Here is a 56,204-nt window from a genome sequence, read left to right as displayed (position 1 = left end):
CCGGCCTGGGTAGGCTTGTTGTAGTAGGGCACCACCTGCAGAGAGCCATCCAAACCGAGTTGAGCGGCCTTTTTTGTGGCTTCAATGGCCTCACGGGTGGAGTTGGATCCCGTCCCGGCGATCACCTTAGCCCGACCGGCTACGGCATCTCGCACCACGCGGAACAGCTCATACTCCTCTTGCCAGGTTAGGGTGGGAGATTCGCCTGTGGTGCCACAGACCACCAAGCCGTCACTGCCGTGGGTTGCCAAGTAATCGGCCAAACGAGCGGCCTCATCGTAGTTAAGCTCCCCCTCATCAGTAAAGGGGGTAACCATGGCCGTCAGCACTCGACCGAAGTTCACCGATTGCTTCTCCCCATCAACCACACCAATCCGACGATTAACCGGGCGACCCAGATGAGACCAGTTTGTTTTTCCATCATACCTGCCTTTGCGTTAGGGATCCCGCTTGCCTGCCCTGCCAAGGCCCAGTTTGTACCTCACCCGGTTGCCACAGGCTGGATAAAAGGGAGATAACAAAGAAGACAGACCGTTTGAACACGGAATGTATAGCCATTTGCCAATCCTGCCCCTACCTTTGGGGGGAGCAGCCTTTCTACCGACACTTGAGGATCCCTATGGACGCGCTAACTGCCCTGAAAGAGCGCATTTCCGCCGACAAATTGGATCCCAGCCGCCGTTTATCGGAAGCGGAGATCCGAGAGCTGGTGGCTTATGCTACGGAAGCTCCTTCTTCCTTCAACATTCAGCACTGGCGGTTTGTTGCGGTCACCGACCCGGAAGACAAAGAGCGCCTCAAATCTCTGGCCTACAACCAACAGAAGGTGGCGGATGCATCGGTGGTGTTTATCATCCTGGGGGATCTGCGGGGGTATGAGAAACTGCCTGAAATTGTGCAAAGAAGCGTTGCTGCCGGGATCCTCCCCCCCGAAAAAGCGGAAGGCTGGGTGAACATGGCCCAGGCAACCTATCTCCACAATCCCACCTTGGCGCGGGATGAAGCGATTCGCTCTGGGGCGATGGCTGCCATGGCGCTGATGATCGCGGCTCAGGCCAAGGGTTTGGTGAGCGGGCCGATGATCGGCTTTGATCCGGAAGGGGTAAAGCGGGAGTTCGGCATTGCCGACCGCTACGTGCCGGTGATGCTGCTGGCGGTTGGATATGCGGCAGCGGGTAACCTGCCGCGCAAGCCTCGCTTGGGGGTGGATGAAGTTCTGGCCTTTGGGCGAGGGCGGGAGTTTTAGCCCTAGGCTCAGGTGGGATCCCTGTCGCCCTCTCCTGGGCTCCTACCGGCATCAAGCCTTGAGAAAATGAACCAGCTGTTGCAAGCGATCCCAAGCGGCACCCCTGGCGAGAATCTCGCGAGCTTGGGCGATCCCGGCTCTCCAATCGGGGGCCACTCCGGCCACCTGCAGGGCCAAAGCAGCATTCAAGGCCACCACATCCTGCTGGGCAGGCGTCCCGGATCCCTGGAGAACTTGGGTGAGGATGGCGGCATTTTCCGCCACATCCCCCCCCTTGAGAGCTTGGGTGGGTGCCAAGGTCAGCTCGTAATCTGCAGGGTTCAAGACTTCCGTCCGTACCAGCCCACCGGACAGGATGCCCAGATCGGTGGGTTGATCCAGACCGGCCTCGTCGAGACCTTCGCGGCTGTGCAACACAATGGCCCCTTCCCGTCCCAACAGGCGCAGGGCCTCTGCCATTACCGGCACCAGCTCCTGGGCGTAAACCCCGATCACCTGGCGGTTGGGATAGAGGGGGTTGACCAAGGGCCCCAACAGGTTGAAAATGGTGCGAACCTTGAGGGCCCGCCGATAGGGGATCACCGCCCGCATGGCCGGGTGCCACTGGGGAGCAAACAAAAAGGTGATGCCCACTTCCGCCACAGCCGCCCGCACCCGCTCTGGCTCAGCCCCCAAGTTCACCCCCAGGGCCTCCAGCACATCCGCCGAGCCGACCTTGCCAGAGGCGGAACGGTTGCCATGTTTAACCACCGGGATCCCGGCTGCACTGACCACAAAGGCCACCGCCGTGGAAATGTTAAAAGTGCCGGCCCCATCGCCGCCGGTGCCACAGGTATCCACCAGGAGAGGCAAGTCCAGCGGGGATCCCAGCGAAGCCCGCTGTAGCACTCGTGCCATGCCGGCCAGTTCACCAGCGCTCACACCCTTGGCTTGCAGGGCCGCCAGAATCGCCCCCGACACCACATCTGGCACTTGGTTCTGGAGCCAACCGTTCATCAACTGTTCAGCTTGGGCTTCGCTGAGAGATTGCCGATCCAGCAACTGCCCCAAAAGCTGTGGCCAAAGGTCAGCCGTTTCCGTCATGGGTCGGGATCCTGGGTGTCAGCGGGTACTCATAGTAGCGTATCTAGTAGCGTATCCCGCCTCTGGGTCACTTGCCTCCTGCAGGTCGGGCCATGCTGATAGTTGGTATAGTGGGTCTGACCTGGGCCGTTTCCGGCCTCGGCAGGGTGCGTTCTATTCTTCTCTTCCCTCCCGGAGGTTGTGATGAACCCTCCAACTAACCCGAGGGCCTGCAGCCCGCTTGCACGAGCGGGAGCCTTCGCCCCCATCCATGTTGTGGGCGGGGGGTTGGCGGGGACAGAGGCCGCTTGGCAAATTGCCCAGTTAGGAGTGCCTGTCATTCTTTCGGAGATGCGCCCCGTGCGCCAGAGCCCGGCCCATCACACCGATCAGTTGGGGGAGCTGGTGTGCAGCAACTCCTTTGGGGCTGCGGCCAGCGATCGGGCGGCAGGGCTGCTCAAGGAAGAACTGCGACAACTGGGATCCCTGGTGATCGCGACGGCGGATTGCCATGCAGTGCCGGCAGGAGGGGCATTGGCAGTGGATCGGGCCCGCTTCAGCCAGGCTCTCACAGAAGCCATTCAAAACCATCCCCGCATCACCCTGCGTCGGGAGGAGGTGACGGAGATCCCGGAGGGCATTGCCGTCCTCTGTACCGGCCCTCTGACCAGCGATCCCCTGGCCAAGGCACTGCAAGCCTTTACGGGCCTGGAGTACCTGAGCTTTTTTGATGCGTCTAGCCCCATTGTTACCGGGGATTCGTTGAACCGAGCGGTGGTGTTTCAGGCTTCCCGCTACGACAAGGGGGAAGCAGCCTATCTCAACTGCCCCATGACGGAAGCGGAGTACGAACGGTTTTGGCGGGCGCTGGTGGAGGCGGAGCAGGCGCCCCTCAAGGATTTTGAACGGGAGGAGCGCAAGTTTTTCGAGGGCTGCTTGCCGATTGAAGAAATGGCGCGCCGTGGCAAAGACACCCTCTGTTTCGGCCCCTTGAAGCCGGTGGGGCTGGTGGATCCGCGCACGGGATCCCGTCCTTACGCGGTGGTGCAGTTGCGGCAAGAGGACAAAGCAGGGCAGCTGTGGAACTTGGTGGGCTTTCAAACCAACTTGAAATGGGGAGAACAGCAGCGGGTCTTTCGCCTCATCCCCGGCCTGGAACAGGCGGAGTTTGTCCGCTTTGGGGTGATGCACCGCAATACATTTTTGAATTCGCCCCAGCTTCTGTGGCCGACCTTGCAATTTCGTCGCCGACCCACGCTGTTTGCCGCCGGCCAGTTGGTGGGCACCGAGGGCTATGCCTGCGCGGTGGCAGGGGGATGGTTGGCCGGACAGAACGCCGCCCGCCTGGCTCTGGGGTTGCCCTTGATCACGCTGCCCCCCGAAACAATGATGGGATCCCTGTTTCAGTTCATCAGCAGCGCCGATCCCAGGCACTTTCAGCCGATGCCGGCCAATTTTGGGCTGTTGCCGGATTTGGAGGGGCGCAAGCTTCGCAACAAGCAGGAGCGCTATGGCCGTTACCGGGATCGGGCTTTGGCTGCTCTGAGGGCGACTGGGTTGGTGCGCCAAGTGCAAACTGCCTAGGGGAGGCCCAGGCTGGAGCGTGTTACCAACGGTTGCAGTCCGAAGTCAAAGTCGAGATTGAGCGTTAGCTTGAAGTCGATAAGCCTTGCGAAGGCCGACGAAGACACGCTGTGAATATTCTGGTCGTCAATGCCGGTTCCAGCAGCCTCAAATCCTCCCTATTTCTGGCGGTTGAGGGAAGGGTGGAGGCCACGCCCATCTGGCAAGCCCAGGTGGATTTCACCTACAAGCCGGGGGAGGCCCTCATCCAGACCCGTCGGCGAGGCGGTGGGTGGGAACCTTTTCCCTCCGTTTCACCTGAGAGGGGGATCGGCCAATTGGCCCCGCTGTTTCAAAGCCTCTGGCAAGGGGAGGGATCCCTGCTCTCCCAGGCGGCTGAGATCGGCGGCGTTGGCCATCGGGTGGTGCATGGGGGATCCCTGTACCGGCAGCCTACCTTAATTACACCGGAGGTGGAGCGGGCGATCGAGCAACTGATCCCCTTGGCCCCAGCCCACAACCCTGCCGCGCTAGCCGGCATTCGTCTGCTGAGTCAACTGTTGCCCGGGATCCCTCAGGTGGCCGTTTTCGACACCGCCTTCCACCAGCAAATGCCCCCGGCAGCAGCCCTCTACCCCCTCCCCTATGCCTGGGCTGAACAAGGGATCCGCCGCTACGGGTTTCATGGCATTAACCACGAGCATTGCGCCCGTCGCGCTGCCGAGATCTTGAACCGACCCCTGGAAGAGTTGCGGCTGATCACCTGTCACCTGGGCAACGGCTGTTCGTTGGCGGCTATTCGCGGGGGCAGAAGTGTGGACACCACCATGGGCTACACCCCTCTGGAGGGCTTGATGATGGGATCCCGGTCGGGGTCAGTGGATCCGGGCATTTTGATCCATCAGTTGCGCCAGGGCATGAGTGTGGATGAACTGGATCGGATCTTGAACCGAGAATCAGGGCTGAAGGGCGTTTCCGGCCTAAGCAGCGATATGCGGGTTGTGTTGGAGGCAATGGAGGCAGGCCATGCCCGGGCGGAGCTGGCTTTTGAGCTGTTTGTTCACCGTCTGCGCAGCCAGATTGGGGCGATGCTCATGAGCTTGGATCGGCTGGATGCGCTGGTGTTTTCTGGGGGGATTGGGGAAAACTCAGCACCGGTGCGGGCGGCAGCCTGTGCAGACCTAGGTTTTTTAGGGATCCAGATCGACCCGGTTTTGAATGCCGGATCCCCCCGCAACTGCGATATCAGCACTTCGGATGCTCCGGTGCGGGTTCTGGTGATCTCAGCCCAAGAGGACTGGGCCATTGCCACAGCTTGCCAAAACCTTTTGCAAGGGGAATAGACGAAGGATTCCAGGCTGCTTCTCGCCAGGTTCTCTCCTTTCCGCCCGCTGGCTTGGTGGAGACAAACTCTAGACAATAAGCTCAAAAAAAGAAGACCTTTTGGAGTGGAGGAAAACCATGCAGCGAAGGCATGAACGGATCCCATTGCTGGTGCTGCTGAGCAGTGTTCTGGTGGGGTGTGGGGGCACGACCGGCAGCAGCGATCTTCTGCCCCTGCCGCCTCCCATACCTGCTCCATCCCTCACCATTACTGATCTCTCTCCGCGCACCGTCTTGGTGGGGCAAACTCCAACCTTTGTGGTGTCTTTCCGGGTAGAGGCCCCTGCCGGGATCCGGGGTTCCAACGCCTTTTTGGCTTCCGTCACCACCCCACTGGGCAATTTCGTAACCCTGGGAGCTTTTGATGCTGCTCAGTTGCCCGGCTGCTTCGTTGGGGCGACCACCTGCACCGTTACAGGGCTGACCCTGACCCAGAATCGCTTTACCCTCACTCAAACGGGATCCCATCAGCTCACCATCAGTGTGTTCGATCGGCAGGAGCGGCTGGGCAGCGGCAGTTTCACATTTACCGGAGTGCTTTGAAAACGGTTTGGATAAAGACACAGAGGATACTAGTCTTGCAGGATCCCCAGAAACTCAAAACTCACTCTAGGCCCTATCTCTCAGGTGGATTTCTGAGGCTTCCGGCCAAGGGATCAGGCCACCTCGGTCAAACTTGAACGGCCTCGCCGTTCCTGAGGAGATCGAGTTTTGTTGCTTCAAATCGGGTGGGGATAAAGTCGAGTATGTAGTCACTCTAAACATCATGGTCTAAACATCATGGTCTAAACATCATGAATGAAACCTTTCCGTCTGGCTCCCCTCTCCCTCTGGAAGAGGAGCTGAGGGTGGTCGCGGAAGCGGCGCGGAGCGTTTGGGCACGGTCTCCAGCAGGAATGTAACTCGGAGACCCCAACTCAGGTGATCCGGATCAGCGCAAGCCTTTGGTCAGGGGAGTAGGTTATAGTTATCCAAAAAGATAACAATTTTGACAAAAAAGACATCTTCTGCTTTTCCCAAGCTGACCTTTCGATAAGCTGAAGCCGATCACAGGGAATGGAGGCACTGAACGGTGGAGAATGGGATCGTGTGTCAACTCACTTTAGAATGGACCGAAGCCGACCGGCGTCGATCGCAAACGGTTTCGCCTGTTCCCTCTAAGCTGGTTACCATTGGACGGGATCCCAGCTGTGATGTGGTGCTCAATGACCCAACTCGCTCGGTCTCAGGAGTTCACGCCGGGCTTTATTTTGATCCCAAAACCTTAAACTTTCACATTCGCAACTTAACTCGGGATCGTTTGCCTCCTAAGCAGCCCAACCCTGTCTGGGTGAATGGCCGAAAAATAATTCAGGAAGAGCTTGCGCTTGAGGCCAATAGCCAAATTCAATTGGGGCGCGTTGTGCTGAGCGTGAAGTCCATAGAAGTGGCCAGGAAGAATCAGGGGGTTCCCCTCAGCCGAGGCACTTTGGACACCCTCAAGGTTAAGTGCAGCCGCCTGGAAAACCCTCACTACCTGCCCCCAGAATATCAGGGTCAGAATTGTCCCTACTGTGGACATTTGGTCTTGAGCGCTACCTTGGTGATCCCTCCTCCAGAAGCTGGCAAAGCCCCACAACCTCCTCTCTAGAGGACCAACCCTTTCTATTCTTCTTAATTCTTCTTACAGATCCCAGTGGCTGATCCAAGTCCGTGGGGGATAGAAAAAAGGGATCCCGGGCAAACCAAAAGTGACCTGTGAGGTCGCGCTGTTCTGTGTTTTCTCAATGGCCTCTTCATGATCTTTGTAAAGGTAAGCAGAAGCTATGCAAATTCAACTGAGCTGGGAAGATCCCATCACCGAAGAACAGCAGGAGCTGATTTTTCCATTGCCTCTCGCCTTGGGCAGGGAGCTGGCCCAATTGCCACAGGAATGGCAAGGTCGAGAAGTGGCGCGGGCTGTGTTTGCCAGCCAGGAGATCTCCCGTTATCACGCCCTCGTCTATCTCGGTGAGGATGGCCAGGTCATCTATGAAGATCGCAGTGCCAACGGCAGCCGCATCAATGGGGAAAAAATCCGTCAGGCACGCCGGGTGCTCCAGGGGGGAGAAGTGGTGGAGCTTGGCCCCTACAGCATCACCGTGGGTTTGGTGTCCCCCAGGGATCCCAATGCCACCCTTTTGACCGGCACCCCTACTCTTTTGCTGGAGCCGCGCACCGAACTGATTCGCCCGGCCACCCAACCCGACACCGCATTTGAGGTTCCCCCGGCTTCCACGGTGGTTTTTGCCCCAGAGCAGCTTCCCGAGGTGCGGCCTGGCTCGGATTTTCCGCCGCCGGATTTGTTTCGAGCTGAGCAAATTGCCCTGAGCGCCCTCAAAGCCACCGGACTACCTGTGGAAGAGACCCTCTATTTGGCCTTGGGCGGCGGTATCGGCAGCTTTGTCTGGGTGGATACCCTGCGCATCTACGGGGTCAGACCGGAACACATCCGCGTCATCAGCATTGCCCGCAAACCCTACGAACGGTATGAACGGCTTTTGACCAACTGCCAGATCCCCCGCTGGAAGCGAATTCGCTCTGGCTCCGATTCTTGTCCAGACAACATTTGGGGCTGGCCTGGCTATGCTCTGCGGGATGCTTGGCGTTCCTTTTTCTCCGGCCGATTGTTGGAAGCATTCGGCTTTTTGTGGCAGGTATTTAGTGAGCCCTTGTTGGCAGATACCTATACGCCGCGGGCGGGGGATGTATTTGCCTCAATGGATCGGGAGGCAGCCCGAATTGGTTGGGAGCAAATGTTGTGTTACGGCCATATTCGCGCCATTCGCAAAACGGAGGATGGGCGATATGTGGTGGCCTATTCGGCAACGCGGCCCGGCCATACGGATCACCGTTTTATGGTGGCCAAGTATCTCCATTTGGCAACTGGATATCCGGCCATCAAGTTGCTCAACGACCTGCAGGAGTTTCGCGAAAAAACAGGAGATTTGAGATCGGTGGTACACGGCTATGAGCCTCATGATCACGTTTATGAGCAGTTGGAGAAACAAGGTGGCACCGTCCTAATTCGGGGATTTGGGATCGTCGCCTCTCAGGTGATGGAACGCCTTTACGAAGCCCGCAAAGTCAACCCCCGCATCTCGGTGGTGCATCTGAGCCGTGCGCCCAAAAGCGGTAATCGCTTCGGACGAGCCAAACGGGCAGTGGATAACCATTGGGAGTTTCAGCCCTTCAACTGGCCCAAGGGCACTTGGGGAGGAGTTCTGCGGGCCAAATTGGAAGCGGCGACCCCCCTGGAACGGCGCGAACTGCTGGAAGCTTGGGGCGGCACCACGACAGCAAGTCGGCGGAAATGGCGGCGGATCGTGCGGCAAGGGTTGCGAGAGGGCTGGTACTCGATTGTGTTCGGCAAGGTGGAGTCGGTGGTTCCCGGCGACAAGGGTAAGCCGGTAACCTACATTCGAGGTACCCACAACAACACGCAATTAAAGGTGGAGGCCGATTTCGTTATCGACTGTACGGGTTTGGTTTCGGATCCCATGACCAATCCTCTCCTCAACGATCTAATTACCCACTACAACCTGCCCCTCAATCCTCACGGACGCCTGCACGTTTCCAACGATTTTGAGCTGGCGGAGATGCGCAACCGGGATGGGCGGATGTACGCTGCCGGGATCATCACCTTGGGCGGGCCTTATGCGCCGGTAGATACGTTTTTGGGCTTACAGTACTGTGCCCATCGCTCGGTGGAACACCTGGCTCGACTGCGGGCACCGGGGGTCAAAGGTCTAGAAGGGATCCGATCCCTGTGGCAATGGTGCAAGTGGGCCTTGAACATCAGCCCTTAGCTTGCCGACATTGGGCAACGCTCCTGGATTTTGCCGGATGTTTATGGTTATCAACGCTATTGTTGGCGACACATCATGGCTATTCCCCATCCCGTTGAACTTGGTGAAAGGGGTGTTGCGTTGATCCCCAACTCTTCTATACCAAAGGGGGAAGGGTTGGGGGTGAGGGCCAGAAGGTTCCCTCAAACAGACTGGGAGCGACACGGATCCTGATGATCTCGATAGGCAAAACTGCTGGAGGAAAAGATGACTCCGACCCTGATTGGCCGCTGGCAAACTCGCATTTTCTTATTGGCCACCGTTGGTGTTTTGGCAAGTTTACCCTTTTATTTTGGGATCACCGGACATGGCGGCAGCCTCACCTATTTTTGGGTATTGCTCTACGTAGGTCTGTTTGGCTGTGTTTGGGATGTCGTTTATAACTATCTGATGGGGTGGATGTGGGATCACGATTGGCCTGGGATCCTTCAGCTTTTGGCCGGCATTTGGGAAGGGCTTTTTTTGGGTACAGTCTTGAAGGTGGTGGGTCTTCCTTATATCCCAACCCAACGGTTTGACTTGGGAGATTTTATTCTCCACTACAGTGTGGTCTGGGTTTGCCTTTACCTCAGCGCTTGGGTGGTGATGCGCATTTTGTTTCCCCGCTGGCGCTTTCGCGGTGGAGAGTGGCTGGGGCCATGGCCTCGCTCTGGCAGCTAGAGAGGGGATCCACTGCCGCTAGAATCAGGCTGGGAGATCTCCCCGGATAAGTCTGTACAGGCTGAGGGGAGTTGAAAAGTTGTTGCTGACCCAGATTTTTGCCCCATGCAAGCCTGTACCCTGATTGCCCGCGCCAAGATCAACCTCTACCTGGAAATCCTCGGCTCCCGTCCTGATGGGTATTCAGAGGTGGCGATGGTGTTGCAGAGCATTCATTTGGCGGATCGACTGCAGTTGAAGAGCCGTCCTCACGGGATCCACCTCACCTGCGATCGTCCAGAAGTGCCTGCAGATGCCCGCAACCTTGCCTATCAAGCCGCTGAGCTGCTGCAAAAAGAGTGTCACTCTGCCGCTGGCGTGGAGATTCACATCGAAAAGCACATTCCGGTGGCAGCAGGTTTGGCGGGGGGCTCGGCTGATGCGGCGGCGGTTTTGGTGGGGTTAAACCAACTGTGGGGGCTGGGCCTGACGGTGGGAGAGTTGCAGAGCTTGGCAGCCCGTCTGGGATCCGACATTCCCTTCTGTATCCAGGGGGGAACGCAACTGGCCACCGGGCGCGGGGAAGTTTTGGAGCCGCTGGCCGATTGGGAAGGGATCCCTGTGCTGCTGGCCAAGCCCAAGCACCTGGGGGTTTCCACCGCCTGGGCCTATCGAGCCTTTCGTTCTCGTCAGGGGAGCTTGGGAGGGGATGCCCTACCCAAACCCGCGCTGCCCACCTTGCCGCAGGCGTTGGCGGCTCTCAGCCGTCAGGATCCGCCGGCATTGGCCAGGAGTTTGCGCAATGACCTGGAACAGGTGGTTTTGCCGGAGTACGCGATTGTAGGGGAACTGCGCCAAGCTCTTCTCTCGGCGGGGGCCCTGGGATCCCTGATGTCGGGGTCGGGGCCAACGGTCTTCGGGATCATGCCCAGCCTGGAGCTGGCCGCCCAAGTGCGCGACACCCTGCGTCGCCAGTTTCAGGATGTAGAGTTTTGGGTGACGCAGTTTGCCCCCACTGGGATTCTGCTGCAGCCGGATCCCTGTAGCCTCAGTCCTACCTAGGTTGTCGACTGGATGGGCTGAATGTGGGATCCCCACCAGCCTTCTCTACTCTTCCCTCGACTTGGCATAGTAGTTAGGATAAGCATCTAAATTTAACCTTGTGTTCACAGACCGCTGGCTTCGGCGGTCGATCCATCTCTCTGCTCTGAACCTCCCTCATGCCGCCCATCACCAAGATCCTGATCGCCAACCGAGGTGAGATCGCCCTGCGCATCATCCGCACCTGTCAGGAAATGGGGATCCGAACGGTGGCCGTTTACTCCACCGCGGATCAGAACTCTCTGCATGTCCAACTGGCGGACGAGGCTGTTTGCGTAGGAGATGCCCCGGTGGCCAAAAGCTACCTCAACATCCCCAACATCATCTCGGCAGCCCTCACCCGCGGAGCCACTGCCATTCATCCGGGCTATGGGTTCTTGGCGGAGAATGCCAAATTTGCCGAGATGTGTGCCGACCACAACTTGATCTTCATCGGCCCCTCGCCAGAGGCGATGCGCAAGATGGGCGACAAGGCCACGGCCCGCGAGACCATGCAAGCGGTGGGGGTGCCGACGGTGCCGGGCAGCCGCGGGTTGATCACCTCTGAGGAGGAGGCAGTGAAGCTGGCGGAGAAAATCGGCTACCCCGTGATCATCAAAGCCACCGCCGGTGGCGGGGGGCGGGGTATGCGGGTGGCGCGGGATGCCCAGGAGCTGCTGAAGATGCTGCGCACCGCTCAGGGGGAAGCCCAAGCAGCTTTTGGCAACGGCGGGGTTTACTTGGAGAAGTTCATCGAGCGCCCCCGTCATGTGGAGTTTCAGATCTTGGCGGATAGCCAGGGCAATGTGGTGCATCTGTACGAGCGGGATTGCTCCATTCAACGGCGGCATCAAAAGCTGTTGGAAGAGGCCCCCAGCCCGGCTTTGACTGCAAGCTTGCGCGCCCGCATGGGAGCAGCGGCGGTGAAAGCGGCCAAGGTGGTGAATTATGTGGGGGTGGGCACGGTGGAGTTTTTGCTGGACAAAAATGGCCAGTTCTACTTCATCGAGATGAATACCCGCATCCAGGTGGAGCATCCGGTTACTGAGATGGTGACCGGGCTGGATCTGATTGCCGAGCAGATTCGCATTGCCCAAGGTCAACCCCTCACCTTTCGCCAGAAGGATGTGGAGTTGCGGGGCCATGCTATCGAATGCCGCATCAACGCCGAGGATCCCAAGCAGCAGTTTCGGCCTTGCGCTGGCACGATCAGTGCCTATTTGCCCCCTGGGGGGCCGGGGGTGCGCATGGATTCCCACATCTACACCGACTACACCATTCCCCCCTATTACGATTCGCTGTTGGGCAAGCTGATCGTCTGGGGGCCTAACCGGGCAGCAGCCATCCGCCGCATGCAGCGGGCTTTGGGGGAATGCGCCATCACTGGGGTGCCCACCACGATCCCTTTCCACCAGCAGATCCTGCGCCACGAGGCTTTTTTGAGGGGCGAAGTGTACACGGACTTCATCGCTCAGCATTTGATGCCGGGGTAGGGGCCGAGTCCAAGCTGGAGCTTGCTCGCAGGGGAAGGATAGAGTTGGTTGAGGGTTGCCAGTGGGCTAAAGATGAGGGATCCCCGACCTGGTCAGGTTCGACAGACTCAACCGAGCGGCCCTGCTCCCAGCCTCAGCCATCTGGCGGCGCAATTTTTGCAGGAGCGGGAGCGGGATCTGGCCCCCGCCAGCCGCCGTACCTACCGCATTGCTTTGGAGCAGTTTGCCAAAACTTGCCCGGTGCCGCTGCCCCAGGTGCAGCCCGCCCACGTCCAGTCCTTTTTGAACAGCTTGAAAGGGCGTCCGTTCCAGAGCCGCTCCGGCCAGCGAATCCATCCGCCCGCTTCTCCGGCCACCTACAACCTCAAGCGGTTGGCTTTGCAGCAATTTTTTGAATGGGCCAGGCAACGGGGTTACCTTCAGGATCCCCTGCCCACTCAAGCCATTCGACCTGCTCGCCTGCCTGCGCGTTTGCCCCGCGATCTGGATCGGTTGTTGTTGCAGCGGGTGTTGCAGCGGGCCCAAAACCATTCTCTGCGCTACGCGGCTTTGATTCGCCTGATGCTGGAGTGCGGGCTGCGGGCCCAGGAGCTGTTGGACTTAACCGTTCAAGATTTTCAAATCAGCCCTGAGGGATCCCTGTTGGAAGTGCGCTGTGGCAAGGGGAGTAAACCTCGCGCTGTGGCAGTAGGGGATCCCCTCTCCGAGCTGTTGCAACAGTATCTGAGCCGAGAACGGGGCCCGTGCGCGCCGACGGATCCCTTGTTTGTTTCCCAATCGCGCTGCTTGGCCTACCGAGGCCGCCCCCTGACCTACGATGGCCTGCGCCACATTGTTCTCAAGCTCACCGAGCCTGAGCCAGGACATCAAACCCCTCACCAGTTTCGCCACAGCTTTGCCACCTTGTTGCTGGATCGCGGCGTTGCCCCCGAACACATTCAGCACTTGCTGGGCCACACAACTGCCGCCATGACGATGCGCTACACCCAGCGGGCCAACTTGAGAGCAGCCATCGCCCGTTCCCGCGAGATCTTGGATCAGGGCTTGGTTTAGGGATCCCTTGGTGTGCTATGGCCTCTGTCGTTTCCAGTGAGACAGACGCGGATTGCTCGCAGAAAGAGGGATCCCCAAAAAGAGATCAAGGATCCTCAAGGACGGACAAACCTGACTAAGGTGGTTGGAATGACCTGAAAACAACCGATAACCAATGGGTTATTTCAAGTTACACGCTGGAGAGGAATGTAGAGCACATGCTCTCTCCCCTTGCCAATGGGCAACTGCGGCCCAAGACTGGCCTTCTGTTGTTCCAACCAGATGATCAGGTTTTTGTTCTCAGGATAGTATTCCAAAACATACTTGATGAAGTCATCAATTGTACATGGCTCGTTGAAACCTCCCATCCACTGATGAAAGTGGCTATGCACTTCGCTGGCTATAGTAATCAGGTTGGAAAGATTTGCTGCAATCTTTGGATAGTGCGCTTCAGAGTAGAGATGGTGAACCGTTAGGCTACTGGCTGTTTTTCGAGTAACTCCACAGAGATTTTTATCCCTTCTTCTTGCAAGCTCTTTTGCTCTTTCTATCTGCCTTTGTCTATCCTGGATTGTCTTGACGATTGCCTGAATCTGGGGTTCAATGCGTTCGCCAACATCTCGACACCAGTCTTTTCTGTGGTTTTGCTTGAGGACTTCTACCATAATCTTGGCAAGCTCATAGATGCCTCGCAAAGAGAGGTAGACAGTGTCGTCGTTGCCAAAGCGTGTGTAATGAACGTCTTTGATGAGTTTACTTTGTTTTGATGCAATCTCAAGCGCTTTCTTAAGGTAATCAGTTCGAGTTCCAAAGATCGTCACAACATCTTGAAGAGATAGCCAAAACTGATCTTGTCTTCTGACCAGAGAGGAGCTGTTTTCGAGGATCCTATGATCCACCAGAGCCTTCTGCCTCTTGCGATACTCTTCCTTGAACCAATTCCTAATGCTTGTGCTAATGCTTGTGTCTGTAGAGTACTTACGACCTTGCTCTGACCTAGACCTTAAAAAGGATAAAATGGCGTAAGCACCAGACTGCGTGTATTCTCTCAGCCCCGAACTTTTGTTGATAACGCGATAGTCTTTACCTTCCACCAGTTCCCACTCATCATCAGGGATACTGTCAAAGTAGGCTTCAATCTCCCTGAGTTCCTCAAGGCTGATACCCAAAAATTCGGCGAGCTTGTTTGAAGAAACATAGACTATAGCCATTGCTCAAATTTCTCCGTAAGGCTTTTGTAGAAGAGAGTCAATCGCTGGAAAATTTTGTCATCCCCGGTTGGAGAATCGGGATGGTAGATCTTGCTCAGGCGATAAAAGGCAGCTTTGATGTCCTCATTGGTAGCTCGATCGGGGTCAAGTCCAAAAACCCGCCATGGCAAGTCGTACTTGAAGATGTTGATCCCGTTGATGCAGCCATACCCCTCTTCCCCCTCTTCGTTGGGAAGGATCCCGATGTGCTGACGATAAATGCGCTCCAAATCGTCTATGTTGGATAAGCTCAGCTTGCCCATGCCGCTGGTTGCCAGTTTGAAGCTGGCTGACTTTCTCAGCTCGGCTGCGTTTTTAACGCCAAAGTGGTTGTAAATCGCTTTCTGCAGCTCTTTGACAGACAACCGAGGCGGTGGCTGTAGCTGCCTGACCACAAACCGCGCAAAATTCTCCAGGAGTTCCTTAGAGATGCCGTAGGTATCGGAAAGGCGCTGGATTTCTGCAGCAATCGCCCCTTGCGGATCGGGCTTGGTCTCTTCTCTTGAGGTTGCCCTAGTTGTTTTTGGTTTTGTGCTGGCGGCTTTTTTGGGCATGGCTTCCCCTCAAGTCAGTGATGCCAAGTGTAGATCCGCACAAAACTTATAGGCTGTCTGTGAATTTATTTGCACAATGATGCAGACAATCTTAGGTCAGTGTAACAATGTTGCCGGTACCTGTAAAGCTTTGCACCACATAAGCTTCGCCATACCGATGCCCAGTTGGATGGCTTGGTGTGGGGAGCAGATCCGCACTGGGCGGCCCCGCAGGCGAATCTCGCCAGCATCCGGCTGGTAGAGGCCCGCCAGCATGTTCATCAGGGTGGTTTTCCCGGCGCCATTCTCCCCCCGGAGAGCGTAAATCTCCCCGGCCCGTAGTTCAAAGTCCACGCTAGAGCGCCCCCAGCTTGCCTGTTCGGTTGAGTTCCCCCGCCAGGATCCCTACCAGACAGGCTCTCTCATAAAAAGGCTGATCATAAATGGAAGGCTCTCTGAAGAAAGAGGTACACAGGTTGAGTACCACCTTTCCTTGGCAGTGAACGTATTTCCGGCTACTTTTCAGCGCCAACTTGGGGCCGCCCCTTCAGCTTTTGGGGATCAGTCGCTTCGGACAGGCAGCACGGATGTGGGATTCGCTCAGGTCGGGCATGAGAGCCAAGGCCCGCTGGGCATCAATTTGCGCTTCGCACACCGCCTCCAGCACCTGTTCGGCCATCAGGGAAAGGGGCATATCGGCAGTTTGTTCGGGATCGGTATCCAGGGAAATTTGTCGGACTCCCACAGGGGGGGGTGGCAACACCGGCGGAGCTGCCTGCGGGGATAGGGTAGTGGAAGTGCCCACCTCCAACTGCGCTTCTGCCAGGGCCACACCGCGCCCCACCATCAACAGGGATCCCAGCAGCAGGAGCCATCCCAGCCCACGCCCCCCTTTGCGGAACTGAGTCGGAGCCTTCTGCTGTCGCTCAAGGCTGCTGATGTTTACGGCCCTCTTGAACCTGTCACCGAGCATGTCACCTCTCCGAAACCACCCCTTTGCTCAAGATATCCAACACAACTTGAATTTGCAGTAGGCTATCGTTGGCCCTCCAGGTAGTGCCCACCCGTTGCCAAACTTTGCCCGCTCCAGCCCTGCCCCCTCTATGGCCCGTCTGTCTCAAGAGCTAGCCCGGTTTTCCCGCCTTCCCGAGAGCCCAGAGCAACCAGAACCCTCCCCGGAAGGGTTGATCCGCATCGAAGACATTCTAAAACTGGCGGGCGAGCGCAGTTTTGGCTTGTTTTTGGCGGTGCTCTCTTTCCCTTCTGCTTTGCCTCTGCCGGCTCCCGGCTATTCCACTCCCTTTGGCGTGGTCATCCTGTTGCTGGCCGCACAAATGCTGGCAGGGCGAACCACTCCTTGGCTGCCGAAATGGGTGTTGCAGACCTCTATTGAACGGAAGCATTTTCAAAAGTGGGTGCAGGCTGGGATCCCGTGGCTGCAGCGTATTGAAAACATTGCCCGTCCCCGTTGGAAGCAGCTTTGCACCACACGGCTCGGCCAAGTCTGGCTGGGCACCTGGATCGGCTTGATGGGGATTTCCATGATCATCCCCGTTCCAGGCACCAACACCCTGCCGGCGATGGGGGTTTTCGTCACCGCTTTTGGCCTCCTGGAAGAAGATGGGATCCTGTGCAGCTTGGGATCCCTGATCTGTGTAGCAGGAGGACTGCTGACCACTTCCATTTTGATCGGCCTGTGGTTGGGGGGAACAACCCTTTTGGATTGGCTGGGGAGATAGCCGTGCCGACACCGCTTATTCCGGCCTTGCACCGGTTATCGGGATGTCGGGGCCAGCGCCAGATCCTGAGTGAGGCGCAACTCGATCACCTGATTGGGATCCAGCACCACCACCTGTGGTGCCGTTACATTGCCAATTACCGCTCCGGCCACCCCCGCCCCCAGCACTTCTTCTGTGGCAATGGCATTGTCTCCGGTTACCAAGCCGAGAATGGCGCCCGCTGCCGCGCCGATGGCTGCATCCTGAATGATTTTGCCTGTGGTGGTGTAGCGGGGATCCTTGACATCGTGAATGATGTCCGATTGGGCAGCCAAGGGGAACAGTTGGTTGTTGACGATAATGCTTTCCGCCACAAAACGGGTGCCCCCTGGGGCCGGCTCAAAGCGGCCATCCACCCGTGAGCCAAAAGGCACCAGAATATCCCCCTGGGCGTTGCGAATCGGGTTGCGGACGATCAAAGACATGGGCCGGGTTTCGTTGGGGGCAATGAAGAGGCGCTCGTTGAAGGGGGTGGTGGTTTGCATCAGGGTGCCCGCCGCTAGGGTGGAAAGGCGCAGGTCAAAGCCTGGCTGGGAACCGGAGGGCAAGCCCCCTGGGTTTTGTGCCACCAAGGATCCCCGGTTAAGCATGGCCTGGTGGGTGAAGGCTGCTACCTCGGCACGGGTGGCGGGACGGTTGGGTTCCAAGAGCATCGGGTCTGGATAATTGACGATCAACCCGGCGCGGTTGGCCGCCGCAAGTTGTGCCAGGGCCCAATTGGGGATGGCTGCCGCATCTCGATAGCGGCTGAAGAGATCGCTGGGCTGAGCGGCTGGGATCGCTCCCGTGTTGCCAATGGCGTTGGTCAAAACCACCAGCGCTTCGGTGCGGGTAACGGGCTGCTCAGGACGGAAGGTGCCATCGGGAAAGCCTGCCACCAGGTTGTTGGCTGCTGCCGTCGAGATGGCGCTGGCTGCCCAGTGGGTGGGGGGCACATCCCGAAAGCCGATGAAAGTACCGGAGGTATTGCGGAGGCGGAAAGCGGTATTGACAATGGTGGCAAACTGAGCGCGGGTCACCGGCTCATTGGGGCGGAAGGTACCATCGGGGAAGCCGTTCAACACTCCTTGAGCGGAGAGGGTCTCAGTGTAGGCTTGGGCCCAGTGACCAAAGGTGTCGCGGAAGGAAGCGGCCATGGCCACCTGGCAGTGGATGCCCAAGACAGCTCCCGATAGGAGTATGCCTGCTGCACGTGGAGTTAAAAGAGAGGGAAACATCGTTCGTTCACCGAGTTGTCGTAGCGCCCATCGCTGGGTCAATGGCTACTCTTATTCTGGCTATTTCCTCAGTGATGACAATGGCCCAAACCCTTGCTCTGTGGTAATTTGAGCGTTTCTAACCCAAGATTTGCAGCAAAACGCAACTGCGGAGGATTGATAAGGAAACCCCTAAATCTCTGTCGCGCCAGTGCTGCCCAGCCATCATGCCCAAGCCTGTGCGCTCTTGTGGGTAATGGCCGTTTCGGGAGCAACAGCCTATTCCTATTGATTGGATTGATTGGATTCACGGGATCCCAGCCAACCGGCGGGCCACCAGGGTGGGAAGTTGAGCCAACGGGATCCCTTCCAGGGCTTCTGCTGCAAAAGCGCAGGTGAGGAGTTGCCTGGCCTCAGCTTGGGGAATACCCCGGCTTTGCAGATAGAAGATCTCTTCTGCCTCCAGTTGGCTGACGGTGGCCCCGTGGGCGCATTTGACGTTATCGGCAAAGATCTCCAGTTGTGGCTGGGTGTTGACCCGCGCTTTGGGGCCTAGGAGCAGGTTGCGGTTGGTCTGGGCGGCGTCCGTCAGTTGGGCCTCTCGGCTCACCAGAATCCGTCCGCTGAAGACCGCATGGGCCGTCTCGTCCACAATGCACTTGTGCAATTGGCGGCTGCTGCCGTGGGGGGCCTGATGCACCAGGCGGGAGTGGGTGTCGCTGTGCTGGGATCCCTTCAGCAGCGTTAGCCCCTGCAGTTGGGTGTGGGCCTGGGCTCCGGCTTGGGTGATCTCCAGGTTGTGGCGAGAAAACTGGGATCCCCACTGAATCGCCTGGAGGCGGTAGTGGCTGTTGCGGCTTTGGCGCACGGCGGTCTGGTTGATGTGAAAAGCCTGAGACCCCTGCCGCTGCAGGATCACATGGTGCAAGCGGGATCCCTCTGCCAAGAGGATCTCGGTTACAGCGTTGCCAAAGGGGATCCCGGATCCCAGGGATACATGATCTTCGATCAGCGTGAGGGAGCTGTGGGCTTGCAAAGACAGCAGGCAGCGGGGCTGGGCCAAAACGGCCTCTCCCTCAGGAGCCACCGTTATGAACAGCAGGTGCAGCGGTGACGGAACTTCCTGGCCGGGCTGTAGGCCAATCTGGATCCCATCTCCCAGATGAGCGGTGTTGAGGGCCGTAAACACATCCGTCTTGGCCAGGGTTTGCAGCAACTCCCCTGGGGCTTGGGCTAAAGGGATCACCTGCAAAGCGGTGGGCAGGCCGCTCAAATCAGAAAGCTGGGGGGCAAAGTAGCCGTTGACGAACACGGCGCGGCTATAGCTGGCTTCCGGCCAAAGCCAGGGCTCTAGGGTTGCCGCATCCAGAGCCGGATCCGCCGCGACAGCCAGGCGAAACTCGTGGGCCAGCAGCGGCGAGAGATCGCTGTATTTCCAATCTTCTTCCCGTGGGGTCGGGATCCCCAGTTCGGCCAATTGGGCGCGGGCCTGCTGCCTAAGGGTGGTGTAGGGATCTTGCCTTTCGGGGATTTGGCCGAGGATGTGCTCCAGGAATAGGCGGCTCTCTGGGGCGAAAGGTTTGGGCAAGGTGGCGCTCATCCCTCTTCCTCCCGCCGGGATGTTGCGGCTGCTGATTCTTGGCCCAACTGAGTTTTGATCCAGTCGTAGCCCCGTTCTTCCAGCTCCAGCGCCAAGGTCTTGTCCCCACTGATGACGATACGACCCCCCTCCATCACGTGCACGTAGTCGGGGGTAACATAGTCCAGCAAGCGTTGGTAGTGGGTGATCAAGAGCATGGCATTCTCAGAGCCGGCCAGTCGGTTGATGCCCTGGGCGACAATGCGCAGCGCGTCGATATCCAGGCCGGAATCCGTCTCGTCCAAAATGGCCAGCGTGGGCTCCAACACCGCCATTTGCAGGATCTCGTTGCGCTTTTTCTCGCCGCCGGAAAAGCCCTCATTCACAGAGCGCTCCAAAAAAACGGGATCCATTTTGACAATATCCAACTTTTCCCGTACCAGGTCGTCAAAATCCAGAGCATCCAGTTCCGGCTGATCCCGATATTTCTGGCGAGCGTTGTAGGCGGCGCGCAGGAAATCCAAGTTGCTCACCCCTGGGATTTCGATGGGGTATTGAAATGCCAAAAAGATCCCTGCCCAAGCCCTCTCTTCTGGCTCCATCTCCAAGAGATTTTTTCCCAGGTAGAGGATCTCGCCCCCCGTCACCCTGTAGTCAGGGTGGCCGGCTAAGATCTTGGAAAAAGTGCTTTTTCCAGAGCCATTGGGGCCCATGATGGCGTGGATTTCTCCGGCGCGAATTTCCAGGCTCAACCCCTTGAGAATGGGGGTGCCGTCGATCTCGGCGCTGAGATCTCGAACGGATAAGATGACAGGGCTGTTTTCACGGATCATGGCTAGACTCTAGGGTTGACACCGAAGGGCAGGAGCTGAAAAGTTAAGGGATCCCTAAACCAGGTTTGGATTTTGGGCCTAAGGATCCCCTGTAGCTCTATTGGGAGCGGCGATTGAGGATGTCCCGAATTTCTGCCAGCAAGACCACTTCTGATGGGGGCGATATAGAAGGAGATTCTTCCTCCTTTCGCTGTAGAGTGTTGATCGCTCTCAATAGTAAGAAGAGAGCAAAAGCGATAATCACAAAATCAAACACAGCTTGCAGAAAGTTGCCGTAGTTAATCGTAACTGGATCTTCAGGACTTCCACCGATTTCCCAGGCCAAGTGCTGGAAGTTCACTCCACCAATAATCAAGCCTAAAACCGGAGTAAGGAGTAAATAGATCTGCTACGAAAGAAGTCACAATCTTCCCAAAAGCACCTCCAATAACAACGCCAACAGCCAAATCTAAGGCATTGCCCCGGCTGATGAACTTTTTGAACTCCTCCAGAAATGCCCTCATGGGGAACTTCTCCTGCCTAGCCTTACGGTTCAAAACTCCTTGATTATCCCCTCTCCCCCCCTGCATCCATGCGCTGTTTGCAACGTCGCCAAGCCCTTGGGCCGCCTCTGGCTTCAGGGGATCACAGACCTCTGCCTTGGGAGTTACCTAACCCCTTACCCTTCTCCTGAAAATGGCAGCGCCTGCTCCCACAGCGTGTCAGCGGCCTCGCCCACTTGCTCAGCTTCGCATTGGGAGCAATCCCCTAGCCGACGGATCCCTCTAACTTCAGGCTCAGCAACCGATCGGCTTCTACAGCAAACTCCATCGGCAATTGGTTGAACACCTCTCGGCAGAAGCCGCTGATGATCATGGACACGGCATCTTCCATGCCGATCCCGCGCGACTGGAAATAGAACAATTGCTCCTCTCCAATCTTGGAGGTGGAAGCTTCGTGCTCCACTTTGGCGGTGTTGTTTTGCACCTCGATATAGGGGAAGGTGTTGGCGCTGCACTGATCCCCGATCAACATGGAATCGCACTGGGAAAAATTGCGGGCCCCTTCTGCTTTCGGCCCGATTTTGACCAGGCCGCGGTAGCTGTTTTTGGAGTGCCCCGCCGAGATGCCCTTGGAAATGATTTTGCTGCGGGTGTTGCGGCCCACGTGAATCATCTTGGTGCCGGTATCGGCCTGCTGGTAGTGGTTGGTGAGGGCAACCGAGTAAAATTCGCCCACCGAGTTTTCCCCCACCAGCACACAGCTGGGGTACTTCCAGGTGATGGCCGAGCCGGTCTCCACTTGCGTCCAGGAGATCTTGGAGTTTGCCCCCTGACACAGGCCGCGCTTGGTTACAAAGTTGTAAATGCCCCCTTTGCCGTTTTCGTCGCCGGCATACCAGTTCTGTACCGTCGAGTACTTGATCTCGGCATTGTCTAGGGCGATCAGCTCCACCACCGCCGCATGCAGTTGGTTGGTGTCGAACATGGGGGCAGTACACCCTTCCAAGTAGCTGACGTAGGATCCCTCGTCGGCAATGATCAGGGTGCGCTCAAACTGGCCCGATTCGCCGTTGTTGATGCGGAAATAGGTGGAAAGCTCCATGGGACAGCGCACCCCTTTGGGCACATAGACAAAGGATCCATCACTGAACACCGCCGAGTTCAGCGCCGCGTAGTAGTTATCAGCAATGGGAACCACACTGCCCAAGTACTTGCGCACCAGCTCCGGATACTCCCGCAGTGCCTCCGACATGGAGCAGAAGATCACGCCTTCCTTGGCCAGCTTTTCCCGGAAGGTGGTGGCTACCGAAACGCTGTCGAAGATGGCATCCACCGCCACATTGGCCAGCCGCTTCTGTTCAGACAAGGGGATCCCCAATTTCTCGAAGGTCTCCAACAGCACCGGATCCACTTCGTCCAGGCTCTTTTTCTTGGGCTGCACCTTGGGGGCCGAGTAGTAGACAATGTTTTGGTAGTCAATGGGCGGGTAGCTGACGTTGGGCCAGGTGGGCTCGCTCATCTTCAGCCACTGGCGGTAGGCCCGCAGCCGGAACTCTAGCATAAAGTCCGGCTCCCCTTTCTTGGCCCAGATCTGCCGAATCACCTCTTCGTTCAAGCCTTTGCCAATCGACTCAGAGGGGATGTCGGTTACAAAGCCGTACTTGTAGGGCTGGTTGACCAGGGCGCGGACGCTCGTAGACATGGATGGCTCTCGGGTAGTGACAGGGTAGAAACGCGACTAAGACAGATGGCCAAATAAAACAACAGAGTTGTTGTTTAACTGATCCTCAGGTTACTTTGGCAATGAGCTCGTTGTCAAAATAGCAGAGAGCTGTGCTGGCAGCGGCAGCCGATTAACCCAGTCTAACCAGGAGGGCGAGGGTGGACAGCACGCGCAAGATCACCGGGCAGGTCGCTCAACCCGCTTCGAGTAAGCAGGCCATCTTGGTCTACCTGCGCAAGGCGGGGCAGGCCAACGCCCAAACGCTGGCAGAGCACCTGCGCATTTCTCCCCAGGCCATCCGCCGCCACCTCAAGGATCTGGAGGCAGAGGGGTTGATCCAACATGTCGCTCAACCCAATGGTCTAGGGCGACCCCAGCATCTCTATCAGCTCAGCCCCTTGGGAGAAGAGCAGTTCCCCGCCAGCTACGACGAGTTTGCCCTTGGTCTGCTCAACACCCTGGCCGAAACCCTGGGATCCGAACAGATGGGATCCCTTCTCCACCACCAGTGGCAGCGCAAAGCCCGGGAGTATCAGGCCCAACTGGGATCCGGATCCCTGCGGGAGCGGCTGGAGCGCTTGGTGCAGTTGCGCCAGGCGGAGGGTTACATGGCGGAGTACTACCCCTATCCTGCCGACCTGACTGTGCCGCTGGCAGCAGAGGGATCCGAGCCTTACGTCGAGCAGTATGTGTTGGTTGAGCACAATTGCGCCATTGCCCAGATTGCCCACACCTTTCCCAGCGTCTGCGGCCACGAACTGGAGATGTTTGCTGCCGCCTTGCCCGATTGCCGAGTAGAGCGCATCACCTGGCAGGTGCAGGGAGAACACCCCTGCGGCTACTGGATTGCCAAGCCGGCGGCTCGGTCGGCTTAAGACTTCCCGCTGGTCTCTCCGCCAGGAAACCGGATCCCTGAGGTGTCAAACGAGGTTTTTTCGGGTATAGTTATCTCGTACAGGTTTTAAGTTTGCTCTCCGCATGGTCTGGCGCGCTTCCTTTTTTGGCTACTTTAGCTTTCCCTGGCAACGACCAGGGCAGAAGGGTGGCGCGTAAACAAAGACCTACAGTTTACCCGAGTCAGTCCTGAAGCCCTGAGCCCAGCGCCAGGGCTTTTTTGATGGCTCGACGACCCCATCTACCCACTTGCACGCTGAGGACAGTTCCATGCCCCCTCAAACCGACAATTGCAATATCCAAGAGGTGACTCCCTTGATTGCCCCTGCTGCTGTCAAGGCCAAGCTGCCCCTTACGGAAACGGCAGCGCAAGTGGTGCTCTCCACTCGGCAAGCCATCCGCGACATCATCCACGGACGGGATCTCCATCGCTTGGTGGTGATCGTCGGCCCCTGTTCCATCCACGATCCTGCAGCGGCTCTGGAGTATGCCCATCGCCTCAAGCGGGTGGCCGACCAAACTCGGGAGCACCTGGTGATCGTTATGCGCACGTATTTTGAGAAACCCCGCACCACGGTGGGCTGGAAGGGCCTGATCAACGATCCCCACCTGGATGGTTCGTGCGACATTGCCACCGGCTTGCAACTGGCCCGTTCCATTCTCCTGCAGATCAACGAGCTGGGCCTGGCCTGTGCTACCGAGATGCTGGATCCGGTGACCCCTCAATACACGGCGGATCTGGTGAGCTGGGCGGCCATTGGCGCCAGAACCATCGAAAGCCAAACTCACCGGGAAATGGCCAGCGGTCTCTCCATGCCTGTGGGCTTCAAAAACGGCACCGATGGACGGCTGGAAATCGCTCTCAATGCCATCCTCTCCGCCAGCCATCCCCACAGTTTCTTGGGCATTGGCCAAGATGGCATGACGGCTTTGGTAAAAACCACCGGCAACCCGGATCGACACATTGTGTTGCGGGGGGGAGGGGGCAAGACCAACTACGGCCCGGAAGATGTGGCGCGGGCAGCACTGCTGATGAAGGATCAAGGGATCCCTCGCTCGGTGATGGTGGACTGCTCCCATGACAACTCCCACAAAAATTACCGCAACCAGGGATCCGTCTGTCGAGCGGTGCTACAGCAGTACCAGGCGGGGCAGCGGGCTCTGATGGGACTGATGCTGGAGAGCAACCTCTACCCGGGCAAGCAAACCTGGCAGGAAGGGGCGCCGCTCCAGTACGGGGTTTCCATCACCGATGGCTGCATCGGCTGGGAAGAGACGGAAGATCTATTGCGGGAGATGGCGGCGACCGTAGAGGGAAGAGCGTTGGCCCTCAGCCATTGAGGGACGGGGATCCCGGAGTTTGTTAAAGAATCAAAAAGGAAATGGGAACAAGGGGCAGCCTGCTCCTAAGGTCGAGCCAAGGTTTCGTTGTTTCGTCAGGCCCTGTGGGATGGGGTCTCCAGGTCGAGCTGGGAGGATGTGATGGAGTTACAGATCCCCACCAGTGTCAGCAGCAACAGTCAGCAGCCCTATCCAGATCCCGATCGGATCCCTCGGCAACCCCCTGAGCAGTTGCGGGATCGGCTGATCGTCTCCGGCCTGCGCTACTACGGTTATACCGGCCTTGATGAGGCGGAACGGGCTTTGGGGCAATGGTTTGAGGTGGATTTCGAGTTGTGGGCGGATCTGCGCCCGGCTGCTCTCAGCGGCCAACTGTGTGATAGCCTCGACTACCGTTCTGCAGTGGCCGGGATTGCGGAACTGGTGAAAAGCAATCAGTTTGTGCTGATCGAGAGCTTGGCGGAGGCGATTGCCGAAATGGTGCTGCGGGAGACAGGGGCCAGCAAAGCTAAGATCCGATTGACCAAGTGTCATCCCCCGATCCCGGAGCTGACGGGGCGGGTTACTGTGGAGATCGTTCGTCCCTAGAACTTCTCTTAACCCTTTCCTACCGACCCTGTGCTTGCTCTAGAACTTGCTTCTCGTACCTCTGAGGACTGGATCGAACAGGCTACCCGGCACATCGATCTGGTCTTGCTAGACCACGCCAACTGTGAGAAAAAAGCAGCGGGCAACGCCCTCAGCTTGCTGTTTCGCTACCCGGCTAACGGGCGTTTGGTGGAAACCCTCTCGCCGCTGGCGCGGGAGGAGCTGCAGCATTTTGAGCGGGTGCATCGCCACCTGCAACGGCTGGGGATCCCCATCAAGCCCTTGTCGGCTGCACCCTATGCGGGTCGCCTGAACCAACACCTGCGCCGCTCCGAGCCGGAGCATCTGTTGGATACCCTGCTGGTGGCAGCCATCATTGAGGCCCGCAGCCACGAACGCTTGGGCCTGTTGGGGATCCACGCGCCTGACCTGGAGTTGCGGCAGTTTTATCTCTGGCTGGCGGCTGCGGAGGAGCGCCATTGGCAGCTTTACTTGGATTTGGCGTTGGAGCAGTTTCCCGCCGATCAGGTGCAGGAGCGGCTCGATACTCTACTCCAGGTGGAGGCCGAGATCTTATCCACCCTTCACCCCGAACCCCGTGTTCACAGCTAGCCCCACTCCGTTTCCCCCCGCGGTGCAGCTCCCATGTTTCAAGCGACGCGGCAGTGGTTGGCCTTCTGGTATACAACGGTTACGGCAGTGTTGCTGCTGTTGTTTGCCGGCAGCTTCTATTGGTACGTGCAGTCAACCCTGATTGAACGGGTGGACGATACCCTTGGCCATGTGGTGGAAATTGTCGAGCGGTCTTTGGTGGTGGATGAGAGCCTCTTGGATCCGCAGCAAGCCCGCCGCAGCTTGGAGGCCAGCTTTCGGGATGATCCCAGCACCCTAGAGGACGATCACATCGACTTGGAGTGGTTCGGCCCTCAAGGAACGCTCATCTGGTCCACGGTGCCCGGCGGGATCCCTGCCCCCCTGTTGACCGAGGGATCCCTGCACACTGCCCGCATCGCTCCTGGGTATTGGCTGCGTCAGTTCACCGAGCCGATCGTGGCCCATGGGAAGCTGCTGGGCTATCTGCGGGTCAGCCATCCCTGGTTTGAGGTGAGCAAGCCAACGCGACAGTTGATCCGGGATCTTTCCCTCTGGGTGGTGGCCGGCTTGACGGGTGTGGGGGCCATTGGCTGGATGCTCTCCGGCCTGGCCATGCAGCCCATCCGGCAGTCTTATCAGCAGCTCAAGCAATTTACCGCCGACGCCTCTCACGAGCTGCGCAGCCCCTTGGCCAGCATTCAAACCGCGGTACAGGTGGCTTTGGCGGATTCCCAATTGGATGCCGACACCCGGCAGCGCTGGCAGATGGTGGAGCGGTTGTGTTTACGGCTGGGTCGTCTGGTGGATGACCTGCTGTTTCTGGCCCGCCACGACAGCGGTATGGTGCCTTTCCAACCCCGTTGCTGTGCGCTGGATGCTCTGCTGCTGCAGGTGGTGGAGGAGCTGCAGGGCCTGGCCAACCAAAAACAGATCCGCTTGCAGCTGGAGATTGCTGCCCCTGAGAGCGGGACGGAACCTTCTCCCGCCCAAGTGGATCCCTTCGGTTTTTGGGGAGATGAAGATCAATTGGCCCGCCTGTTCACCAACCTGATTGAAAACGCCCTTCTCCACACTCCCCCGCAAGGAGAGGTGCAGGTGAGGCTGGAACAACGGCTGCGCTCCGGATCCCCAGAGCTGGTGGTGCGGGTACAAGATACCGGGCCAGGGATCCCCCCCCAGGCTCTGCCCCATGTGTTCGATCGCTTTTATCGGGTAGATCCGGCTCGCAGCGGGGATCCCGGTCGCCTCTCAGGGTCAGGTTTGGGGCTGGCGATCGTCAAAAGCATTGCCCAACAGCATCAAGGTCAGGTGCAGGTGGAGAGCGAGCTGGGCCAGGGATCCAGCTTTGAAGTTATTTTGCCCCAGCGGCAGTTGGAAATCTGTACCCCAGAGAGAGTCTAAAAAGAGAGAGTCTAAAAGTGCTCTGGAAAACAGACAGCCCTCGGTCAATATGCTAGCTTTAAGCCAAGATTGACTGAGTCTTTATTCAGAACTGTATTAAGAACCGTATTGGCCCAGTTGAACTGGATTTTTGGGTACTAGAGATCTTTCCTTTCCAGATTTAAGAACTTCTCTTTTTCCCGGATAAAACAGCAGAGATGGGATCAGCTCCCAGGCTCTTGCCCTTCTCAGCCGGCTGCTGAGCTGTTGATTGGGTGATGAGTGAGTGCAGTCTGCCCGCGCAGCCCCACAATTTCCCATTGAATCCTGTGCCAGGAAAACGTTATGTATCGCTTCCAGGTTCGTGCCATCACCCAGCCGGGCGAGAGAATTGCCTTGGTGGGATCCAGCGCAAAATTGGGCTCCTGGGATCCCTGCCATTGCATTTGGCTGCAAACGGATCCGACTCGCTATCCGCTGTGGTGGGTAGAGTTGCCGTTGAGCCCGGCAGATGGCGCGCCCGGCCCGCTGTTACCCTACAGTGGATGTTTAAAAGAAACTCCTCGAGTGGAGTACCGATATCTGCGCGTGCAAGCCGGTGGGCAAGTGATTTGGGAATCCACCGCTGTCAATCGCTGGGTGCCACTTGAGCCAGAACCTTTACCGGCAGTTTTGATTGTCGAGGATGGGGAGTTTGGCCAGATCCCTGCCTATCCTTACGGCTATTTTGCCGATCCCATTCCTGAGGTCGAACCGGAAAATCCGCAAGGGCTAAAAGTCGTCATTTTGGGCAGTTCTGTTGCCCTGGGGTGCAGCGCCTGGCTGTTGCGAGGTTGGGCTTGGCTGTTGCAGAAAGCTCTACAAGAGCGCTATGGCCATCAAGTGCGAAATCTCTCCCAATTGGGGGCCAATGTCAGCCGAACTCTGTTGCGGTTTGAGCAGGCGGTGATCCCTGAACGTCCTGATGTCGTTATTGTTGCCCTGTCCTTGGGAAATGAAGGCTTGGTATCGGCCTTGCCCCAGCACCGCCGTGCCCTGCAGAGGCGGTTTGAAAACGGCCTGCGGCGGTTAATTCAGCGAATTCAAGACATTGGAGCCTTGCCAGTTCTGGGAGGGGTTTATCCCCATGCAGACTACGGCCCAGAACAGCATCTTCTTTTGCAAGAAACTCAGCAAAGAATGCTCAGCTGGGGATGCCCTGTGTTCAACTGGCTGCCTCATTTGGAAGATGGACAGGGCCGCTGGAAACCAGACCTTGCTTTTGACCCAGCTCACCCCAATTCCAAGGGTCATCAGGTCATGTTTGAGGCCATCGATCTCTCTCTTTTGGATCCCGGCCAAGTTAGCTCGGCTCGTGGCAAGCTCCCTCAACCCATTGGGGAGCAGGTCATTTTTGAAGAGGAGCATGGTTTTTGGGTAACCGTAGAGACGGGCAAAAATCAATTTCGCATCGTGAATGTAACTCCCTATCCCTATACCATCACGCCCACTTGGCAGCCTTTGCAAGCCGCTTTCCAAAAAGCAGGTCTACAGCCGGGTCTGTATATTGGCAAAAGCGATGAAAGGCTAGGGGATGCGACCCTATATTCACTTTCCATACGAGAAGATGGTTCGGTGCAAACCACCCTCTCCGTTCCTGCAGATGCCGATCTGGTCTTCTCCCCAATAGCTCAGTTCTTTTCCTCGGAATCAGTAGAAACGATCTTCGAGGATGGATCGTTGATCCTTCTCAAGCTCAGTGGATCCTCAGAAGGCTCTTCTAATCCCATGCCTCGCCTGTGCGTGATCAACCAGAGCAGTCACGAGTACAACATCCACCCCATGTGGAAGGAAGTGCGGGCCGCTCTCAAAGCCATGCCAGCGGGTGTTTATGAAGATCCGAGCCACCGCGAAGCTCTCTTCCGAACCCTGATGATCGGGGAAGGTGGCCTCGAAAGTCGGGTAAAGGCTGCTCCTGGATCGGTCATGCTGCTGGAATACACCTGTAAATTATCCGATATTCATCGCTTTGCCATTGTACCGTTAGGGGATCGCTGCGCGGTGCGAATGCTGCTCTACAAGTTGGAATATGACGGGCCTGCCTTTCCTTTTGATTTGACACGCACCAGCAATTTGGCTGATGTGGCCGATATGATCCACAACGAGTTTCAGGGCATGTGGGATCCGCAATATTTACACTACAGCCCTGAAGATAGGCGAATTTACCACAGCAAGTGGACGGGCCTCTCCTTTGGCCATGAGGTGGAAGAGGGGGAGGATCCACTTCAGAATATGGATCCCATCCATGAGCGAATGCGAACTCGCTACACTGCTCGCGCCAAGCGCTTTATGCATGTTTTGGAAAAAGCCGATAAAGTCTTGTTTGTGCGCACAGGGGGTTGCCGGCGAGAGGCCGTTGTTGACTTAATGGATAAGCTGGCGGCTAAGCGCAGGGGCAAACCTTTTCTGTTGCTGATTGTTTCTCCTCAGTCTTCTGATGAGTTTGCCGGGATCCCCAATGTTATCCATTATGAGATGGAGTTAAATCCCGACCGCATGTGTGCAGATCCTGAGCATTGGAAGTACTGCACAGGGGTAATGAGAGATATTCTCCATTCTTTGGGGGTCTCTACCCGAAATCTTTTCTGGTGCCCTCCACAAGTGTAGCCGTTCCAAGGTTTCACTGCAATTCGAAAGAATGATCGCTGCTGCCCAAACGCTCCGCGCCGCTTCCGCGACCACCCCCAACTCTTCTCCCAAAGGGACTCTGAGGTGTTCAACTCCAGAAAGCTGATGATCGGACTCGAACCGACGACCTGCTCATTACGAGTGAGCTGCTCTACCAACTGAGCTACATCAGCAGGGCTTTGAAGTGAGGACTGGATAGGAGAATCCGCAGACCCACCGGTGGGCCTATCGATTCTAACTCATCCTTGCCTCACTCGGGATCCCCAGCGCCATAGCCCCAAAGATAGCCCCAACGTCAGCCACGCCAGCCAATCCCCCGCGCGATTGTAGAAAGTTGTCTCAGAACGCCGCTTCACTTCTCCCGTAATCACCCCCCGCTGAAAGATGGGGCCAACCTGCTGGAGCCGACCTGAGGGATCCACCACCAGATTGCCGCCTGTGTTATTGACAAACACCACGCCCCGCCGATTTTCCACAGCCCGGAAAACCGAGAGCTGGCCATGCAACATCGGCCAGTGGCTATTACCAAACCAGCTATCATCCGAAATCACGATCAAAGACTCGGCGCCGCGACGGGTTAAAGTTCGGCTAGGCGCAGGCAAGACGCTCTCCAAGCAGATCATCACCCCCAAAGGCCCGAAAAGCTCCCCTCCGTCCAGAGGCCGATAGCCATCGGGTGAAGGCACGTAGCGCCCCGACTCGAAATAGGGAAAGATCCACTGCTTGCCAAACCCATCCAGCAAGTTGCCCTGGGCGTCAAACAACAGGGCCGTATTAAAAAATCGCTGCTCTGGCTCCGGCAAATGGGCTGTGCGGGGATCCGGCTCTGTTGCCCCCGTAATCAAAGCACCTTCCGGCGGCAGAATCGCTTGCATTGGCTCGATCACGTAGGGTTCCAGGCCAGTATTCAGCAGCCGTGCCCGCAGCGCCCCCTCCGGCCAAACCACCAACTGTGCCCCAGCAGCCACCCCCTGGGCAGAAAGCTGATGCAGCTCCCGGTAGCGCTCCAGGCGGTAGTTCCAACTGCGATCGGCTTCCAGCCAAGCCACCTGCTGCACCGCCGCCACCCGAAAGCCGGGATCCCTGTTTTCAACGGCCAAGGCATCGAAGTAAGCCAGGCGCACGCTTCCATAAGCCAAGACCAGCCCTGTCAGCCCCAGGCCCCAGGCAAGCGTACTCCAGAAATCTCTGTTCTTGAGCATCTCACCCAAAGCGTTTCTCAGGGATCCCCTAGCCGTCTGCCACCGGCTGGAAATCTGCCTGGCCATCTGCCAAAGAACCCCATTGACGAACACGGCAAAAAAGGTAACCCCCCAGATCCCGGTGACATCGGCCACCTGGATCCCGAGAGGCCAGTCGAACAGCAAGGATCCCCAGTGGAAAGGGATGGGCCACCAGAGCAAGCCCAACAGCCCATCCAAGCCTGTCCAGACCGTGGCCAAGCCCAGCGGACGTGCCCAAGCCGGCAGGGGGCGGCTCAGTTGCAAACTGAGGAGCGTAGCGGTGGTGAAAAAGAGGGGGATCAGGGGAGCCACCACCACGCCCCCCAGGATCTCCCAGGCGCTCAACACCTTAACCGAGAAGGGATCCACCCAGAAGGCATACAGGCACACCCAAAACCAGAGGCCATAGGCCAAACGCCACCGCGCCCACCCTTGCCGTTGTTCGCACAGGTCAAACAGCGGGGCTAGGCCCAGCAGCGCCCCCGGAAACCAGTGCCACCAGCGGTTGGGGGACCCCAGACAGAGCAGCAGGATGGCTAGACCCATTAGCCAGCGGGATCCCTCGCCTGGGTTTCTCTTTTGGGGCAGATCCTGCCGTTGAGTTGAAGATTTCAGTTCCAGCTTCATCACCTCAATAAAATTCAGCCTCTTCGGGAAACCCCACGGGGATTGAACACGCCCCTGCCGACGGATCCTCTCCAGAGTAGCGCCCTTGCAGCAGCCGCAACTATCTCCTGGAGCACAGGGCTCCTACTGCCCGAATCTGAAGCTGTGTTAACATTTTGCATAACTTCAGGGGGCTGGTGCCTCCCGGCTTGGGTTAGGGATCCCGTCAGCGGTGCGTAGCACTATGGGCAAAGTTTTGGTTTTGAATGCCTCCTACGAGCCGCTCAACATCACCAGTTGGCGCAGGGCGGTCGTTCTTTTGCTCAAGGGCAAGGCCGAGCAAATTGAGCACAATGGCCGAGTGGTGTACGGCAACATTCCTTTGCCCACCGTCATTCGCCTGCGCCACTATGTCCACGTTCCCCATAAGGAGATCCCGCTCACGCGCCGCAACGTCCTCTACCGGGATGGGCACCGTTGTCAGTACTGCGGCTGCTTCGGCGAAGATCTCACCCTGGATCACGTGATCCCTCGCTCCCGTGGCGGCGGAGATACTTGGGAAAATGTGGTCAGTGCCTGTGTGCGCTGCAACGTGAAAAAAGGGAACCGCACCCCCCGCGAAGCCGGTATGCCCCTGTTGCGCCAACCCCGCCGTCCCCACAGCACCCTCTACTTTGAAATCTCCAAAGCCGTCGGCAGTGGTTCCCACCGAGAATGGTCTAAGTACACCATCGGCCTAGAAGGGGATCCCCAGGGGGAATCGTTGGACAACCCAAGCTAGACTGGCCGCCTAAGGATGGAGTTCTGATGCAGGGGCAGCTTTGGAAATGGGGGGAGAAGTGGTGGCCGGGATTCCTGTCTCGATCCACTGGTGGATCAGGGCATTGACCTGTTCTGGACGCTCATCGTGGGGGCAGTGGCCAGCCTCCAGGAAGTATTCCATCGCTTGAGGGTAGTGGGCCCGGTAGAGCTTAGAGCGTTCCCGCGCCCGCATCCAGGGATCCCGCTCTCCCCAGATCAACAACAGCGGGCGCACCAGGCTGCGCAGCAGCTCATCTACATAGCGTCCCTTCTGGCCGCCTCGCATCAAGGCCACAAACACATCGGCAGCACCCGGATCCTGGGTGGGGCGATGAATGTCCTCGACCAGTTGATCGGTCACGGCTGCTGGGTCGTAGTAAACCTGCTTCAGCTTGGCTCGAATCACGTGCGGCTGCCGCAAATACTGAAACAGCAGGTAAGACACCAGGCGCTGGCGCAGGCTCCAGCCCACCAGCCCGCCTATCCATTGCCGCCATCCGGTCGGGGATCCTTTGAGCGTGGAAAACCCACCTGCCCCATTCAAGAGCACCACGCCCCGCACCCACTCCGGCCACTCCGCCGCAAAACTGAGCACCACGTAGCCGCCTAGGGAGTTGCCGATCCCTACTACGGGGCGACGGATCACCTGTTGGCAAAAGTCCCGCAGTTGATCCCGCCAGATTTCGGTGCGGTAGTCCCAGTTGGGCTTGGCAGAGCGACCGAAACCCAGCAAATCAATGGCATACACCTGATAATGTTGAGCCAATTCGGGAATGTTCTTGCGCCAGTGGTCGGTAGAGGCCCCAAAGCCGTGTACCAGAAGCAGAGGCTGCCCCTGCTCACCCTGTTTGACGTAATGAACTGACTGCCCTCGCCAGATCCACCGCGCCGAAATGGGAGTGGCCGATACCGATGTCGAAGCCATAAGAGTTGCTTGTAAGCCTTTCTTAATTCTAGGTTCTTTGCAGCTACTCCGGGGGGAAGCCCACCCTCTACGGGCAACGTAAGAGCAGTGGGCCTGTTAGACATAACCTCTGCTTTTTAGGCTTTGTATCACCAGGTCAATACATTCGGAGATGCTTTGCTCGGCAGTTTTGCACACCACCTCCGGCTGTTCCGGCGGCTCGTAGGGATCGTCAATACCGGTAAAGTGCTGGATTAAGCCTGCCCGCGCCTTTCGATAGAGGCCCTTCACATCCCGACGTTCGCACACCTCCAAAGGGGCATCCACAAAGACCTCGATGAAGCTGCCAATATATCGCCGTACCTCCTGCCGCACCGCCCGATAAGGGGAAATAGCCGACACCAGCACAATCACCCCGTGCCGAGTCAGCATCTCCGCCACAAAGCCGATGCGGCGAATGTTCTCATCCCGATCCGCTTTGCTGAAGCCGAGCCCTTTGGTGAGATGTTGCCGCACCACATCTCCGTCGAGCACCTCCACCGGCAGCCCCCAAGCGCGCAACTGCTGGGCCACGCCGCAGCTTAGGGTGGTTTTGCCCGCCCCGCTCAACCCTGTAAACCAGACCGTTACCCCCCGCCGCGACATCGGTTCGTAGGGATCCCTGAATCTTGGGCCCTGCCAGGATATCATCTCCAAAAGCAGGGTGATACACTCGAAACACGGCTTGCACAGCCCCAAAGTGCTCTGTGCCGCCGACACGACAACAATCCTTCACCGGCCATGTCCCCCCTGACTTCGCCTCTTGCCAGTGCCACTTCGGGATCCCCGACAACTGCCGAGCTGTTTGCCGAGCATGTGATGTCCACCTACGGGCGCTATCCTTTAACCCTGGTGCGCGGGCAGGGGTGTCGAGTTTGGGATGAGCAGGGGCGGGAGTACCTGGATTTTGTGGCCGGCATTGCTACCTGTACTCTGGGGCATGCCCACCCGGTGTGGATTCAGGCGCTCACCGAGCAGGCGCAACAGTTGCATCATGTTTCCAACCTTTACTACAACCAGCCGCAGGCGCAACTGGCCCAATGGCTGACCCAGCACTCCTGTGCCGACAAGGTGTTTTTCTGCAACTCAGGGGCGGAAGCCAATGAAGGAGCCATCAAGCTGGCCCGCAAGTATGCCCACGCGGTGCGCGGGATCTCAGATCCGGTGATCCTCACCGCCCATGCCAGCTTCCATGGCCGCACCCTGGCCACCGTTACCGCCACCGGCCAGCCGAAATACCAGAAAGACTTTGCCCCTCTGGTGCCCGGCTTTGATTACGTTCCCTACAATGACATCGAGGGCACAGCAGCAGTGTTGGATCGCTGGGGCGAGCGGGTGTGTGCCGTGCTGTTGGAGCCGTTGCAGGGGGAAGGGGGGGTTGTCCCGGGGGATCCCGCCTATTTTCAATGGTTGCGCCGGATCTGCAGCGAGCGGGGCGTTCTGCTGATGTTGGATGAGGTGCAGGTGGGCATGGGCCGTACCGGCATGCTGTGGGGCCACTGTAACCTGGGGGTGGAGCCGGATGTGTTCACCTTGGCCAAGGGCCTGGCCGGTGGGATCCCCATCGGGGCCTTGTTGGCGAAAGACTTTTGCGCCGTGTTTCAGCCGGGGGATCACGCCAGCACCTTTGGGGGCAACCCCTTGGCTTGTGCGGTGGGTCTGGCGGTTTGCCGCACGCTGATGTCAGAGAGTTTGGTTTGGAATGCCCAGCAGACGGGGATGTATCTGCGTCAGGGGCTGTCCCGCCTGGCGGAGCAGTTTCCACAGCTCGTTGAGCAAGTGCGGGGCTGGGGCCTGATTCAGGGTTTGGTGGTGCGCATCCCGGCGGCTGAAGCGGTCAAGGCGGCGATGGACTGCGGGCTGTTGTTGGTGCCGGCAGGATCCCAGGTGGTGCGCTTGGTGCCCCCCTTGATCGTCACCCCGGCGGAAATCGACGAGGCTCTGGTGATGTTGGAATCGGCTTTGCAGAGGTTGGCCGCCTCCCTTGGCCATTCCGGGGAAGCCTAGCCTCGCCAAACTTGTCGCAGAAAGGCCTGCAACTGCTGTCGGGCAGAGGGCTCGTGGGGAGCGGGATCCCTTGCCTGCTCCAAAAGGGGCAACACCTCCTCCGCATAGGCCGGGACAAAGCCGTCAGCAGGCCAGAGCAAATCCGAGGTGGCCCGCAGGTTCAAGACTTGGGATCCCTGCCTGAGCAAGAGAGGTCGCACCCAGAGCAATGCTGGGGATCCCGCCGCAAGATTGTGGAGAGAAGCCTGAATCAGCTCCACATAGAGGGTGGCTTGCGGCCCTGGCAGGGCGAGGATGGGACGGGGTGAGGGTGGAGTGCTGCCCACCTCCACCGGGGCAGGCAAAGGGCGGTTTCTGAAAGGGATATTCTCCACAGAGCCACATCGGGCGGGCAAACGAGGCAACAGGGTCATGCAATCGTTAACTGAAGACGATATGGACTGTACTGATCCTAATCGATGGCCTCCTTACTTTTCTTTGGCAGGCGGGTTGGCCGGGGATCCCGTCTTTGCGGACATTTCGTGAACCCGATCTTGTGGCATGGTGCTAGGTAGCTTTCTGATCAGACTTGGACGGATCCCGCCATGATGCACACTTTTGTCCCGCCCCACCGCTTTTTCCCCTACCTGACCTGGACAGAGATCCAGGCCATGCCCGATAAAGAGAACGTGGTGATCATCCAGCCGGTTGCCTCGATTGAGCAACACGGGCCCCACCTGCCCCTGGTGGTGGATGCCTGCATCGGCACGGCGGTCATCGGGCGCGCCATGGAGAAGCTGGAGCCTGAGATCCCGGCCTATGTTTTGCCCACCCAATGCTACGGCAAAGCCAACGAGCACTGGCATTTCCCCGGCACCATTACCCTCTCGGCCCAAACCCTGATGGCGGTGCTGACGGAAGTGGCAGAGAGCATCTACCGAGCTGGGTTTCGCAAGCTGGTATTCCTCAACTCCCACGGCGGCCAGCCACAGGTGCTGGAGATTGTCGCCCGCGATCTTCACCAGAAGTATGAAGATTTCATGCTGTTCCCGGTGTCCGTCTGGCGGGTTCCCCACGAAGGGCGAGAGCTGTTTACCGAGAAAGAGCGGGAATTGGGTATTCACGCCGGCGATGGGGAGACCAGTATGCTGATGCACCTTTTGCCGGATACGGTGCGAACCGACCGATTGGTCTGCGAATATCCCCACGATCTGCCGGAAAACAGCTTGCTCAGCATGGAAGGGCGGATCCCTTTCGCTTGGGCAACTCGCGACCTCACCCAGAGCGGAGTTTTGGGCGATGCCACTGCCGCCACGCCGGAGAAAGGCAAAGTTTTGGTGGAGTCCATGTCCGATGGCTGGGTGCGGCTGATCCGAGATCTGCACAGGTTCCAGCAGCCCAAGGCTTGGCGCAAAGCCCCGCTGCCGGTCTAGGGATTCAGGCAAAGGTCTGTGGTTCATTGCCCTATAGACCTACGGCCTGCTTTGTGAAAGGCTTTCGCCAAAACTGGCTGGCCATTGAAACCATTAGGATTGAAGAGAAGAGATGAACTCCCCCATCTCATTTTTGCTAAGGGGTGATAGAGCTACGCTTCGCCAGTGCGACCAATGACCCTTTCCTTAAAACCGGCCACCCAACCCATCCTTGAGCGCCACAGCGCCACCTGGCAAGACTACGTGGCCATCCGCGACCATCCCGCTGTGGATTGGCAGAAACTTTCCTTTTATCAGGGCTGGTTGTGGGTCAACATGGGCAAAGAAGGGCCAGAGCATGCCTCCGTCAGCGATTTCATCACCATCGTCTTTGGTTTTTGGGCCTTTCTCCACCCCGATGTCCCCTTGCAGTCTTGTGGTCGCTGTCTGATCGAACGCCCCGAGACCCATGCCTGCGCCCCCGATCTGGTGCTCTACAAAGGCGATAACATCCCCAAGTACCAGCCCGGTGAACCGCGGCGGATTGATCTGCGCTACCAACGGGCGCCTGACTTGGTGGGCGAAATTGCCGATACTACCCTCAGCATTGATCTGGATGAGCAAAAGCAACTTTACGCCAGCTTGGGTATTCCCGAGTATTGGGTGATAGATGTCAAAGGGCGCCGCGTCTTTGCCTTTGGGCTAGCTGAGGGGGGCCAGTATCGGGCCATTGCCCAGTCACAGGTGCTCTCAGGTCTGAAGATAGACCTTCTCGAGCAAGCCCTGGAGCGGCTGGCCGAGGAGACCAACACCGCTGCTGCCAACTGGCTCCTCCAACAGTTGCAAAGCCGGGCTTAAGAACCAAGATTGATATGACTGTCATCTCCCTAAAAACCTCAACCCCCCCTATCCTCGAGCGCCACAGCGCCACCTGGCAGGACTACGTGGCTATCCGCGACCATCCCGCTGTGGATTGGCAGAAACTTTCCTTTTATCAGGGCTGGTTGTGGGTCAACATGGGCAAAGAAGGGCCAGAGCATGCCTCCGTCAGCGATTTCATGACGGCAATTTTTTTCGCATGGGCCTTTCTCCACCCCGATGTCCCCTTGCAGTCTTATGGTCGCTGTCTGATCGAACGCCCCGAGACCCATGCTTGTGCCCCCGATCTGGTGCTCTACAAAGGCGATAACATCCCCAAGTACCAGCCCGGTGAACCGCGGCGGATTGATCTGCGCTACCAACGAGCGCCTGACTTGGTGGGCGAAATTGCCGATACTACCCTCAGCATTGACCTGGATGAGCAAAAGCAACTTTACGCCAGCTTGGGTATTCCCGAGTATTGGGTGATAGACGTCAAAGGGCGCCGCGTCTTTGCCTTTGGGCTAGCTGAGGGGGGGCGTTATAGGGCAATCTCCCAGTCACAGGTGCTGACAGGCTTAGAAATAGCTCTTCTTGAACAAGCCCTGGAACGACTTGCCACCCAAACCAATACTGCTGCTGCTAGCTGGTTCATCCAACAGCTACAGGACCATGTTTAACAAAACGCGCGGAATTCCCCACCCTCTGTAGGGTGGGGATGGATAGCGCCACTGGATTTGTGGAGCACTCAGAACTAGGACAGGTGGGGGTAGGATAACGCATATGGCAACCAGAAGGCAGACCTTATCGACTGTATCCCAGCAAAGCTCAGGAAAAAGCTTTGTTCGAGGCTCGTCGCCTGCACTGCTACCTCTACAACGCCTGTGTCAGCCATCGGGAAACCGAGTACAAGCTCCACCGCCGGACGGTGACCTACCTGGAACAGCAGAACCTACTCCCCGAATTCAAGCAGGTGTGGGTGGAGTTTGCCCAACTGAACTCCCAAACTTTGCAAGCTACCGTCAAGCGGGTGGATTATGCTTACCAACGGTTCTTTCAAGGACTGAGTAGGAAGCCGAGGTTCAAGTCCATTCGCCGGTATTCAGGCTGGACGTATCCTGCCCGGTCGGGGTGGAAGGTCAACAGCACGGGGAAGCATGGCACGGTCACACTCAATGACTTGGGCATGACCCTGAAAATGCGTGGTCAAGCTAAGCATTGGGGCGTGCCCACTACGCTGACCCTTGTTTACAAGCCGTCCCGGCGGCAGTGGTTTGCCTCGTTCACGGTCGAGGTGGCGATACCTGAACCTAAGTTTGGGTCGCAGTCGGATTTGCAGTACGAATCTATAGTTGCCTATGACCTGGGTACGGAGACCGCCCTGACCCTGTTTGACGGGGCGGAGTTTCGGGAGATTGCCAATCCCCGTTTTACTCAGAACCTCGAGGCGAGAATTCGCAAGGTCGCCAGACTGAAGCGGAGAAAGCGCGCTCCGCAGAAGGGTGTCAAGGCTTCCAGAAGGTGGAAGAAAATCCACCGGCGGGAAGCGCAACTCAAAGCCAAAGTTGCCCGTCAGCGCAAAGACTGGCAACACAAAGTTACGTCAGAGATAGCTTGTCGTTATGGCGAAGCGCTCCGCGCCGCCGTAGGCGAACGGCGTAACGGAGAAGTTGCATGTCAAAGGGATGACCCGCAAGGGTGGGAAGCGCAAGGCAGGGCTAAACAAGTCCATTCTGTCGGTGGGGTTTGGTACATTGAACCAGATGATTACCTACAAAATCGAGCAGAAAGGGGGTTTAGTTCTCATGCTTCCCACTCAGACCCTCAAACCGAGCCAGCGCTGTCCCCAATGTGGGGCAGTCCACAAGGAGTGGGCGGACTTGAGCAACCGCTATCATGTCTGCTCTGGTTGTGGGTTTGAGGTACCGAGGGATCGGGGCTCGGTGATGGTGATGTACAACGTTGCCACTAATCGGCAACCGGGGTTGGGAACCAGCCTCGTGAGTCTTGGATGCTTCAGCTCTACTTCAAAGTCCTGTGGGGCTATGAAGCACCTGGGGCAGAGGAAGAGACTAAAACCCTGCCGTCAAGTGGATGGGGCATCAGAAACCCCATCCGCCTATGCGGTGGGGTAGTTCATAGCTGCCACTGATGAAGATTCCAGGATAAGTCGAAGCATTAGGCCCGAGATCAACCCTGACTTCAAAGGGGATCCCTGTCGCTTCACTCTATACGTGCGAGGCTAACGCAGCCATTCTCTAACAGTTTATGGCCATTTCGATTCAAACTGAGATACTGCACCCACACCTAAAACATTGGTCACGTCGTCGCGTCAGCGTTGCGGAGCAATAGCGTTGTGGAGCAATAATGCACGGGGCCAGAAGGCTTTTCAAGGACTGCGTCCCGCTGGCGCGATCGATAGCCCAGGCATCTCACTCTAACCTGCAACGACTACAACTCCGAACAAAAAACTGCCAGCTTTTAGCCATGCCCTAGAAGCAGATCTTATTCAGCTTCTACTGGCTTTCTACTAGCTTCACGGAGCGGGGGCGAGTTTGATAACAAGGTGACGGTTTTTGTCCACCGCAATCCAGCCCTGCTGGCGAAAACGGTTCAGGAGACGGGTAATGGTGACCCGGGTGGTGCCGATGGCATTGGCCAAGTCCTGGTGGGTAAGGCGCACCTGAATGCGAACCCCTGTCGCAACTGGGGATCCCAGCTCCCCAGCCAAAAGGGAGAGCAACTGGCGCAGCCGATCCTCCACCCGCCGCCGTCCGGCCAAGGCGAGCAATGCTTCGGTTTGGCGCAGCCGACGCACCACCTGCTTGAGCAGCCCTTGACTCAGGATCTCTGAGGCTTCCACTTCTGCTGCCGGCAGCCGCAGCACATCAACTGTCGTCAAAGCCGTGGCTTGGTAGGGATCCAACATCGTCAGCGGGGATCCCAGGGGCATGGAAGGGCCGGCAAACCCCAACAGCGCCTCACCACCGTTGGGATAGAGGGTGGTCAACTGCACCACCCCCCGACAGACGATCACCCATTCATCAGGAAACAAAGGGATAACCTGGCCGGGAGTGTAGGGGGATAAACTGCGGCTGCGGTAGAGGTCTTCCAGCAGTTGGCGCTCCCGTGTGGACAGGCCGGCAGCAAAATGGCTAGGCATCGCTTCAGGCATAGGCTGGCTCCGCTAGGAAAACTGGGCGCACCAGTCGTTGGGCTCCCCCTTGCAAACCAACAGCAATGGGCTGGCCGTCAATGCTGAGGTTGGGGCATGAGATAAGTGTTCCCGACAACACCTTAGCGCTTGCCTCCCAGTCTGAAGTAAAGGCAAGGTTATGTCCAGGTTAAGTGTGGCTGCCCCGAGAGAATAAAGACAAAAGGGGAACCAGGCAAAGCTGCAGGGATCCTAATCCGCTAGGATCGAAACCAGGGTGCTCCGCACCGTCGACGCGAAAGTGCTCAAGCTTTCAGGAGATCTGTCGTGACGCTGATGGTTCGTGTGATTACCCCCGACCGCACGGTTTGGGATGCCCCCAGCGAGGAAGTGATCCTCCCTGCCACTTCGGGCCAATTGGGCATTCTCACCGGGCACGCCCCCCTCTTAACTGCTATCGGCAATGGCGTTATGCGGGTCAAAGCCGATGGAAAGTGGTCGGCCATTGCGGTCATGGGCGGATTTGCAGAAGTCGAAAACAACGAGGTAACCGTCCTGGTTAACCGAGCCGAGCGGGGCGAAACAGTGGATAAGGCGGCGGCTCAGGCCCTCTTGGATGAAGCCAGCAAAGTTTTGAATACCAGCAGCGACAAGCAAGAGCGCTTGCAGGCCAAGTTGGATCAACAGCGGGCCAGGGCCTTGATCCAAGCTGCCGAGATGGGCAGTAAGACCTGAGGGATCTCTTGAAGCTGACTCTGTCCCGATGCAGGATCTCCAGATATAGCCCAAGCTGCAGGGAAGAGGGGGAGGTGAGGCGCAGCCAGATGGCCATTCTCCATCTTCCGAGATTGGCTTTGTTAGGCTGGAGGAATCCACAAAAGATCCAGTTGAAGGCATGTTGAATCCTGCTGCTGTCCAGGACTTGTCTGCCAGCCTGAAGATCGGCCAGGTGGCATTGGCAGCTGGCTTGTCCGTACGCACGGTGCGCTACTACGAGTCGATTGGCCTGCTGAAGCCAACGGTGGAACGGGCGGAGTCCAGCTATCGGCTGTTCGACCCTTCGGTTTTGGTTCGTCTGGCCTTTGTCCGCCGCTGCCAGAGCCTGGGCCTGAGCTTGGAGGAAATTCGCCACATCCTGGACATCCACGACCGAGGGGAGCAGCCTTGCCCAGAAATTCGCCAGCACCTGCAAGACAAGCTGCAAGAGATCGAACGGCGAATTGCCGATCTGCAAGCGCTGAAAAGCCAAATTCAAGGTCTCCTCTCCGATTGGCAGATCCCCCCTGCGGCTGCTGATGAAAAAGAGGTGATCTGCCCGATTTTGCAAAAACCAGAGGCCAGGGGCGGCAAGGGCAACAGCCGTTACTCCACCGTTACCGACTTAGCCAAGTTGCGCGGCTGATCCACATCGGCTCCGCGGCGCAAAGCCATGGCGTAGGCGAACAACTGCAGGGGGATCACGTTCAGAACCGCCGACAACAGGGGTGTCGTGCTGGGCACCTCGATGATGTGGTCGGCTTTCTCCCGCACCTGGGTGTCTTCGGGGTTGATGAGGGCGATCACCCGTCCCCCCCGCGCCCGCACCTGTTCGATGTTGGAGAGCATTTTTTCGTAGACGGGATCCCGGGTGGCAATGCACACCACCGGCACCCGCTCGTCGATGAGGGCGATAGGGCCATGCTTCATCTCCCCTGCCGGGTAGCCTTCGGCGTGGATATAGCTCACCTCTTTCATCTTCAAAGCTCCTTCCAGGGCAATCGGGGCGTTAACCCAGCGGCCCAGATAGAGCATGTTGGCAACATGATGGTACTGCTCCGCCAGTTGGTCGTAGAGGGCGGCGTCCTTCAGCAGCAGGCTGATCTTGCCCGGCAGCTCAATCAAGGCTTGCAGGTGGGTTTGGATCTGGGCCGGGCTGAGGATCCCTTTGGCCTGGGCCAGTTGCAAGGCCAGCAAGTACCCTGCCACCAACATGCCGGTAAACACTTTGGTGGAAGCCACGGCAATCTCCGGCCCGGCATGGATGTAGAGGACTCCAGCATCCGCCAGGCGGCTGGCCTGGGATCCGATGGTGTTGACAATCGCCAGAGTCGGGATCCCTTGGCTGCGGGCCTCGCTCATGGCTGCCAGCGTATCGACGGTTTCTCCCGACTGGGTTAGAGCCAGCAACAGGTGGTTGGGGCGCAACACCGGCTGGCGGTAGCGAAACTCAGAGGCATAGTCCACCTCCACGGGGGTACGGGCCAAGCTCTCGATGAAGTACTTGAGCACCCAGCAGGCGTGCCAGGCAGTACCACAGGCTACGGCGTGGATGTGCTCAATGTGGGCCAGTTGTGCTTCAGAAAGCGTTAGCCCCTCCAGTGTCACCCGGCCCTGTTCCAGATCCACCCGCCCCCGCAGCGTATCGGTGGTGGTGCGGGGCTGCTCAAAGATCTCCTTTTGCATGAAGTGCTTGTAGCCTCCCTTGGCGGCTGAGACGGGATCCCAGGCCACGGTGATGCTGGATTTGCGCAGCTCCTCGCCGGTAATGCGCAGGTAGCGCACTTGAGACTCCGTGAGAACCGCCATTTCCCCATCTTCTAAGAACACCACCTTGCGGGTATGGCGGACAATGGCAGGCAGATCGGAGGCCACGAAGTTTTCTCCTTCTCCCTCTCCCACCACCACGGCTCCGGCATTGCCCAAACGGGCTGCGATCAGCCGATCCGGCGCCTCCCGATCCAGAGCCACCACGGCGTTTCCCCCCCGCAGTTGCCCCATGACCTGGCCAAAGGCCGCCTCAAAGGAGCCCAGCTCTTCTGTATAGAGGCCGAGCAGTTGGGCGATCACTTCCGTATCGGTTTGGGAGCGGAATGGGATCCCCCGCTCCAAGAGGCGCTCCTTCAGCTCCAGGTAGTTTTCCACAATGCCGTTTTGGATCACCACAATGCGCCCGCGCTCGTCGCACTGGGGGTGGGCATTTTCTTCGGTCACGCCGCCGTGGGTGGCCCAGCGGGTATGTCCGATCCCTACCTTGGCGGTGGGCATGTTGGCGGTGAGCTTCACCAGCAGGTTGTGCAGCTTGCCGGTGGCGCGGACAACTCTCAATCCTTCTTCGGGATCCACTGTGGCGATGCCGGCAGAATCATAGCCCCGATACTCCAAGGTGCGCAGGCCCTCCAACAGGATGGGGGCAGCCCACTGAAAACCCACGTAGCCGACAATGCCACACATTCCTCACACCTCAACCTCAGTCGCGCCAGCGTTGCGTAGCAATACAGGCAACACCTTATCCGCAAAGCCTACCCCAGGTTGGGGATCCCTTCAACGGCTTTGGCCGCCGTTGTTACCTCAGCGGGTCATCTCAGGGATCCCAGACTCCCGCTAGAGAGAGGGGAAAGGCAGCCAACTTATGGGGAAGTCTGCGGCTGCCATCCTTGGGATCCAGGGGCAACTCCCTGGGCAAAAGAGACGGGCGCAAAACGAAAGTGATACCCTTCGGCCACCGCGGGCTGGATCCCATCTTCCCCAGGGACGCTGGAGACCAAGTTGCTCAGCCCCAATACCAACTCTCGAATGCCGCGGCGAAACTGGGGATCCCCGGTCAGCTCGTCGATGTCGGCGGTGATCTTTTGCATGTTTTGAAAGGTGATGCGCGCCGAATCGAGGGTTTGGCGCAGAGTAGCTAAAGTGCCCGGATCGTTGAGGCTGGCGGCAATCTGCTGCAGATCTTCGGTAGCTTGGGCCACGTTCTCCGCAGCCGCTCGCACCTCGGCCAGGATCTGGCGCACATCGGCCTGGAGTTGTGGATCGGTAACCAGCGGGCGCACCGCGCTCGACATGGCCTGTAGATCGGCGCTCACCTGCTGAATGTTCTCCAGGGTGGCGTTAAGGGAAGTGCGGTTTTGATCCACCAGGGCGGTGAATTGATCGGCAGCCGCTTGAAAACTGCGGGCAGTTCCCCTCACAGCCCTAGCCGCGTCTTGGATGGCCGTGGCAGCCGTGGTGAATTGCAACAAGTCCAGATCTTCGGTGCGCAGGGCAGCTACTCGCTCTTCCACGGTTTCTGAGAGATCGGCCACGCTATTGGCAACGCGGGTGAGCCCTTCTAGGGTGGCGTTAAGGGTGTCGAAGAGCTCATCGTCGTTGACCCGTGTGAGCAATCGATCCAGCCTAATCAATAGCTGGCCAAAATCCACTCCAGGGGTTCCCTCCACCACATCTCCATTGCAAACCATTTGGCTGCTGTCGCAGTCTGGCGCCAGGGGGGATCCTGTCAACTGGACGTTCAGTCGGGGCAGGATATCCATCACCGTTTCCCCCACCAACCCCGTCTGTTTGGTTACAAACAGGGCGTTGCGGGGAATAGCCAAAGGCTGGTCAATGGCCACCTGCACCTCCACTTGATTGGGTTGAGGTGTGATACGCTCCACCCGACCTACGGTTACCCCCCGCAGCCGCACGCTGGATCCCTCTGTCAGGCCGACCACGTTGGTATAGGTGACGGTAAATTGAAAGCCGCGACTGCCAAAGCGCAGGTTGTAGATCCACAAAAACAGGCCGGCAAAGCCCAGCGCCCCCGCCAGGATCAACAGGCCCACTGCCCCTTCTCGTACTGCTCGCGAACGCATCACCTCACACCTGCCCCGCCACTTGAATCGGCCCTTCTACGCTACCGCTGAAAAACTGCCGCACAAAGGGGTTATCGCACGTTTCGATCTGCTGCACGGATCCCTCCCACTGCACCCGCCCCTGAGCCAACAGGACAATGCGGTCGGTGGCGCGGTAAATGGTGCTGTGCTGGTGGGTCACCACAATGTAGCTCTCACAGGCTTTTTTCACCTGCTGCAGCTCCCGGATGAGATCTTCAATTACCGTGGAGGCAATGGGATCCAAGCCCGCTGTGGGCTCGTCGTACAGCAGCAATTGGGGCTCATCCTGGGGCAGAGAAGGATCCTCCATAATGGCGCGGGCGAAGCTGGCCCGTTTGCGCATCCCCCCCGAGAGTTCTTCTGGCAGGTTGTGCTCTTTGCCCGCCAGTCCCACCGCCTCCAGCTTGGCGGCCACCAATTCCCGAATGCGGGAGCGGGGCAACTGCGAGTGCTCGTAGAGCAAAAACCCTACGTTTTCTTCCACCGTCAGGGAGTCGAAGAGGGCGGCCTGCTGAAACACCATCCCTACCCGCAAAGGGGGAGTTGCGTGTTGGGCTTGGATCTCCGGGAGTGGGATCCCGCACCAGAGCACTTCTCCGGCGTCTGGCTCCGTTAGGCCGGCAATGATGCGTAGCAACGTCGACTTCCCGGTGCCCGAAGGCCCCACCAGACCCAGGGCCTCACCCCGGTACACCTTCAGATCCACGTGGTCAAGCACCACCGTCGAGCCAAAGCGCTTGGAAACTTGGCGCAACTCCACCAAGGGAGTAACACCCTGCACTGCTGGTGTGCTCAGAACCCCCGCCGTAGCCAAAGGTTGGAGCCTATTTTCGGACACCTGCTGCTCCTTTGGGCTATCCATGCTGCTTCTGAAGCACTTGACCAACGATTTCAAGCAAAACTGCGGGGTCAAGATGCTTCCCTCCTCAGGTCAGCTTCACTGCTAGTTTAGGAGTCGGTGGGGGCCAAGGCAATGAAGCAGCCAACAGCCCTATCAAGGCAGATCAGGGATCCCTGGCGATAGGCCCAAGCCGTACCTCTCCTCTCCATTCTCTCTGCTCTGGGGCTCAGGGGCGAGGTCTTCCTCAAGGGCAGTCACCCAACCGGAGGGGACGATTTCCATCTCGTCTGTAACCCCTGCTCTTTTCTCTTCCCTCTTCTCTCCGTCAGCCAGCTCCGGCTGTTCATCCTGCTCCGAATTGAGTTTCACGCGCCGCGAGAAACCCCAGACAAATAGGGGGATCACAGCCACCACCATCCCCCACTCCGGGATCTCGATTTGGGGGAAAAACACCTCCAACAACATGGTGCTCCCCACCAGGGCAATGATGGCAAAAGCGGCATCTTCCAGGTGAGAGAACTCGTCCAACCAACGCAAAAACAGAGAAGCCATGTAGCGCATCAGGGTAATGCCGAGAATGCCGCCGAGGATGATTACCCAAGCCTTGCGGGAGACACCCACCGAAGCAGCGATACTGTCGAAAGAAAAGACCAGATCCGTCAGTTCCACCATCACCAGGGTCTGCCAAAAATTGGCGTGGCGGGTGATGTCCTGTTCTGGGCCTTCTTCCCCGCCCCGAAAATGCTGCCAGGCCAGCCAGAGCAGATAACAGGCCCCGAAAAACTGAGCGGGTGGATACTCCACCAACCAAACTGCCGCGAAGACAATGGCAATGCGAAAGCTGTAAGCGCCGATGATGCCCCAGCGCAAGGCCCGATTCTGCTGCTGGGGGGTGGGCAGATGCTTCACCAGAGCTGCTAGGGCAACGGCGTTGTCCGCAGAGAGGGCGGCCTCCAAAAACACCAAAGCCACTACCAAGAAAATATCTGTCCAGGTGAAGGACTGAGTCATCCCTTGCGCCAGGATCAAGGTCGCTCCCATCGCATCTGTTGCATTTTTGACAAGTGTTGCATCAATTAGCATATTCGCGCGTTTTGTCCGCCCCAGTCAGTCCAACACAGCAGTTAACCAGCGTAGGAACCCTCCCCATCTTCGGATAAAGGTACCCCAGAAAAAGGCATGAACCCAGTTAGGTGACCAGAGGCAACACCCTCAAACTCCCGAAGGATGGGAAAGAGAAAGCCCAAGCCTAAACTATGGCCTGAGTATAGCCTGTTTGGCTCAGGATCTATTTACAATTCTTAACCTTCCGAAATCTGTCGATTCCCTGTTGGATCTCCAGTGGGGCCGCATGAACTCAATCGAGCTGCCAGCCGTTGTCCGCAACGCAGGATCTGGCCTGCCAGAATCGCCGCCCCAAAACCGTTATCAATGTTCAGCACTCCCACCCCCGCTGCGCAGGAGTTGAGCATAGTGAGCAGGGCAGCCAAGCCCTGGAAGCTGGCCCCGTAGCCAATGCTGGTGGGCACAGCGATCACCGGACAATCCGCCAGACCCGCCACCAAGCTGGCCAAGGCCCCCTCCATGCCCGCCACCACGATCAGCACGTCTGCTTGCAGGGCCGCCCGGTTGTGCAGCAGCCGATGGATCCCGGCCACCCCCACATCCCAGAGGCGCTTCACCTGAAATCCGGAAAGCTCCAGCGTGAGGGCGGCTTCTTCTGCCACCGGTAAGTCGGCAGTGCCGGCGGAGATCACGCTGACCTGCCCAGGATGGCTGACCACCTGCCGGGGCGGGATCCAACACAAGCGGGCCACCTGGGAATACTGGGCCTGGGGCAAGCGGCTGCGGATCTCGGCATACACCTGGGCTTCGATGCGGGTGGCCAAGGCCAGGGATCCCCGCTGGTGGAGTTGCTCCAGGATCTGGGCAATCTGATCTGGGGTCTTGCCCGGCCCCCACACGGCTTCGGGAAAGCCCGTGCGCAAGGGACGGTGGTGATCCACATGGGCGAAATCTCCCACCGGCTCGAAGGGCAGAAAGCGATAGGCTTGCAGGGCTTGCTCTGGGGTGAGCTCCCCTTGGGCCACCGCCCGAAACAGATCCTGCAGCGCTGTCGTGGAAGGGGGGGTCATGGAGGATGAGTTCAATCTGCAACACTCGGCTTGGATCTTGCCTGGATTTATTGGGCCAAAGACCCGCGCGGGAAAAACAACACCGGATGCCAACTTTGCCGCAAGATTTCGCCGGTGAGGCTGCGAACCGACCACTCCCAAAAGCTGCCCACATGGGGGGAGGCAGTGGCGATGGCCGTCATGTCTTCATCGGCGGCGGTGGCCAGGATCTCTTTGAGAGGGGATCCCACCCGCACCAGGGTGCGCAGCTGTACGGGCTTCACCTGCTCGCTCAGGGGTTCAAGCACCTGGGCCAGGTCAGCCTCGGCTTTGCGTTGGAGCACCTCCACCGGAGTTCCTTGGTTGCGGCGGGCGCTGGGATCCACCACGTAGAGCAGGGTAAGCGTCTGGCACTGGGAAGTACCGGGCAGCAGGTGGCCGAGATGGTTCAGCAACTGCTGACGCGGCTGCTCAAAGTCAAAGGGCACCAAGAGGCAGCGAAACAGGTGGCGGCTGCGCAAGCGCAATTCTTCCAGGGTAAAGGTAGCCAGCAGCTGGGGGCGCATCACCAGTAGGGGGATTTTCAGCTTCGGCAACAGCGCCATGGTGGTGCTGCCGAACAATTTTTCGGCGAGCAGATTGTGGGTGCCCATGCCTGTGATTAACAGATCGCAGCCGTAGGCTTGGATCCCTTTTAAGATCGCCTCTGCCGGCTTGCCCACCTGCACCAGAGCCTTGACTTCCAACCCCGCCGGGATCGGGTTCAGCAGCTTCTGCAACTGGGTCTGCTCTGCCTGGACTTCGGGGGTAATGTCGTCGGGAATGCCGATGTCGTCATCCTGCCAATCCAGACTGCGCACGAAGGTGACGCGCTCGATGCCATTGCTGTGCAGATCTTCTAGACACTTGCCAAAACGCTGCAGGCCATCTCGGCGGTCGGTGGCAATTAACACGTTTTTAAACATATCGTTTTGAGCATTAGGAGAGAGGGTAGCCGGCTCAAGAGCAACGCTTTGGCCCGCAGCGATCCTAAGCTAACACCTTGCGGGGTTGTTCCCAAGGCAGCAGCTCCGGATCCCTCTTCGGCATCGGTTGCTCAGCGGTTGGGATCTGCCAGGTTGCGAAACTGGGTGTACTGGCTTTCGAACAGCAGGCGCACAGTGCCGGTGGGGCCGTTGCGATGTTTGGCAATGATGACCTCGGCAATGCCGCGATCGCTGGTGTTGGGATCGTAGTACTCCGGGCGATAGATCATCATCACGAGATCGGCATCCTGCTCGATGCTGTTGTGAACCAGCAGACCGTTGGCCACGAAGTTGTGATGGCGGGGCATTTCGATGTCGTAAACCGGCTGAGGCTCCCCCGGCTCGCTGATGAACACCACCGGATCCCAGATCAGCCCCTCCTGCACTACCACCGCCACCTCTTCCTCCAATTGCAGCTCGTCGAGGGTTTTCCAGCCGTCTGGGGTCAAGAAGGGATGGTTGCCGGTGGCGCGAATGGAAAAGTTGAGGCGGGTCTTCAGAACACAGGTGGGCTGCCGACCACTGCAAAACACTTTCACAGGCTGTTGGGGCACCAAGCGCCCGCGCCCGTTCAAGCTGAGCAGGCGGGGCAGTTCCGCCGAAGCCGGCAGGGCCGCCAGTTGATCCAGCCGCCAGATCTTGCCGCGATCCGCATCCATCACCTGCGTATCCCCGGCCAGACAGCCCGATTCCCGCAGATCCGCCAGCTGTGGACGTTTGTCGGAGCGAGACTCAACAGCTCGACTGAGCTGAGAAAGCACCAGCACCGGCACCATCAGCTCTTTGGCCATGGCCTTGAGGCCACGGGTAATGCGCGACAGCTCCTGCACCCGGTTGTCGGCGGCGGATCCCTGCATCAGTTGTAGGTAGTCGATCAACACCATCCCCAACGTTCCCCCCTGTTCCGCCTGCAAACGCCGCGCTTTGGAGCGAATTTCGGTAACGGTACAGTCGGGGGTATCGTCGATGAACAGGGGCAATTGCGATAAAAAACCAATGGCTTGGCCCAGGCGCTGCCACTCGTGTTCGCTGATGCGCCCAGAACGCAGACGGCTGCTGTCGATGCGGGCTTCGCTGGCCAAAAGCCGCTGCACCAGTTGCTCCCTCGACATTTCCAGGCTAAAGATAGCGACCGGCTGCTTGGCATAGGCAGCCACATTTTGGGCAATGTTGAGGGCAAGACTGGTTTTCCCCATCGAGGGACGACCGGCCAGGATCAACAAATCGGATCGCTGCAAGCCCTGGGTCAAGTTATCCAGGTCGATGAATTTGGTCGGGATCCCAGGGAGCTGAGCCCCACTCTGGAACTTCTCTTCCAAATCCGAGAAGATATTGACCAAAACCTCAGAAGCCGGGATGAGGCTACGCTGCACTCGCTCTTGGGTGAGGCCAAACACCTGCTGCTCGGCTTGATCCATTACCTGAGACAGGGGCTGACTGGTATCGTAGGCCAAACGAGCCAAGGTATTGCTCACCTGGATCAACTGGCGGCGCATGTATTTATCCATCACCAGGCGAGCATACTGGTCGATGTTGACGCTGCTGACGGTTTGCTCTAGCAGGCGACGAATCGCCCCCGTTCCCCCCACCCGCTCCAGAAGGTGATGATCTGCCAACCAGGCAGACACAGTCATCAAGTCGGTGGGTTGGCCTTGGCTGTGCAGTTGGAGGGCAGCCCGGTAAATCTCTTGGTGGGCAGAGATGTAAAACATCTCCGGACGCAGAAACTCCGCGACCCGCATCAATGCATCCGGATCAAGGAGAATGCCCCCCAGGATCTCCTCCTCAGCTTCTATGTTCTGGGGAGGAAGCCGATCCCCACCCGTTAAGTCGTAATCGCTGATCACCACAAGCCAGGAGTAGGAAAATCAACCCAGACCCAGGGTAACCGGCCTCACAGCCAAACAGAGCTAGCCAGCCGGTAGACTGAGCATACCCGCCTGTCAGCCTAAGATAGAAGCCCTGCTTTATCTGGGATCCCTCACAGGAATTCAGGGAGCCTCAAAGGTAGCTTCTCATTCGGGAGTAACCTGAATGCGCAGCGTAGCAGTAACTTCGGGGTGTAACTTTACCTGCACGGGATAAACCCCGGTTTTTTTGATTTCCTCGTTGAGGAGAATGTTGCGGCGGTCGATATCTAGACCGCTGGTAGCCAGCACCACCTCAGCAATATCGCTGGTGGTCACCTGCCCAAATAGGAGGTCGTGTTCTCCCACTTTCTTACGGATGACGAAGCGACCAATGGTCTCCAGAGCGGTCTTGTAGTTTTCCGCCCGTTGTTTTTCTGCCAGTTTACGAGCCGCTTCCTGCTCCAGACGCATCTGCTGCTCTTTCAATATGCCAGGGGTAACCCGCACCGCCATCTGCCGTGGGAAGAGGTAGTTGCGAGCATAGCCGGGCTTGACGTTGACAATCTCTCCGGGCTTGCCCAGCCCTGGGATCGCCTGGCGCAGCACAACCTGCATGTTACGTTTCGACATCGGGGAAGGCACTTCATTTTCTCGACAGCCTTCCATTCTAGAGGCTCAGCAGGTTCATCGTCAGCCCAGAGTGCCATAGCCACCAGCCCGTCGGCATAGGGGATCCCTTCTCAGAGCTTATTCCCGATTGGCAGGTCTCTAGAGTCCTCTTCCAGCTCTGAACCTTGGCGGGAAGATGAAGAAGCCACCTTTCCAAACTCAAAAGGCGGAAGTTCTCTGTTTTGGGAGATACCCAATCCAGGATAGGGAGTGGCTGACACCAAAGGGGATCCCTTGAGGGGTTTGCAACATTTGGCGGATATCCCCAGAGATAACCTAGGCTTAGCCTCGTTTTAACCAAAAACAACTGGCCTTTACGTTATAGTAGCTGCGCGGACTGGCGAAGTCTTCAATGGAGCGTTCCCGAGGGAACCCTGCGTGCTCAAAGGGATCCCTGGGATGTTGCGATCGGTTGAAGGCTTGTTGAGGATCGCAGGCCTAGCTTGAGAGTTGCCTCTAAGCTTCCAGGCGGCATTGGTTCACCTGGTTCAACGAGTTTTGATTAGGCTGGGTGAAGTTCTGAAGTAGAGTAGCCTTTTTTAGAGCTGGACTGAGATTTTGTCTTCATCTGGGAGAGGAGATCTGTATGGTGACGTTGCACCCCTTGGAGCGTCGTTCTTTCCTGAAGTTTCTATCTGCCACTGTTGCCGGCTTTGCGGCCAGTCAGAGGAATTGGCAGCGGGTGTTTGCTCAGCAGACCATCACCATCAATGGCGCTGGGGCGACCTTCCCGGCCCCCATCTATCAAACTTGGGCCCAGGAATTTGGCAAGAAAAACCCTAACATCCAGGTCAACTATCAGTCTGTAGGAAGCGGTGCGGGTCGTCGGCAGTTTGTAGCCCGCACGGTCGATTTCGGTGCCACTGACAGCGTGCCCCGTCCTGAAGAGATCAACCAAATTGAGAATAACGCAAAGTCAGTGTTTACTACGGCTCTCATTTGGCGGTGAAGCAGGTTTCTCTGAAGATTCCCAAGAATTACATCACTGCTTTTATTGGCCCTTCCGGCTGCGGCAAGAGTACTTTGCTGCGCTGCTTTAACCGCATGAACGATCTGATCCCGGGGGCGAGAGTAGAGGGATCCGTAATTTTTCACGGGAAAAACATCTACGATCCCGATGTAGATCCTGCTGAAGTGCGGCGGCGAGTTGGCCTGGTGTTCCAAAAGCCCAACCCTTTCCCCAAATCAATCTACGACAACATTGCCTTTGGGCCACGGGTCAACGGCTACCAAGGAGACTTGGATGAGCTGGTAGAGCGCACATTGCGTCAGGCCGTCCTCTGGGATGAGGTGAAAGACAAGCTGAAGATGAGTGGGCTCTCCCTTTCGGGGGGACAGCAGCAGCGTCTTTGCATTGCCCGCACCTTGGCCATCCAGCCGGAGGTTATCCTGATGGATGAGCCTTGTGCCTCGTTGGATCCAATCTCCACGTTGCGCATTGAGGAGTTGCTCAAGGAACTGGGCCGTCGCTACACGATCATTATCGTTACCCACAACATGCAGCAGGCAGCGCGGGTCTCCGACTTTACCGCCTTCTTCAACACTGAAGTCGACGAAGAGGGGGTTCGCTACGGACGGATGGTGGAGTTTAACCGTACCGAGAAAATCTTCAACGCTCCCGCCCACCGGGAAACGGAAGAGTACGTGAGCGGACGGTTCGGCTAATCTGCTGTTGGCGATCCCTCAATTCTGGTCAGTTGGGATCCCGCTCGCCTATCCTGATGGGTTGGAAGACCTGTGGATGGTGGGACATTGGCAAAATGGCCAAGCGGGTGCGTCTGGATAGCTGGTTGGTGGAGCGCGGATATTTTTCCTCACGCCAGCAAGCGCAACGCTCCATTTTGGCAGGAGAAGTCTTTCTAAATGGGGTGCGGGCGGAAAAGCCTGGAACCTGGGTGAGCGGGGATCCAGCGGTGCAAGTCCAGTCTGGGCCTGCTTTTGTCTCACGGGGGGGAGAAAAGCTACAGGGGGCGCTGCAAACTTTTCCTGTTCAGGTGCAGGGTCGTATTTGTTTGGATGCGGGCATTTCCACAGGAGGTTTTACAGACTGCTTGTTGAAACGGGGAGCCCAGCGGGTCTACGGAGTGGATGTGGGCTATGGGCAACTGGCCTGGTCTTTGCGAACGGATGCGCGGGTGATCCTAAAGGAGCGGACCAACTTGCGCCATCTGCAGCCGGAGGATCTGTACGGAAGCGAGGCACCTCCCCAGAGCTGGCCGGATTTGGCGGTGGTAGACCTGTCTTTTATTTCCCTGACTAAGGTGCTAGCTCCGCTGTGGAACCTGTTGCGTTTCCCACGGGAGGCGCTGTTGCTGGTGAAGCCCCAGTTTGAGGCGGGCCGAGACCAGGTGGGTAAAAAGGGGGTGGTACGGGATCCGGTTGTCCATGCCCGCGTGCTGGAGACGGTGATGCGCTCGGCCGTGGCCCAGGGCTGGCAGGTGCAAGGCTACACGTGGTCGCCCATCACTGGCCCTGCCGGCAATATCGAGTATTGGCTCTGGCTGGCTGAAGGAGAAGGGATCCCTCTCCCCAGCGGCAGTGCGCTACAACAGATGAGCGAGCAGGCAAGAGCGACCCTACACGGGTAGCTTGTCGATTTTGTCAATAGGTTGATGTGCTGGGTTGGGGGAGATGAGCCAAAAAATTGAAGAATTGTTTCAGGAAGGGATTCGGCGCTATGAATCCGGGGAAGCAGCCAAGACGTTAATTCCCTCTTTTGAGTCAATCTGTAAGGGATCCCCAAAGGCGGCGGCGGCTTGGACGTGCTTGTCCTGGCTTTATCTTCTGGAAGGTCAGGCGGAAAAAGCTCTGAAGGCCGCTCAAACTGCTGTAAAGTTGGATCCGGTGGATGCTCAGCCCCGTGTGAATCTGACCCTGGCCATGCTGGAGCTGAAAAAAACGGGGGTACGTCAGCAGGTGGAGACCATCAAGCAAATCTTGGCACGGGATCCCGAGCAGATTGAGGGCGTCAAATCCAACCTGAAGGAGGGAGGGAACCGCCGTCCTGCTTGGCCCCACTTGAGCAAGATTTACAACTGGCTCTTTGAAGAAGATTAAGTGACCCTATTCCTTGTTTTGCAACAAGACTTTAGGAAAATCTAGAGCTTTTTATTTTAATCTACAACTCTTAGCGATGTTCTCATGGAGTTGGTGCTAAACTTCTTGTACCCAATAGCAATATGGGATCCATTTATCGATAGGGGTTAGCTCTCGTCGCTTCTCTTCCCCGGCCTCAGTTGATTGATGAGATTGAACTCCGGGCTGGCGCGAGATGCTTAGCTCGGTGGTGGCTGCACTTCATTATATTGCAGTGGTGTTGCACTGCCGCCGCTTCCATAGCCACTGAATCGAGTCCCGTTTTCCAACCTCACTTTTTTGACCCCTTTGACTGCAGATGGGAGGAACTTTAAGATGAACCGTCAGACCGTTTGGGTTAAGAGCGATACCCGAAACCACCAAGGCTATTTCATTCCCCAGTGTGAGTATACTTTGGTCGAGGCCGACCAAAACGGCTGGGCGCTGATCTGTGCGGACAATGCCCGCTGCTATTATGTGGATCCCGAACAACTCTGGTTTGAGGCGGGATGAGAACTGTTGCTGCCTATTCAGGGCTGCTTGACTTCGAGGGAGTTCTGTAGAAACGCGGGCTCCCCATCATACATTCTCCCCATGCCGTTGGGCAGGGTTTTTTCATGGGATGAGGATTGGCCCGTCATGCCTGTACACAGAACGGGCTTTAGGCTGGTACCTTGGGGCTTCTTCGACCGCAACCCGACAATCAATCTAGCGGAGCCGGCGTAAACTACCCGGCTCCGACCGCTAAGCGGTACGGAGCGGGCTTTCAGTAGCCCTGAGCCTGTTCTGCTCTACCAGAGAACAAAACAAGCCCGGA

52 protein-coding genes, 1 tRNA gene and 4 pseudogenes (1 of these 57 running past the window's edge) are annotated in these 56,204 nt (G+C 57.8%); 32 read left to right on the top strand and 25 right to left on the bottom strand.

Translation table 11 applies throughout. The features are described from left to right. On the bottom strand, positions 1-344 hold the 5' portion of the coding sequence (dapA, locus tag ACVWZ1_RS05735; RefSeq protein WP_414329732.1) for a 4-hydroxy-tetrahydrodipicolinate synthase. Its footprint begins 577 nt before the window's first position; 344 of the gene's 921 nt are visible here — the first part of the coding sequence; the start codon lies at positions 342-344; the stop codon falls past the left edge of the window. 275 nt (positions 345-619) lie between these two features. Here dapA and ACVWZ1_RS05730 point away from each other — a divergent pair, with 275 nt between their 5' ends. After that, a complete protein-coding gene (locus tag ACVWZ1_RS05730) occupies positions 620-1,246 on the top strand; it encodes a nitroreductase family protein (RefSeq protein WP_011431721.1) in 627 nt (208 codons plus the stop codon). 51 nt (positions 1,247-1,297) lie between these two features. On the opposite strand, the gene trpD is transcribed toward ACVWZ1_RS05730, so the two are convergent. After that, the gene (gene trpD / locus ACVWZ1_RS05725; protein ID WP_414329730.1) at positions 1,298-2,329 is read right to left on the bottom strand and encodes an anthranilate phosphoribosyltransferase; all 1,032 of its coding nucleotides are present in this window, start codon (positions 2,327-2,329) and stop codon (positions 1,298-1,300) included. Between the two features lie 183 nt (positions 2,330-2,512). Here trpD and trmFO point away from each other — a divergent pair, with 183 nt between their 5' ends. The 9 genes from trmFO to ACVWZ1_RS05680 all read left to right on the top strand — a co-directional run bounded on the left by trmFO (position 2,513) and on the right by ACVWZ1_RS05680 (position 13,385). Then, positions 2,513-3,892 (top strand): FADH(2)-oxidizing methylenetetrahydrofolate--tRNA-(uracil(54)-C(5))-methyltransferase TrmFO, encoded by a 1,380-nt coding sequence (gene trmFO / locus ACVWZ1_RS05720; protein WP_457502804.1) that lies wholly within the window; start codon positions 2,513-2,515, stop codon positions 3,890-3,892. Between the two features lie 110 nt (positions 3,893-4,002). Continuing rightward, on the top strand, positions 4,003-5,214 hold the full coding sequence (locus tag ACVWZ1_RS05715) for an acetate kinase (RefSeq protein WP_457502803.1): 1,212 nt from the start codon (positions 4,003-4,005) through the stop codon (positions 5,212-5,214). Between the two features lie 118 nt (positions 5,215-5,332). Next, complete coding sequence (locus ACVWZ1_RS05710) at positions 5,333-5,797, top strand: hypothetical protein (protein WP_414344699.1); 465 nt, start codon at positions 5,333-5,335, stop codon at positions 5,795-5,797. 544 nt (positions 5,798-6,341) lie between these two features. Then, positions 6,342-6,884, top strand: coding sequence for an FHA domain-containing protein (locus ACVWZ1_RS05705; protein WP_414419741.1), 543 nt, complete (start codon positions 6,342-6,344; stop codon positions 6,882-6,884). 175 nt (positions 6,885-7,059) lie between these two features. Beyond that, the gene (locus ACVWZ1_RS05700; protein WP_457467039.1) at positions 7,060-9,081 is read left to right on the top strand and encodes an FHA domain-containing protein; all 2,022 of its coding nucleotides are present in this window, start codon (positions 7,060-7,062) and stop codon (positions 9,079-9,081) included. 246 nt (positions 9,082-9,327) lie between these two features. Further along, positions 9,328-9,780, top strand: a complete 453-nt coding sequence (locus ACVWZ1_RS05695) for a hypothetical protein (protein ID WP_414388642.1) — start codon at positions 9,328-9,330, stop codon at positions 9,778-9,780. Between the two features lie 105 nt (positions 9,781-9,885). After that, entirely contained in the window at positions 9,886-10,821 is a 936-nt protein-coding gene (gene ispE / locus ACVWZ1_RS05690; RefSeq protein WP_457467040.1) for a 4-(cytidine 5'-diphospho)-2-C-methyl-D-erythritol kinase, read from the top strand. Positions 10,822-10,979: 158 nt separating this feature from the next. After that, positions 10,980-12,332: an acetyl-CoA carboxylase biotin carboxylase subunit gene (accC, locus tag ACVWZ1_RS05685; RefSeq protein WP_414423734.1), complete on the top strand. Its 1,353-nt coding sequence runs from the start codon at positions 10,980-10,982 to the stop codon at positions 12,330-12,332. A gap of 72 nt (positions 12,333-12,404) precedes the next feature. Next, on the top strand, positions 12,405-13,385 hold the full coding sequence (locus tag ACVWZ1_RS05680; protein WP_457502801.1) for a tyrosine-type recombinase/integrase: 981 nt from the start codon (positions 12,405-12,407) through the stop codon (positions 13,383-13,385). 164 nt (positions 13,386-13,549) lie between these two features. Here ACVWZ1_RS05680 and ACVWZ1_RS05675 read toward each other — a convergent pair whose 3' ends face one another. The 4 genes and pseudogenes from ACVWZ1_RS05675 to ACVWZ1_RS05660 form a co-directional block, all read right to left on the bottom strand. Then, entirely contained in the window at positions 13,550-14,575 is a 1,026-nt protein-coding gene (locus ACVWZ1_RS05675; protein ID WP_457502800.1) for a hypothetical protein, read from the bottom strand. Continuing rightward, positions 14,566-15,168: a J domain-containing protein gene (locus ACVWZ1_RS05670; protein WP_083757641.1), complete on the bottom strand. Its 603-nt coding sequence runs from the start codon at positions 15,166-15,168 to the stop codon at positions 14,566-14,568. The genes ACVWZ1_RS05675 and ACVWZ1_RS05670 overlap by 10 nt, the downstream gene beginning before the upstream one ends. A 150-nt stretch (positions 15,169-15,318) precedes the next feature. After that, positions 15,319-15,501: pseudogene (locus tag ACVWZ1_RS05665) on the bottom strand (ATP-binding cassette domain-containing protein); the annotation flags it as partial. A gap of 193 nt (positions 15,502-15,694) precedes the next feature. Continuing rightward, entirely contained in the window at positions 15,695-16,120 is a 426-nt protein-coding gene (locus ACVWZ1_RS05660; RefSeq protein WP_011433014.1) for a hypothetical protein, read from the bottom strand. A gap of 130 nt (positions 16,121-16,250) precedes the next feature. On the opposite strand from ACVWZ1_RS05660, the gene ACVWZ1_RS05655 reads away from it, so the two are divergent. After that, positions 16,251-16,886 carry an exopolysaccharide biosynthesis protein gene (locus ACVWZ1_RS05655; RefSeq protein WP_457502828.1) on the top strand — a complete coding sequence of 212 codons (636 nt, stop codon included), beginning with the start codon at positions 16,251-16,253 and terminating at the stop codon, positions 16,884-16,886. A gap of 35 nt (positions 16,887-16,921) precedes the next feature. Here the strand turns inward: ACVWZ1_RS05655 and ACVWZ1_RS05650 are convergent, their stop codons facing one another. From ACVWZ1_RS05650 to sufB, 5 genes and pseudogenes are all read right to left on the bottom strand, one after another. Then, positions 16,922-18,142, bottom strand: a complete 1,221-nt coding sequence (locus ACVWZ1_RS05650) for an S-layer homology domain-containing protein (protein ID WP_457502799.1) — start codon at positions 18,140-18,142, stop codon at positions 16,922-16,924. 286 nt (positions 18,143-18,428) lie between these two features. Further along, the gene (gene sufD / locus ACVWZ1_RS05645; protein WP_457502797.1) at positions 18,429-19,721 is read right to left on the bottom strand and encodes a Fe-S cluster assembly protein SufD; all 1,293 of its coding nucleotides are present in this window, start codon (positions 19,719-19,721) and stop codon (positions 18,429-18,431) included. Beyond that, positions 19,718-20,533 carry a Fe-S cluster assembly ATPase SufC gene (sufC, locus tag ACVWZ1_RS05640; protein WP_457502795.1) on the bottom strand — a complete coding sequence of 272 codons (816 nt, stop codon included), beginning with the start codon at positions 20,531-20,533 and terminating at the stop codon, positions 19,718-19,720. The genes sufD and sufC overlap by 4 nt, the downstream gene beginning before the upstream one ends. A 97-nt stretch (positions 20,534-20,630) precedes the next feature. After that, positions 20,631-21,036 (bottom strand): annotated as a pseudogene (gene mscL / locus ACVWZ1_RS05635) (large-conductance mechanosensitive channel protein MscL). Between the two features lie 244 nt (positions 21,037-21,280). Continuing rightward, on the bottom strand, positions 21,281-22,717 hold the full coding sequence (gene sufB, locus ACVWZ1_RS05630; protein WP_414357846.1) for a Fe-S cluster assembly protein SufB: 1,437 nt from the start codon (positions 22,715-22,717) through the stop codon (positions 21,281-21,283). Positions 22,718-22,896: 179 nt separating this feature from the next. Between sufB and sufR the strand changes: the two genes are divergently transcribed. The 6 genes from sufR to ACVWZ1_RS05600 all read left to right on the top strand — a co-directional run bounded on the left by sufR (position 22,897) and on the right by ACVWZ1_RS05600 (position 30,181). Next, positions 22,897-23,613, top strand: a complete 717-nt coding sequence (gene sufR / locus ACVWZ1_RS05625) for an iron-sulfur cluster biosynthesis transcriptional regulator SufR (protein WP_457502794.1) — start codon at positions 22,897-22,899, stop codon at positions 23,611-23,613. Positions 23,614-23,902: 289 nt separating this feature from the next. Beyond that, positions 23,903-24,973, top strand: coding sequence for a 3-deoxy-7-phosphoheptulonate synthase (locus tag ACVWZ1_RS05620; protein WP_414388446.1), 1,071 nt, complete (start codon positions 23,903-23,905; stop codon positions 24,971-24,973). Positions 24,974-25,114: 141 nt separating this feature from the next. Beyond that, positions 25,115-25,561, top strand: coding sequence for a dihydroneopterin aldolase (gene folB, locus ACVWZ1_RS05615; protein ID WP_414416775.1), 447 nt, complete (start codon positions 25,115-25,117; stop codon positions 25,559-25,561). 30 nt (positions 25,562-25,591) lie between these two features. Next, complete coding sequence (gene miaE / locus ACVWZ1_RS05610) at positions 25,592-26,173, top strand: tRNA isopentenyl-2-thiomethyl-A-37 hydroxylase MiaE (RefSeq protein ID WP_457502793.1); 582 nt, start codon at positions 25,592-25,594, stop codon at positions 26,171-26,173. A 33-nt stretch (positions 26,174-26,206) separates the two neighbouring features. Beyond that, positions 26,207-27,556, top strand: a complete 1,350-nt coding sequence (locus tag ACVWZ1_RS05605) for a sensor histidine kinase (RefSeq protein ID WP_457502791.1) — start codon at positions 26,207-26,209, stop codon at positions 27,554-27,556. A gap of 324 nt (positions 27,557-27,880) precedes the next feature. Continuing rightward, on the top strand, positions 27,881-30,181 hold the full coding sequence (locus ACVWZ1_RS05600; RefSeq protein ID WP_457502790.1) for a DUF1796 family putative cysteine peptidase: 2,301 nt from the start codon (positions 27,881-27,883) through the stop codon (positions 30,179-30,181). 121 nt (positions 30,182-30,302) lie between these two features. On the opposite strand, the gene ACVWZ1_RS05595 is transcribed toward ACVWZ1_RS05600, so the two are convergent. After that, positions 30,303-30,375 (bottom strand) — tRNA-Thr (locus ACVWZ1_RS05595). Between the two features lie 66 nt (positions 30,376-30,441). Continuing rightward, positions 30,442-32,052, bottom strand: coding sequence for an apolipoprotein N-acyltransferase (gene lnt, locus ACVWZ1_RS05590; protein ID WP_457502789.1), 1,611 nt, complete (start codon positions 32,050-32,052; stop codon positions 30,442-30,444). A gap of 223 nt (positions 32,053-32,275) precedes the next feature. Between lnt and ACVWZ1_RS05585 the strand changes: the two genes are divergently transcribed. Then, positions 32,276-32,812 (top strand): HNH endonuclease, encoded by a 537-nt coding sequence (locus tag ACVWZ1_RS05585; RefSeq protein ID WP_414409530.1) that lies wholly within the window; start codon positions 32,276-32,278, stop codon positions 32,810-32,812. Between the two features lie 9 nt (positions 32,813-32,821). On the opposite strand, the gene ACVWZ1_RS05580 is transcribed toward ACVWZ1_RS05585, so the two are convergent. Both ACVWZ1_RS05580 and cysC read right to left on the bottom strand, forming a co-directional pair. Continuing rightward, positions 32,822-33,757 carry an alpha/beta fold hydrolase gene (locus tag ACVWZ1_RS05580; RefSeq protein WP_457467017.1) on the bottom strand — a complete coding sequence of 312 codons (936 nt, stop codon included), beginning with the start codon at positions 33,755-33,757 and terminating at the stop codon, positions 32,822-32,824. 96 nt (positions 33,758-33,853) lie between these two features. Then, positions 33,854-34,381, bottom strand: a complete 528-nt coding sequence (cysC, locus tag ACVWZ1_RS05575; protein WP_457467016.1) for an adenylyl-sulfate kinase — start codon at positions 34,379-34,381, stop codon at positions 33,854-33,856. 135 nt (positions 34,382-34,516) lie between these two features. Here cysC and ACVWZ1_RS05570 point away from each other — a divergent pair, with 135 nt between their 5' ends. After that, complete coding sequence (locus tag ACVWZ1_RS05570) at positions 34,517-35,782, top strand: acetylornithine/succinylornithine family transaminase (RefSeq protein ID WP_457467015.1); 1,266 nt, start codon at positions 34,517-34,519, stop codon at positions 35,780-35,782. Here the strand turns inward: ACVWZ1_RS05570 and ACVWZ1_RS05565 are convergent. Further along, positions 35,779-36,195: a hypothetical protein gene (locus ACVWZ1_RS05565; protein WP_457467014.1), complete on the bottom strand. Its 417-nt coding sequence runs from the start codon at positions 36,193-36,195 to the stop codon at positions 35,779-35,781. The genes ACVWZ1_RS05570 and ACVWZ1_RS05565 overlap by 4 nt on opposite strands. A gap of 174 nt (positions 36,196-36,369) precedes the next feature. Between ACVWZ1_RS05565 and ACVWZ1_RS05560 the strand changes: the two genes are divergently transcribed. From ACVWZ1_RS05560 to ACVWZ1_RS05540, 5 genes are all read left to right on the top strand, one after another. After that, positions 36,370-37,194, top strand: a complete 825-nt coding sequence (locus ACVWZ1_RS05560; RefSeq protein ID WP_414409532.1) for a creatininase family protein — start codon at positions 36,370-36,372, stop codon at positions 37,192-37,194. Between the two features lie 174 nt (positions 37,195-37,368). After that, the gene (locus ACVWZ1_RS05555; protein WP_414355848.1) at positions 37,369-38,031 is read left to right on the top strand and encodes a Uma2 family endonuclease; all 663 of its coding nucleotides are present in this window, start codon (positions 37,369-37,371) and stop codon (positions 38,029-38,031) included. 14 nt (positions 38,032-38,045) lie between these two features. After that, the gene (locus ACVWZ1_RS05550) at positions 38,046-38,711 is read left to right on the top strand and encodes a Uma2 family endonuclease (RefSeq protein WP_457467012.1); all 666 of its coding nucleotides are present in this window, start codon (positions 38,046-38,048) and stop codon (positions 38,709-38,711) included. A 161-nt stretch (positions 38,712-38,872) separates the two neighbouring features. Then, on the top strand, positions 38,873-39,952 hold the full coding sequence (locus ACVWZ1_RS05545; protein WP_457502788.1) for an RNA-guided endonuclease InsQ/TnpB family protein: 1,080 nt from the start codon (positions 38,873-38,875) through the stop codon (positions 39,950-39,952). Beyond that, positions 39,837-40,166, top strand: a complete 330-nt coding sequence (locus ACVWZ1_RS05540; RefSeq protein ID WP_457502787.1) for a zinc ribbon domain-containing protein — start codon at positions 39,837-39,839, stop codon at positions 40,164-40,166. The genes ACVWZ1_RS05545 and ACVWZ1_RS05540 overlap by 116 nt, the downstream gene beginning before the upstream one ends. A 401-nt stretch (positions 40,167-40,567) precedes the next feature. On the opposite strand, the gene ACVWZ1_RS05535 is transcribed toward ACVWZ1_RS05540, so the two are convergent. Further along, the gene (locus tag ACVWZ1_RS05535) at positions 40,568-41,206 is read right to left on the bottom strand and encodes a Crp/Fnr family transcriptional regulator (RefSeq protein WP_457502786.1); all 639 of its coding nucleotides are present in this window, start codon (positions 41,204-41,206) and stop codon (positions 40,568-40,570) included. Positions 41,207-41,512: 306 nt separating this feature from the next. Here ACVWZ1_RS05535 and atpC point away from each other — a divergent pair, with 306 nt between their 5' ends. Together atpC and ACVWZ1_RS05525 are read left to right on the top strand one after the other, a co-directional pair. Beyond that, on the top strand, positions 41,513-41,920 hold the full coding sequence (gene atpC / locus ACVWZ1_RS05530) for an ATP synthase F1 subunit epsilon (RefSeq protein ID WP_414355851.1): 408 nt from the start codon (positions 41,513-41,515) through the stop codon (positions 41,918-41,920). Positions 41,921-42,080: 160 nt separating this feature from the next. Continuing rightward, positions 42,081-42,587 carry a heavy metal-responsive transcriptional regulator gene (locus ACVWZ1_RS05525; protein WP_457502785.1) on the top strand — a complete coding sequence of 169 codons (507 nt, stop codon included), beginning with the start codon at positions 42,081-42,083 and terminating at the stop codon, positions 42,585-42,587. Here the strand turns inward: ACVWZ1_RS05525 and glmS are convergent. The 8 genes from glmS to rplI form a co-directional block, all read right to left on the bottom strand. After that, on the bottom strand, positions 42,548-44,395 hold the full coding sequence (gene glmS, locus ACVWZ1_RS05520) for a glutamine--fructose-6-phosphate transaminase (isomerizing) (RefSeq protein ID WP_457502783.1): 1,848 nt from the start codon (positions 44,393-44,395) through the stop codon (positions 42,548-42,550). The genes ACVWZ1_RS05525 and glmS overlap by 40 nt on opposite strands. Before the next feature lie 176 nt (positions 44,396-44,571). Beyond that, positions 44,572-45,792 carry an MlaD family protein gene (locus tag ACVWZ1_RS05515; protein WP_457502827.1) on the bottom strand — a complete coding sequence of 407 codons (1,221 nt, stop codon included), beginning with the start codon at positions 45,790-45,792 and terminating at the stop codon, positions 44,572-44,574. Positions 45,793-45,796: 4 nt separating this feature from the next. Continuing rightward, positions 45,797-46,675 (bottom strand): ABC transporter ATP-binding protein, encoded by an 879-nt coding sequence (locus ACVWZ1_RS05510; RefSeq protein ID WP_457467009.1) that lies wholly within the window; start codon positions 46,673-46,675, stop codon positions 45,797-45,799. Between the two features lie 132 nt (positions 46,676-46,807). Then, entirely contained in the window at positions 46,808-47,695 is an 888-nt protein-coding gene (locus ACVWZ1_RS05505) for a TerC family protein (protein ID WP_457411245.1), read from the bottom strand. A 260-nt stretch (positions 47,696-47,955) separates the two neighbouring features. Further along, positions 47,956-48,789, bottom strand: a complete 834-nt coding sequence (gene larB, locus ACVWZ1_RS05500) for a nickel pincer cofactor biosynthesis protein LarB (RefSeq protein ID WP_457502782.1) — start codon at positions 48,787-48,789, stop codon at positions 47,956-47,958. 47 nt (positions 48,790-48,836) lie between these two features. Beyond that, positions 48,837-49,733 (bottom strand): universal stress protein, encoded by an 897-nt coding sequence (locus tag ACVWZ1_RS05495; protein ID WP_457502780.1) that lies wholly within the window; start codon positions 49,731-49,733, stop codon positions 48,837-48,839. A gap of 131 nt (positions 49,734-49,864) precedes the next feature. Beyond that, positions 49,865-51,640 carry a replicative DNA helicase gene (gene dnaB / locus ACVWZ1_RS05490; protein WP_457502826.1) on the bottom strand — a complete coding sequence of 592 codons (1,776 nt, stop codon included), beginning with the start codon at positions 51,638-51,640 and terminating at the stop codon, positions 49,865-49,867. 168 nt (positions 51,641-51,808) lie between these two features. Continuing rightward, positions 51,809-52,273: a 50S ribosomal protein L9 gene (gene rplI / locus ACVWZ1_RS05485; RefSeq protein WP_414329820.1), complete on the bottom strand. Its 465-nt coding sequence runs from the start codon at positions 52,271-52,273 to the stop codon at positions 51,809-51,811. Positions 52,274-52,898: 625 nt separating this feature from the next. Here rplI and ACVWZ1_RS05480 point away from each other — a divergent pair. The 6 genes and pseudogenes from ACVWZ1_RS05480 to ACVWZ1_RS05455 form a co-directional block, all read left to right on the top strand. Next, a complete protein-coding gene (locus ACVWZ1_RS05480) occupies positions 52,899-53,261 on the top strand; it encodes an extracellular solute-binding protein (RefSeq protein ID WP_457502779.1) in 363 nt (120 codons plus the stop codon). After that, positions 53,228-53,977, top strand: a pseudogene (pstB, locus tag ACVWZ1_RS05475) (phosphate ABC transporter ATP-binding protein PstB); the annotation flags it as partial. The gene ACVWZ1_RS05480 and the pseudogene pstB, both read left to right, overlap by 34 nt. A 95-nt stretch (positions 53,978-54,072) precedes the next feature. Beyond that, positions 54,073-54,900: a TlyA family RNA methyltransferase gene (locus ACVWZ1_RS05470; protein WP_457502824.1), complete on the top strand. Its 828-nt coding sequence runs from the start codon at positions 54,073-54,075 to the stop codon at positions 54,898-54,900. Between the two features lie 43 nt (positions 54,901-54,943). Then, the gene (locus ACVWZ1_RS05465; protein ID WP_414400555.1) at positions 54,944-55,369 is read left to right on the top strand and encodes a hypothetical protein; all 426 of its coding nucleotides are present in this window, start codon (positions 54,944-54,946) and stop codon (positions 55,367-55,369) included. 354 nt (positions 55,370-55,723) lie between these two features. Further along, entirely contained in the window at positions 55,724-55,900 is a 177-nt protein-coding gene (locus ACVWZ1_RS05460) for a hypothetical protein (protein WP_414332524.1), read from the top strand. 111 nt (positions 55,901-56,011) lie between these two features. Then, positions 56,012-56,113 (top strand): annotated as a pseudogene (locus ACVWZ1_RS05455) (copper amine oxidase); the annotation flags it as partial. Positions 56,114-56,204 lie beyond the last annotated feature (91 nt).

The organism is Thermostichus sp. MS-CIW-25 (assembly GCF_054060015.1).
This window is presented reverse-complemented; position numbering and strand designations above follow the sequence as displayed.

Excerpts from the sequence above, each read along its gene's own strand:
- ACVWZ1_RS05730 (WP_011431721.1), top strand. The coding sequence starts at position 620 with ATGGACGCGCTAACTGCCCTGAAAGAGCGCATTTCCGCCGACAAATTG.
- trpD (WP_414329730.1), bottom strand. The coding sequence starts at position 2,329 with ATGACGGAAACGGCTGACCTTTGGCCACAGCTTTTGGGGCAGTTGCTG.
- trmFO (WP_457502804.1), top strand. The coding sequence starts at position 2,513 with ATGAACCCTCCAACTAACCCGAGGGCCTGCAGCCCGCTTGCACGAGCG.
- ACVWZ1_RS05710 (WP_414344699.1), top strand. The coding sequence starts at position 5,333 with ATGCAGCGAAGGCATGAACGGATCCCATTGCTGGTGCTGCTGAGCAGT.
- ACVWZ1_RS05700 (WP_457467039.1), top strand. The coding sequence starts at position 7,060 with ATGCAAATTCAACTGAGCTGGGAAGATCCCATCACCGAAGAACAGCAG.
- ACVWZ1_RS05695 (WP_414388642.1), top strand. The coding sequence starts at position 9,328 with ATGACTCCGACCCTGATTGGCCGCTGGCAAACTCGCATTTTCTTATTG.
- ispE (WP_457467040.1), top strand. The coding sequence starts at position 9,886 with ATGCAAGCCTGTACCCTGATTGCCCGCGCCAAGATCAACCTCTACCTG.
- accC (WP_414423734.1), top strand. The coding sequence starts at position 10,980 with ATGCCGCCCATCACCAAGATCCTGATCGCCAACCGAGGTGAGATCGCC.
- ACVWZ1_RS05680 (WP_457502801.1), top strand. The coding sequence starts at position 12,405 with ATGAGGGATCCCCGACCTGGTCAGGTTCGACAGACTCAACCGAGCGGC.
- ACVWZ1_RS05675 (WP_457502800.1), bottom strand. The coding sequence starts at position 14,575 with ATGGCTATAGTCTATGTTTCTTCAAACAAGCTCGCCGAATTTTTGGGT.
- ACVWZ1_RS05670 (WP_083757641.1), bottom strand. The coding sequence starts at position 15,168 with ATGCCCAAAAAAGCCGCCAGCACAAAACCAAAAACAACTAGGGCAACC.
- ACVWZ1_RS05660 (WP_011433014.1), bottom strand. The coding sequence starts at position 16,120 with ATGCTCGGTGACAGGTTCAAGAGGGCCGTAAACATCAGCAGCCTTGAG.
- ACVWZ1_RS05655 (WP_457502828.1), top strand. The coding sequence starts at position 16,251 with ATGGCCCGTCTGTCTCAAGAGCTAGCCCGGTTTTCCCGCCTTCCCGAG.
- ACVWZ1_RS05650 (WP_457502799.1), bottom strand. The coding sequence starts at position 18,142 with ATGTTTCCCTCTCTTTTAACTCCACGTGCAGCAGGCATACTCCTATCG.
- sufD (WP_457502797.1), bottom strand. The coding sequence starts at position 19,721 with ATGAGCGCCACCTTGCCCAAACCTTTCGCCCCAGAGAGCCGCCTATTC.
- sufC (WP_457502795.1), bottom strand. The coding sequence starts at position 20,533 with ATGATCCGTGAAAACAGCCCTGTCATCTTATCCGTTCGAGATCTCAGC.
- sufB (WP_414357846.1), bottom strand. The coding sequence starts at position 22,717 with ATGTCTACGAGCGTCCGCGCCCTGGTCAACCAGCCCTACAAGTACGGC.
- ACVWZ1_RS05620 (WP_414388446.1), top strand. The coding sequence starts at position 23,903 with ATGCCCCCTCAAACCGACAATTGCAATATCCAAGAGGTGACTCCCTTG.
- folB (WP_414416775.1), top strand. The coding sequence starts at position 25,115 with ATGGAGTTACAGATCCCCACCAGTGTCAGCAGCAACAGTCAGCAGCCC.
- ACVWZ1_RS05605 (WP_457502791.1), top strand. The coding sequence starts at position 26,207 with ATGTTTCAAGCGACGCGGCAGTGGTTGGCCTTCTGGTATACAACGGTT.
- ACVWZ1_RS05600 (WP_457502790.1), top strand. The coding sequence starts at position 27,881 with ATGTATCGCTTCCAGGTTCGTGCCATCACCCAGCCGGGCGAGAGAATT.
- lnt (WP_457502789.1), bottom strand. The coding sequence starts at position 32,052 with ATGAAGCTGGAACTGAAATCTTCAACTCAACGGCAGGATCTGCCCCAA.
- ACVWZ1_RS05585 (WP_414409530.1), top strand. The coding sequence starts at position 32,276 with ATGGGCAAAGTTTTGGTTTTGAATGCCTCCTACGAGCCGCTCAACATC.
- ACVWZ1_RS05580 (WP_457467017.1), bottom strand. The coding sequence starts at position 33,757 with ATGGCTTCGACATCGGTATCGGCCACTCCCATTTCGGCGCGGTGGATC.
- cysC (WP_457467016.1), bottom strand. The coding sequence starts at position 34,381 with ATGTCGCGGCGGGGGGTAACGGTCTGGTTTACAGGGTTGAGCGGGGCG.
- ACVWZ1_RS05570 (WP_457467015.1), top strand. The coding sequence starts at position 34,517 with ATGTCCCCCCTGACTTCGCCTCTTGCCAGTGCCACTTCGGGATCCCCG.
- ACVWZ1_RS05565 (WP_457467014.1), bottom strand. The coding sequence starts at position 36,195 with ATGACCCTGTTGCCTCGTTTGCCCGCCCGATGTGGCTCTGTGGAGAAT.
- ACVWZ1_RS05560 (WP_414409532.1), top strand. The coding sequence starts at position 36,370 with ATGCACACTTTTGTCCCGCCCCACCGCTTTTTCCCCTACCTGACCTGG.
- ACVWZ1_RS05555 (WP_414355848.1), top strand. The coding sequence starts at position 37,369 with ATGACCCTTTCCTTAAAACCGGCCACCCAACCCATCCTTGAGCGCCAC.
- ACVWZ1_RS05550 (WP_457467012.1), top strand. The coding sequence starts at position 38,046 with ATGACTGTCATCTCCCTAAAAACCTCAACCCCCCCTATCCTCGAGCGC.
- ACVWZ1_RS05540 (WP_457502787.1), top strand. The coding sequence starts at position 39,837 with ATGCTTCCCACTCAGACCCTCAAACCGAGCCAGCGCTGTCCCCAATGT.
- ACVWZ1_RS05535 (WP_457502786.1), bottom strand. The coding sequence starts at position 41,206 with ATGCCTGAAGCGATGCCTAGCCATTTTGCTGCCGGCCTGTCCACACGG.
- ACVWZ1_RS05525 (WP_457502785.1), top strand. The coding sequence starts at position 42,081 with ATGTTGAATCCTGCTGCTGTCCAGGACTTGTCTGCCAGCCTGAAGATC.
- glmS (WP_457502783.1), bottom strand. The coding sequence starts at position 44,395 with ATGTGTGGCATTGTCGGCTACGTGGGTTTTCAGTGGGCTGCCCCCATC.
- ACVWZ1_RS05515 (WP_457502827.1), bottom strand. The coding sequence starts at position 45,792 with ATGCGTTCGCGAGCAGTACGAGAAGGGGCAGTGGGCCTGTTGATCCTG.
- ACVWZ1_RS05510 (WP_457467009.1), bottom strand. The coding sequence starts at position 46,675 with ATGGATAGCCCAAAGGAGCAGCAGGTGTCCGAAAATAGGCTCCAACCT.
- ACVWZ1_RS05505 (WP_457411245.1), bottom strand. The coding sequence starts at position 47,695 with ATGGGAGCGACCTTGATCCTGGCGCAAGGGATGACTCAGTCCTTCACC.
- larB (WP_457502782.1), bottom strand. The coding sequence starts at position 48,789 with ATGACCCCCCCTTCCACGACAGCGCTGCAGGATCTGTTTCGGGCGGTG.
- ACVWZ1_RS05495 (WP_457502780.1), bottom strand. The coding sequence starts at position 49,733 with ATGTTTAAAAACGTGTTAATTGCCACCGACCGCCGAGATGGCCTGCAG.
- rplI (WP_414329820.1), bottom strand. The coding sequence starts at position 52,273 with ATGTCGAAACGTAACATGCAGGTTGTGCTGCGCCAGGCGATCCCAGGG.
- ACVWZ1_RS05480 (WP_457502779.1), top strand. The coding sequence starts at position 52,899 with ATGGTGACGTTGCACCCCTTGGAGCGTCGTTCTTTCCTGAAGTTTCTA.
- ACVWZ1_RS05470 (WP_457502824.1), top strand. The coding sequence starts at position 54,073 with ATGGCCAAGCGGGTGCGTCTGGATAGCTGGTTGGTGGAGCGCGGATAT.
- ACVWZ1_RS05465 (WP_414400555.1), top strand. The coding sequence starts at position 54,944 with ATGAGCCAAAAAATTGAAGAATTGTTTCAGGAAGGGATTCGGCGCTAT.
- ACVWZ1_RS05460 (WP_414332524.1), top strand. The coding sequence starts at position 55,724 with ATGAACCGTCAGACCGTTTGGGTTAAGAGCGATACCCGAAACCACCAA.